This window comes from Peribacillus sp. V2I11 (assembly GCF_030817135.1).
Lineage (GTDB): Bacteria > Bacillota > Bacilli > Bacillales > DSM-1321 > Peribacillus > Peribacillus simplex.
Genome location: NZ_JAUSYW010000001.1, coordinates 1542549 through 1600219, shown reverse-complemented (window position 1 = coordinate 1600219; position 57671 = coordinate 1542549). Strand labels below are relative to the sequence as shown.

At 39.0% G+C, this 57671-nt stretch carries 46 protein-coding genes, 4 pseudogenes and 1 riboswitch (2 of these 51 cut by a window edge); of the genes and pseudogenes, 28 read left to right on the top strand and 22 right to left on the bottom strand.

Annotated elements, in window-relative coordinates; all coding sequences use genetic code 11:
* The 3 genes in view from QFZ73_RS07755 to QFZ73_RS07745 are tightly spaced (at most 19 nt apart) and all read left to right on the top strand, a layout consistent with a single transcriptional unit that may run on beyond the window.
* Positions 1-3992 carry the 3' portion of a non-ribosomal peptide synthetase gene (locus QFZ73_RS07755; RefSeq protein ID WP_307264920.1) on the top strand. It extends 3694 nt beyond the left edge of the window, so only the last 3992 of its 7686 coding nucleotides appear in the window; its start codon lies beyond the left edge, outside the window; it ends in the stop codon at positions 3990-3992.
* Positions 3989-6892, top strand: a complete 2904-nt coding sequence (locus QFZ73_RS07750) for a non-ribosomal peptide synthetase (protein WP_307264917.1) — start codon at positions 3989-3991, stop codon at positions 6890-6892. Before QFZ73_RS07755 ends, QFZ73_RS07750 begins: the two co-directional genes overlap by 4 nt.
* A gap of 19 nt (positions 6893-6911) precedes the next feature.
* Positions 6912-7643, top strand: coding sequence for a thioesterase II family protein (locus QFZ73_RS07745; protein WP_307264914.1), 732 nt, complete (start codon positions 6912-6914; stop codon positions 7641-7643).
* Between the two features lie 178 nt (positions 7644-7821).
* Here the strand turns inward: QFZ73_RS07745 and QFZ73_RS07740 are convergent.
* The 8 genes from QFZ73_RS07740 to QFZ73_RS07705 form a co-directional block, all read right to left on the bottom strand.
* Positions 7822-9173, bottom strand: a protein-coding gene (locus tag QFZ73_RS07740; protein WP_307264911.1) for an IS3 family transposase whose coding sequence is annotated in 2 segments (ribosomal slippage) — positions 7822-8729 and positions 8729-9173 — 1353 coding nt in all. Because the reading frame shifts where the segments join, the coding sequence is not laid out codon by codon here.
* 376 nt (positions 9174-9549) lie between these two features.
* Positions 9550-10941, bottom strand: a complete 1392-nt coding sequence (locus QFZ73_RS07735) for a hypothetical protein (RefSeq protein ID WP_251435603.1) — start codon at positions 10939-10941, stop codon at positions 9550-9552.
* Positions 10942-11796: 855 nt separating this feature from the next.
* Positions 11797-11970, bottom strand: coding sequence for a hypothetical protein (locus tag QFZ73_RS07730; protein WP_251435605.1), 174 nt, complete (start codon positions 11968-11970; stop codon positions 11797-11799).
* Between the two features lie 219 nt (positions 11971-12189).
* Positions 12190-12960, bottom strand: a complete 771-nt coding sequence (locus QFZ73_RS07725) for an ABC transporter ATP-binding protein (protein ID WP_251435665.1) — start codon at positions 12958-12960, stop codon at positions 12190-12192.
* The gene (locus QFZ73_RS07720) at positions 12960-13679 is read right to left on the bottom strand and encodes an ATP-binding cassette domain-containing protein (RefSeq protein WP_307264905.1); all 720 of its coding nucleotides are present in this window, start codon (positions 13677-13679) and stop codon (positions 12960-12962) included. Before QFZ73_RS07720 ends, QFZ73_RS07725 begins: the two co-directional genes overlap by 1 nt.
* 1 nt (position 13680) lies before the next feature.
* The gene (nikC, locus tag QFZ73_RS07715) at positions 13681-14502 is read right to left on the bottom strand and encodes a nickel transporter permease (protein WP_251435611.1); all 822 of its coding nucleotides are present in this window, start codon (positions 14500-14502) and stop codon (positions 13681-13683) included.
* 15 nt (positions 14503-14517) lie between these two features.
* On the bottom strand, positions 14518-15447 hold the full coding sequence (nikB, locus tag QFZ73_RS07710) for a nickel ABC transporter permease (protein ID WP_251435614.1): 930 nt from the start codon (positions 15445-15447) through the stop codon (positions 14518-14520).
* 7 nt (positions 15448-15454) lie between these two features.
* Positions 15455-17011: an ABC transporter substrate-binding protein gene (locus QFZ73_RS07705; RefSeq protein ID WP_251435616.1), complete on the bottom strand. Its 1557-nt coding sequence runs from the start codon at positions 17009-17011 to the stop codon at positions 15455-15457.
* Positions 17012-17193: 182 nt separating this feature from the next.
* A riboswitch (cobalamin riboswitch) is annotated at positions 17194-17405 on the bottom strand.
* Positions 17406-17640: 235 nt separating this feature from the next.
* Between QFZ73_RS07705 and QFZ73_RS07700 the strand changes: the two are divergent.
* From QFZ73_RS07700 to QFZ73_RS07645, 12 genes and pseudogenes are all read left to right on the top strand, one after another.
* A pseudogene (locus QFZ73_RS07700) lies at positions 17641-18914 on the top strand (IS110 family RNA-guided transposase).
* Positions 18915-19656: 742 nt separating this feature from the next.
* Positions 19657-19854 (top strand): DUF2283 domain-containing protein, encoded by a 198-nt coding sequence (locus QFZ73_RS07695; RefSeq protein ID WP_307264894.1) that lies wholly within the window; start codon positions 19657-19659, stop codon positions 19852-19854.
* Between the two features lie 487 nt (positions 19855-20341).
* Positions 20342-21406 (top strand): C45 family autoproteolytic acyltransferase/hydrolase, encoded by a 1065-nt coding sequence (locus QFZ73_RS07690; RefSeq protein ID WP_307264891.1) that lies wholly within the window; start codon positions 20342-20344, stop codon positions 21404-21406.
* A gap of 119 nt (positions 21407-21525) precedes the next feature.
* Positions 21526-22290 carry an IclR family transcriptional regulator gene (locus QFZ73_RS07685; RefSeq protein ID WP_307264888.1) on the top strand — a complete coding sequence of 255 codons (765 nt, stop codon included), beginning with the start codon at positions 21526-21528 and terminating at the stop codon, positions 22288-22290.
* 267 nt (positions 22291-22557) lie between these two features.
* Complete coding sequence (locus QFZ73_RS07680) at positions 22558-23766, top strand: CaiB/BaiF CoA transferase family protein (RefSeq protein ID WP_307264884.1); 1209 nt, start codon at positions 22558-22560, stop codon at positions 23764-23766.
* A gap of 1 nt (position 23767) precedes the next feature.
* The gene (locus tag QFZ73_RS07675) at positions 23768-24721 is read left to right on the top strand and encodes a hydroxymethylglutaryl-CoA lyase (RefSeq protein ID WP_307264881.1); all 954 of its coding nucleotides are present in this window, start codon (positions 23768-23770) and stop codon (positions 24719-24721) included.
* 74 nt (positions 24722-24795) lie between these two features.
* The gene (locus tag QFZ73_RS07670) at positions 24796-26094 is read left to right on the top strand and encodes a CitMHS family transporter (protein ID WP_307264878.1); all 1299 of its coding nucleotides are present in this window, start codon (positions 24796-24798) and stop codon (positions 26092-26094) included.
* 71 nt (positions 26095-26165) lie between these two features.
* Positions 26166-26864: an RraA family protein gene (locus tag QFZ73_RS07665; protein ID WP_307264875.1), complete on the top strand. Its 699-nt coding sequence runs from the start codon at positions 26166-26168 to the stop codon at positions 26862-26864.
* Between the two features lie 253 nt (positions 26865-27117).
* Positions 27118-27408: a DUF3817 domain-containing protein gene (locus tag QFZ73_RS07660; protein ID WP_307264872.1), complete on the top strand. Its 291-nt coding sequence runs from the start codon at positions 27118-27120 to the stop codon at positions 27406-27408.
* A gap of 177 nt (positions 27409-27585) precedes the next feature.
* Positions 27586-28353, top strand: coding sequence for an ABC transporter ATP-binding protein (locus QFZ73_RS07655; RefSeq protein WP_307264869.1), 768 nt, complete (start codon positions 27586-27588; stop codon positions 28351-28353).
* On the top strand, positions 28340-30259 hold the full coding sequence (locus QFZ73_RS07650; protein ID WP_307264866.1) for an ABC transporter permease: 1920 nt from the start codon (positions 28340-28342) through the stop codon (positions 30257-30259). Before QFZ73_RS07655 ends, QFZ73_RS07650 begins: the two co-directional genes overlap by 14 nt.
* A 5-nt stretch (positions 30260-30264) precedes the next feature.
* Entirely contained in the window at positions 30265-30618 is a 354-nt protein-coding gene (locus QFZ73_RS07645) for a YxeA family protein (RefSeq protein WP_307264863.1), read from the top strand.
* Between the two features lie 58 nt (positions 30619-30676).
* Here the strand turns inward: QFZ73_RS07645 and QFZ73_RS07640 are convergent, their stop codons facing one another.
* The gene (locus QFZ73_RS07640) at positions 30677-32077 is read right to left on the bottom strand and encodes a sensor histidine kinase (RefSeq protein ID WP_307264860.1); all 1401 of its coding nucleotides are present in this window, start codon (positions 32075-32077) and stop codon (positions 30677-30679) included.
* The gene (locus QFZ73_RS07635) at positions 32074-32784 is read right to left on the bottom strand and encodes a response regulator transcription factor (RefSeq protein WP_307264856.1); all 711 of its coding nucleotides are present in this window, start codon (positions 32782-32784) and stop codon (positions 32074-32076) included. The genes QFZ73_RS07640 and QFZ73_RS07635 overlap by 4 nt, the downstream gene beginning before the upstream one ends.
* A gap of 378 nt (positions 32785-33162) precedes the next feature.
* Here QFZ73_RS07635 and QFZ73_RS07630 point away from each other — a divergent pair, with 378 nt between their 5' ends.
* The gene (locus tag QFZ73_RS07630) at positions 33163-34338 is read left to right on the top strand and encodes an MFS transporter (RefSeq protein WP_307264851.1); all 1176 of its coding nucleotides are present in this window, start codon (positions 33163-33165) and stop codon (positions 34336-34338) included.
* 68 nt (positions 34339-34406) lie between these two features.
* On the opposite strand, the gene QFZ73_RS07625 is transcribed toward QFZ73_RS07630, so the two are convergent.
* The 4 genes and pseudogenes from QFZ73_RS07625 to QFZ73_RS07610 all read right to left on the bottom strand — a co-directional run bounded on the left by QFZ73_RS07625 (position 34407) and on the right by QFZ73_RS07610 (position 38589).
* The gene (locus tag QFZ73_RS07625) at positions 34407-35144 is read right to left on the bottom strand and encodes an amino acid ABC transporter ATP-binding protein (RefSeq protein WP_307264848.1); all 738 of its coding nucleotides are present in this window, start codon (positions 35142-35144) and stop codon (positions 34407-34409) included.
* 29 nt (positions 35145-35173) lie between these two features.
* A complete protein-coding gene (locus QFZ73_RS07620) occupies positions 35174-35878 on the bottom strand; it encodes an amino acid ABC transporter permease (protein ID WP_307272671.1) in 705 nt (234 codons plus the stop codon).
* Positions 35862-36687: pseudogene (locus tag QFZ73_RS07615) on the bottom strand (amino acid ABC transporter substrate-binding protein). Before QFZ73_RS07615 ends, QFZ73_RS07620 begins: the two are co-directional and overlap by 17 nt.
* Before the next feature lie 312 nt (positions 36688-36999).
* Entirely contained in the window at positions 37000-38589 is a 1590-nt protein-coding gene (locus tag QFZ73_RS07610) for an S-layer protein (protein WP_307264845.1), read from the bottom strand.
* A gap of 84 nt (positions 38590-38673) precedes the next feature.
* Between QFZ73_RS07610 and QFZ73_RS07605 the strand changes: the two genes are divergently transcribed.
* A complete protein-coding gene (locus QFZ73_RS07605; RefSeq protein ID WP_251435638.1) occupies positions 38674-38835 on the top strand; it encodes a hypothetical protein in 162 nt (53 codons plus the stop codon).
* 3 nt (positions 38836-38838) lie between these two features.
* Here the strand turns inward: QFZ73_RS07605 and QFZ73_RS07600 are convergent, their stop codons facing one another.
* Positions 38839-38934: a hypothetical protein gene (locus tag QFZ73_RS07600; protein WP_307272667.1), complete on the bottom strand. Its 96-nt coding sequence runs from the start codon at positions 38932-38934 to the stop codon at positions 38839-38841.
* Positions 38935-39011: 77 nt separating this feature from the next.
* A complete protein-coding gene (locus QFZ73_RS07595; RefSeq protein ID WP_307264839.1) occupies positions 39012-39293 on the bottom strand; it encodes a DUF4309 domain-containing protein in 282 nt (93 codons plus the stop codon).
* A gap of 18 nt (positions 39294-39311) precedes the next feature.
* Between QFZ73_RS07595 and QFZ73_RS07590 the strand changes: the two genes are divergently transcribed.
* A complete protein-coding gene (locus QFZ73_RS07590; RefSeq protein WP_307264836.1) occupies positions 39312-39620 on the top strand; it encodes a hypothetical protein in 309 nt (102 codons plus the stop codon).
* 157 nt (positions 39621-39777) lie between these two features.
* Here QFZ73_RS07590 and QFZ73_RS07585 read toward each other — a convergent pair whose 3' ends face one another.
* The 3 genes from QFZ73_RS07585 to QFZ73_RS07575 form a co-directional block, all read right to left on the bottom strand.
* Positions 39778-40248: a DinB family protein gene (locus QFZ73_RS07585; RefSeq protein ID WP_251435643.1), complete on the bottom strand. Its 471-nt coding sequence runs from the start codon at positions 40246-40248 to the stop codon at positions 39778-39780.
* 453 nt (positions 40249-40701) lie between these two features.
* Positions 40702-41115 carry a GNAT family N-acetyltransferase gene (locus QFZ73_RS07580; protein WP_251435648.1) on the bottom strand — a complete coding sequence of 138 codons (414 nt, stop codon included), beginning with the start codon at positions 41113-41115 and terminating at the stop codon, positions 40702-40704.
* 158 nt (positions 41116-41273) lie between these two features.
* Positions 41274-41459, bottom strand: a complete 186-nt coding sequence (locus QFZ73_RS07575) for a hypothetical protein (RefSeq protein WP_251435651.1) — start codon at positions 41457-41459, stop codon at positions 41274-41276.
* Between the two features lie 210 nt (positions 41460-41669).
* Here QFZ73_RS07575 and QFZ73_RS07570 point away from each other — a divergent pair, with 210 nt between their 5' ends.
* Positions 41670-42560, top strand: a complete 891-nt coding sequence (locus QFZ73_RS07570) for a TIGR01777 family oxidoreductase (RefSeq protein WP_307264828.1) — start codon at positions 41670-41672, stop codon at positions 42558-42560.
* Positions 42561-42622: 62 nt separating this feature from the next.
* The gene (locus tag QFZ73_RS07565; protein ID WP_251435655.1) at positions 42623-43801 is read left to right on the top strand and encodes an LL-diaminopimelate aminotransferase; all 1179 of its coding nucleotides are present in this window, start codon (positions 42623-42625) and stop codon (positions 43799-43801) included.
* A gap of 169 nt (positions 43802-43970) precedes the next feature.
* Here QFZ73_RS07565 and QFZ73_RS07560 read toward each other — a convergent pair whose 3' ends face one another.
* On the bottom strand, positions 43971-45329 hold the full coding sequence (locus tag QFZ73_RS07560; RefSeq protein WP_307264824.1) for an IS1182 family transposase: 1359 nt from the start codon (positions 45327-45329) through the stop codon (positions 43971-43973).
* Positions 45330-45989: 660 nt separating this feature from the next.
* Here QFZ73_RS07560 and QFZ73_RS07555 point away from each other — a divergent pair.
* The 3 genes and pseudogenes from QFZ73_RS07555 (at position 45990) to QFZ73_RS07545 (ending at position 48296) form a co-directional block, all read left to right on the top strand.
* Positions 45990-46262, top strand: coding sequence for a phage holin (locus tag QFZ73_RS07555; RefSeq protein WP_063234789.1), 273 nt, complete (start codon positions 45990-45992; stop codon positions 46260-46262).
* A gap of 196 nt (positions 46263-46458) precedes the next feature.
* On the top strand, positions 46459-46938 hold the full coding sequence (locus tag QFZ73_RS07550) for a C40 family peptidase (RefSeq protein WP_251435662.1): 480 nt from the start codon (positions 46459-46461) through the stop codon (positions 46936-46938).
* A gap of 168 nt (positions 46939-47106) precedes the next feature.
* Positions 47107-48296 (top strand): annotated as a pseudogene (locus QFZ73_RS07545) (transposase).
* Positions 48297-48456: 160 nt separating this feature from the next.
* Here QFZ73_RS07545 and QFZ73_RS07540 read toward each other — a convergent pair.
* Positions 48457-48993 carry a GDYXXLXY domain-containing protein gene (locus QFZ73_RS07540; RefSeq protein ID WP_251437473.1) on the bottom strand — a complete coding sequence of 179 codons (537 nt, stop codon included), beginning with the start codon at positions 48991-48993 and terminating at the stop codon, positions 48457-48459.
* Complete coding sequence (locus tag QFZ73_RS07535) at positions 48986-50044, bottom strand: DUF2157 domain-containing protein (protein WP_307264817.1); 1059 nt, start codon at positions 50042-50044, stop codon at positions 48986-48988. The genes QFZ73_RS07540 and QFZ73_RS07535 overlap by 8 nt, the downstream gene beginning before the upstream one ends.
* 231 nt (positions 50045-50275) lie before the next feature.
* On the opposite strand from QFZ73_RS07535, the gene QFZ73_RS07530 reads away from it, so the two are divergent.
* The 5 genes and pseudogenes from QFZ73_RS07530 to QFZ73_RS07510 form a co-directional block, all read left to right on the top strand.
* Positions 50276-50596 carry a PadR family transcriptional regulator gene (locus QFZ73_RS07530; protein ID WP_307264814.1) on the top strand — a complete coding sequence of 107 codons (321 nt, stop codon included), beginning with the start codon at positions 50276-50278 and terminating at the stop codon, positions 50594-50596.
* Positions 50593-51146: pseudogene (locus tag QFZ73_RS07525) on the top strand (HAAS signaling domain-containing protein). Before QFZ73_RS07530 ends, QFZ73_RS07525 begins: the two are co-directional and overlap by 4 nt.
* Positions 51139-51933, top strand: coding sequence for a DUF4097 family beta strand repeat-containing protein (locus QFZ73_RS07520; RefSeq protein ID WP_307264810.1), 795 nt, complete (start codon positions 51139-51141; stop codon positions 51931-51933). Before QFZ73_RS07525 ends, QFZ73_RS07520 begins: the two are co-directional and overlap by 8 nt.
* A gap of 768 nt (positions 51934-52701) precedes the next feature.
* A complete protein-coding gene (locus QFZ73_RS07515; protein ID WP_307264807.1) occupies positions 52702-53907 on the top strand; it encodes an MFS transporter in 1206 nt (401 codons plus the stop codon).
* Between the two features lie 173 nt (positions 53908-54080).
* Positions 54081-57671: the 5' portion of a hypothetical protein gene (locus QFZ73_RS07510; protein WP_307264802.1), read on the top strand. It continues 1080 nt past the right edge of the window; only the first 3591 of its 4671 coding nucleotides appear in the window; it begins with the start codon at positions 54081-54083; its stop codon lies off the right edge, out of view.

Here is a 57671-nt window from a genome sequence, read left to right as displayed (position 1 = left end):
ATGTCATTTATACTTCGGGAACGACAGGCAGGCCAAAAGGGGTCATGTTAGAACATAGAGGAATCATTAACCTAGTTTATAACCAAAATAAAATGATGTGTTTGGATACATCAGCTAAAGTGCTGCAATTCGCTACGTTTAATTTTGATTCATCCGTCATAGAGATTTTCAGCACACTATTATTCGGTGCCGAGCTGCATATAAGTGTAGATAAAGAAAATCAATTTGACATGGGCAAACTTGTTGAACAAATTAAGCGAGAAGGAATTTCTCATATCATTTTACCGCCTGCTGTGTTGAAGGAACTGCCAATCAATGAATTGAGCACGATTAAAGTGTTGGGATCTGCAGGTTCTGAATGCCCAGTTGAGCTCGTATCAAAGTTTAAGCATATATCGTTTTTCAATGGCTACGGGCCTACGGAATATTCGGTATGTACAAGTTTTAAAATGTTTCCCCCGAATGAGGATGTTACAGATGAATTCGTTGTTTCGATTGGGAAGCCTCTGACTAACACGGTTGTACTTGTGTTGGATGAAAACCGGCATCTAGTGCCCGCAGGGTCGGTTGGTGAACTTTACGTTGGAGGAATTGGGTTAGCGAGGGGATATTTGAATAATGAGAGCATGACAAATGAAAGATTCATATCCAATCCATTCAACCCTACCGAAAAAGTATATAGAACTGGGGATTTAGTTAAGCATAACAAAGCTGGGGAATTAGTTTATACAGGCCGAGCGGATGATCAAGTGAAAATAAGAGGATACCGTGTTGAACTATCGGAGGTTAATGTTTCATTACGGAAAATAGCAGAAATCAAGGATAGTTATGTAACGGTAATGGAAGAAGGACTTGGGAATAAAAGGCTAATTGCTTATTATACGGTGAATGAAGAGGTTTCGATAGATTCAATCAGAAGACGATTGAAAGAAACACTGCCCGCTTTCATGATTCCTGCTCATTTTATGCAACTGGATAAATTTCCTTTGACGCCGAATGGAAAAGTTGATCGGAAATCCCTTCCGAATTGGACGGACCAGATGGACGAGAGGAAGGAAAAAGTGCTGGATGTGCAAGAATTGTCCAAAACTGAAACAGAGCTTTTGACAATATGGAGAAATGTTTTAAATGATCCCACTATAGGACCGGAAGATAACTTTTTTGAATGTGGCGGTGATTCAATCATCAGTATTCAAATATGCTCTGCTGCAAAAGAAAAAGATTTATTTATAACCCCTAAAGATTTATTTGAATACCAAACAGTCCGTGAGCTAGGGAATATTGTAAATGAGCTGGAGCAAAAACAAGTGGATCAAGAGAAAATATCAGGTTATGTACCGTTGACGCCTATTCAATCTTGGTTTTTTAATGAAAATCATGAGAATATCCATCATTGGAATCAGTCAGTCGTTTTAAGGAAGGATAATACGTTGGCGACTGAACAATATAAAAAAATCATCATGAAATTAATTGATCAGCACGACGTATTAGGGACATTATTTGAAAAACATGGTGATTCATATATTGGCAATATTTCAAATGCTGATACGGCATGCGGTTTTTATGAGTATCATGTTTCAAGTTTTAAAGACGAAAAGAGTCTGAAAGTAATTAAGGAGCTAGAAGAAAATGCCCAACAAAGTTTAAACATACACAAAGGCCCCATGATGAAGTTCCTTCTATTCAGGCATCAAAGGGAGGTAAGGATTTTTTGGGTGATTCATCACCTTGTGGTTGATGGTGTTTCGTGGAGGATACTTCTTGAACATTTCGAAAGATGCTATCAACAGATAAAGAATGAACAAGAACCATCACTGCCTTTAAAATCGACTTCTTATAAACAATGGTCCGAGAAACTAAATGAATACCAGAACACTGACCTACCGGAAGAGGCCGTTCAATATTGGGAAAAGGAAATGAGTATTCCAGTTTCTCCGCCGACGGAAAGCTTAGGAGAAACGTGTGATTTTGAAAACATGTACAAAATACAGGTGGATGAGGCCCAAACACAAAACCTCATTAAAAACACATTAAGAAAACATAAAACGACGATTGATGAAGTTTTATTATCCGTTATTGCACATGCATTTTCCAATCGAATGGGAATCAATGAATTTTGGCTTGATTTAGAAGGACATGGCAGAGAGGATATTGAGGATGATATTGATTTATCGAGGACGGTAGGATGGTTCACCTCCATTTATCCAGTAAGGATTAAAGGAATGGCGTCTTTGGGCTCAACCTTAAGAAATACAAAGAACATATTAAGAAGTGTGCCAAACAAAGGGGTTGACTATGGAATCCTAAAGTATATTTCCACTCGGGATTACAACTATCCAGATAGCCTTGTGAGTTACAACTATCTTGGTCAGTTTAATAACACTGGTGATATGGAACAAACCAATAGCAGCAATATCGATTTGAACTATAAATTTCCATATAAACTCAATTTTGTCGCCAGCATCGTAAATGATAGACTCATGCTGAATATAATTGGCGATAGCAACAATGAAAACTTCCAAATGATATGTAAAGAAGTGGAAGTGCACTTAAACAAAATTTTAAGTGGAAGTGCAGATTTGAATGCCTCCATTGTCGAAACGGATTTTGAAGCTGAGAAAATAGTCGATGGAAGTACGATCAACCATTTCATTAATAAGTTTAATAACATTGAAGAGATTTACCCAGTGACATCACTTCAAGAGGGGATGTTATTCCATAGTGAAGTAACTCAAAGTCCTGAATATATTTCACAGCTATCCATTGATTTAATAGGTGATTTGGATTTGGTTAAATTAGAAGAGGCCTGGAATGAAACCTGTAGAAAATACGACGTTCTAAGATCGGTTTTCAGGCGCAATCAATTGGGGGACCGTTATCAAATCATACTCAATGACATTTATTATCTGTTTAATCATGTGGATCTAACGATGTTTAGTGTAGAAGAGGCAGAATCCAAGATAGAAAGTCTATTGGAGCATAACAGAAGCAGACAAACGGATTTAGAGAATGGTCCGCTCATGAACATCTCCTTGATCCAGCTATCTGATCATCGCTATAAATTCATATGGACACATCATCATGCTTTAATAGATGGCTGGAGCCTGCAAATTGTCATCAATCATTTTTTGGATAATTATCGAAACCCATCCAATACGGCAAAAGACAGTGATGAACATAAGTATGCTTATAAACAAGTCATGAATCATATCAGGAATATTAATAAACAGGATGAAGCAGCTTTTTGGAATAAAGAATTGAGGGATTTCGAACAAGTAAAAGCACTAGTGAGCAAGAAAACGGATAAGGAAGTTTTTACATCGGATAAAGTTATTGAATATAGCTTATCTGAAGGGCTTACCGAAAGATTAATAGAATTATCCAAGCGGCATAGAAAGACAATTAATACTGTAGTTCAAGGAGTTTGGAGCATTGTTCTATCCTACCTTAGTGAAAGCGACTCAGTATGCTATGGGGTGACAAGTTCAGGAAGGAACCTCAGCATTCCGCATATTGAATCAGCTGTAGGCTTATTGATCAATACTCTACCATTCTATTTGAAAATCGATTGGGCTGATGATTTACAATCCTATCTCACTGCCATTCAAAACAAGCAATTACAAATGAGAGAGTATGAGTTCAGTTCACTTACGGATATAAAGCGATACGCTGAAATTCCATGGGATAAGGAATTATTCCAACATATATTTGTATTCGAAAATTATCCGAGCACGGAACTGGCAGAGGATTCGCGAATCATGATCGAAAATTCAGTTGGAAGTGAATCGACCAATTTTGATCTTACGTTCTCTGCGGCTGTAGTGCAATCCAAGCTGCATTATAAAATCATTTATAAAGATAGTAAATTTGATGAAAATGAAATTTTAAGTTTTATGGATTCCATGCAAGAAATATTCTTAAAACTAACAGAAGATGAAACATTACTATCTATTAGTAAATTAATAAATCACTTGAAAGTTGGGGCCCGATGATAAGTAAATCGATGACGACGAATAAATTGATGTCAATAACTGAAGCTTTTAAAAAAATCGTGGAAGATAATCAGTCAAAATCGGCACTTTATGAAAATGAAAGGCAAATTACTTATAAAGAATTAGATGTTCTTTCAGATAAACTTGCCAAAAGGATCATTGATTTAGGGATTCAAGAAGAAACAATGATCGGGATCCCAAGCACAAGGTCCATTGAACTGATCATAGGAATGCTTGCCATAATAAAGTCAGGCTGTTGCTATGTTCCAATCGACGAAAAGTACCCCTTAAAAAGATTGGAATATATACTTGCAGATACGGATATGAAATTCTTCTTATCGTTTAATGGCCAAGAAGGGAAGCTCAGTGAATTGGATATTGAACCAATTCGATTTGAGATGAATGAACTAAGCAAGGAAGGGCACATTCCCGTTAACCGTTCTATTGGGGATGGTCTCGCGTATGTTATCTATACATCAGGAACGACCGGAGAGCCCAAAGGCGTAATGATAGAGCATAAGAGTGTAGTCAATTTAGTATTGAACTCTGAAATACTTGAAATAAACGAAAATAATAGAGTGGCTCAATTTTCCAACCCATGCTTTGACGCCGCAACTTTCGAGATATGGGGAGCTTTATTGAATGGTGCAACTTTATTCTTGATGTCGAATGAGTTCACTTCTTTTGATGATTGGAAAGAAGCGATATCCATTGGAAAGGTGGATGTAGCTTTTTTTACGACAGGTCTTTTCAATGCAATGGTTGATGAGGATCCATTCATTTTTGAGGGATTAAAGAAAATCGTGGTTGGCGGAGATAAAATCTCGGTTTCCCATGTGAGAAGATTGAAGCAAACAATCGGTCAATTTTCCTTAATTAACGGGTATGGGCCAACTGAATGCACGACTTTTGCCATTTGTCATGAGGTCGAAGACAAAGATGCAGATGTTATTCCCATTGGTAAGCCTTTGAGCAATGTAGAAATCAGGATTCTATCTGAAGGACAAGTCGAGGTAGCAGATGGGGAAATAGGCGAGATCTACATTGGCGGACAAGGGGTCATGAGAGGCTATTTGAATCAGCCGCAATTAACGGAACAAGCTTTGATCATGGATGATCTGAATCAGACGAAGTGGTATAAAACAGGTGATCATGGCATCCGGTTACACATTGGTGAGATCCTGTACAAAGGTCGAAAAGACAGTCAAGTGAAAATTCGCGGTTTTAGAATTGAACTGAATGAAATTCAAGACAAGCTTGATAAATACATGAAGGTTGAAAGTTCAGTAGTTGCTGTTAAAAACATCAATGATGAGAATTATGTTATCGCTTATTACAAACATAAAGATGAAAAAGCGGAAAACGCTGAAAAGGATATTAAAGATTATCTGAGCAATGAATTGCCGAATTATATGATTCCACATTTTTTTGTCAGAGTGGATGATTTCCCGCTTAATGCCAACGGTAAAGTGGATAAAGAGAAATTATTGGAAATCAATATCATGCAAAATAAAACTTCCTTAGCCAATCAAGAAAGTGGAAAGAAAAAAGAAGTATTGGAGATTTGGAGAAATGTATTAGGAAATCAAAGTCTAGGATTGGACGATAACTTCTTTGAAAATGGGGGCCATTCCATTTTAGCTACAAAACTGGTCTATGTAATGAAGGAAACAGTACTTCCTGAAGCCACTTTACAAATATTATTGGAAAATAACACAGTCAATAAATTTGTTGAGGCACTTGAAGCCGATTCATCTGGCAGCATGGAAGCAGTGATGGAGAAGGATTCCATGCTCGATCGAGCGTTGATGGAGAAAATAAGGGAAATATGCACTAAGCCAGTTCAAATTGAAAAAAATATGATGATTACAGGTGGAACAGGGTTTTTAGGAGCACATCTATTAAACAAATTGTTACTGGAAATGGAAGATATCAAAATCTATTGTTTGGTTAGATTTCCTTCAAGAAATAGATTGAAAGATACATTAATGAAATATGGTCTTTGGGAGGATGATTTCGTAAGTCGAATCGTTGTAATTGAAGGGGATCTTAGTAAACATCAATTCGGTTTGGATGATACGACATATGAGAAATTAAGCAATGATGTTTCACATGTATATCATGTCGGTGCCGAAACGAATTTCTTCGAGCCGTATAGCAAATCAAAGGTTTCGAATGTGGATGGTGTAGTGGAGGTCATTAAGTTTGCTTCATCACACACTCGGAAAAACATTTATTATGCATCGACACTTTCTGTCTTGACCGGCGAAAGGAAATGGGACGAGGAAGACGAATTGGTTTACTCCCCCGATTTAATGATCGGGTACAGCCAGTCCAAATGGGTTGCCGAGAAATTACTTCTTCAAGCAAGGGAATATGGACTGACAATCGATATTTTCCGATTAGGCAGGATTTCATCTAATTCAACCGGGGTTTGGAACGAGAAGGATATGTTGTACAAGGTTTTTGAATCATTTATTGAACAAAGGATATTGCCATTTAAAGAGGAAATTCATTTTGAATTGATGCCAGTCGATTTTGTAAGTGAGTTCATTTACAAAATATCAAGATTGAATGAGAATCAGAAGGTCGGGATCTATCATATGTTCAATGATCAGAGAGTTTCAAGTGAATTCGTGACCTCTTTCTTCGAAAAAAATGAAATACCTTACTCCAATATGGATTTGGAAGAATGGTTACATTCTTTAAAAGAAAAGACTCAATCTAACGAGATTCATTCATTAAGTGCTTTGTCCCAGTTAATTGATGAATCAACAAAATTAAAAGAGTCGGAAATCCTGCAATCCAAAACCAAGAAGGAATTAGAATTGCTATCAATGAAAATGCCGGAAATTGATTCAAGGTATGTTGAAAGCTTCATGAAGTACATGTTGAAATAATTGATCGTGGAGAAGGGGGATGAAAGGACTGAAGAAAACACTTTTTTGTTTCCCTTATGCCGGGGGAAGTGCATCTTTTTATAGAGAATGGAAATTTGATAATGATGTGATAGAGGTAGTCCCGCTGGAATACCCTGGACATGGCAGTAAATATAGTGAACCATTGTGTGACCATATGACGGATTTGACGGATTTATTATTGGAAGAAATGGAAACGAAACATCAAATGAATTCACTGGAAAACATCTCTTTGTTTGGACATAGCATGGGTGCGATCGTAGCCTATGAAATTGCGGCAAAATTAGAAGAGAGATATGGTAATAAAGTAGAACATATATTCATTTCAAGTAAATCGTCTCTAGATTATAAAGTGGATCAAATCGATTGTTCTAATGCGAAACATTTAAAACAATCGCTTGAAAAAATCGGGGGAACAAACAAGGAACTCCTAGAAACGGAAGATTTCATGAATATATTCCTGCCGATAATCCAGTCGGACTTGAAAGTATTAGCCAACTATCACCATGAAAAAAAACGCGAGAAAAAGGTGGGAAATAAAGCCGTTTTGCTATTGGGATCGGACGATACGGTGACGAAGGAAAGTATCGAAAGCTGGAATGAATACATTGAACATATTGAAGGATTGCATATATTAAAGGGTGATCATTTTTATATAAAGAAAAACGAGGATAGCGTTTTAAAAATCATTCAAGAGTATTTACTCAACAGTCGTTGTGAAGTTCTGATTTAAGTTTTCGGGATGTCTTGAACACAACCGAAATTTGCTCCGCCAATTAATTTCAGAAGTCAAAATAATTTAATATAATGTGAGTTTATCAATGCAAGCTTGGATAAGCTTGAAACCCGATCTTCATCTAAAAAAGGACTGATTTTTGAAGTGAACCCAAAAAGTTAGACACTTTATTTACTTAGGCAGCCTTGAGGGCATGAACCCGGTAATCTACCGGGCTCATGCCTTTTAATTTTACCTTGATTCTTTGATGATTATAGTAATGGATATATTCTTCTAGTTCTTGTTTGAAATGCTCCATGCTTTCAAATTCTTGAAGATAGAGTAATTCGGATTTTAATAAGCCAAAGAAGTTTTCAATGACCGCATTATCGAGACAATTTCCTTTGCGGGACATGCTTTGTGTAATGTTATGTTTTTTCAAATCATGCGAGTATTGTTTCATCTGATAATGCCAGCCCTGATCTGAATGGAGAATGGGTGAATCTTTCGATTCCAAGCGATCAAAGGCTTTATCCAGCATTTTGGAAACGAGCGGATAAACAGGACGAGATTCGATATTATGGGCGATGATTTCTCCATTAAACAGGTCTAGAATGGCCGATAAGTATAGTTTCTCCCCAGCTAGATGGAATTCTGTGACGTCTGTCACCCATTTTTCATTGGACTTTGCCGCCTTGAAATCACGTGCTAGAATGTTGGGCGCAATCTTGCCGATGTTCCCTTTGTACGAACGGTATTTCTTCATGCGAACTAATGACTTCAATCCTAGTTCATTCATCAATCGGAGAACTGTTTTATGATTGATGCGAGCACCTCGGTTACGTAATTCTAGGGTGATACGCCGATACCCATAACGCCCTTTATGCGTATGGAATATCTCTTTGATAAGGGATTTAATTTCTGTGTATTTTTTATCCTCACGCCCGAAGGCGTTAACCCAATAATAGTACGTACTCCGTGCCATTTTAGAAATGGATAGAAGCAGATTTAAATCAAATTGTTTCCTTAGTTCATGGACTACTTTCGCTTTTTCTTTCTTTGTAAGGCTTCCTTTTCTTGAACTAAGGCATTCAACTTTTTTAGATAGGCATTCTCTGCACGTAAGTATTCTAATTCGGCAAGAAGTGCTTCTTGAGAGCCATTAGCTGGCGATTTTTTCTTAGTTTCTTTTTTCATGGATAGACGCCCCTTTTTCTTTGGTTTAAGGGCGTCTATACCTCCTTCCTTAAACTGATTTGCCCAATTCAAAAGTGTAGAATCGGAAGGAAGGTTATAGTGTACAGCGGTCTCGTTGATCGATGCCCCATATTCGTTCAAATATTTAAGTACTTCTAGTTTAAAGGGCAAAGTGTAATTTGTATAGGATGAAACAAGTCCTTCCATCCCATGTTTTAGATAGCGAGCGACCCATCTTTTCAGAGGGGATAAACCTACATTTCTTTCTTGAGCAATGGATTTATAGGATTTTTTCCCTTCTAAGTACTCTAAAACTGCATTTGATTTTTCGTCTATCGTATATTTAGTCAAAAAAACTGCACCTCCAATTGTTAGATGTTGTCTAACAATTGGGGTGCAGTTCATTTTATTCAGTCCTTTTACACTGTAGACAAATTAAGAAAGTTCCAGTTGATTTCAGAAATCCACTTCCATTCCGCCGTCTGTCTGCCAAGCCTTATCGCCGCAAACGTCTCCGGGGTCTCGGCTAGACAGTTGTACGGCAGGAGTGTCGCAAATTTCTTCAATCAATGAGGGTTCATCATTATAAAAAAGTAAAAAACATGAAGGATAACCAAGTCTTTTTCACGGTTCGGGGTGACACTAACCGAACCTCCTTTTAAATATGGGAATGGAAATTGAGATACAGTTCCTTGCTTTAGAGTCGACAAACATCGATACAGATCGATTAAATGAGAAACATCGCGACTATCGTAGTCACTGCCAAACCAATGGTTACCGGAAGCAGATTCCGGCGGGCAAGTTCAAAGGGACTGACGTTACATATGGCAGCGGCTGGTATCAATGCCCATGGAATCAGGGTACCTCCCCCAACCCAAATCGCAGTTATTTGCCCGAGTGCGGTCAAGGTGGCGGTTCCGCTTCCGATTGCCGTGCCAAAAAGTTTGGCGACAGATCCCGCTAAAGAAATGCCTGAGAAGCCCGATCCATCCAAGCCAGTGATGGCACCGATACCGGTTAATGTGACGGCAGCTATTTCTTTCGTTAAAGGAACGGAGGCCGCTAAGGCGGCACCGAGGTCATTGACGATGCCGAGTGACGTTTTTGGTAAGTAGTCACCGATGATCTGATTGAATCCAGAATCACCTAAATAGAAGAATGCAGCGATCGGAATGACGGGTCCGAATACTTTGAAGCCAAATTGAAAACCTTGAATCAAATAGGCCGTTGATTTTTCAAGTCCTTGCTGTTTATGTGCGACAAGGGATAAAATCAGCAAAATGAAAACGGCTGTACCGCCAACCAATGCTGTTGCATCTCCGCCTTGCAACTTCAAAATCGACAATGCCACAACATCCAACAGAAAGGCGATCGGAATGAAAACGGCAAAAAACTTTTTTTGCCCCAGTGTGAGCAGAGCTTCACTGATTGTTTGATCTTGGACGATTCCCTCATTATCCGCCGCCTTGATTCTTCCAAGCTTCATATCCCGCTTTAAAAGGATAAAGGCGGAGAGTGTGGTGACGACCCCCATTGTAATGACAAGGGGGATGCTTGCAGTGATGACATCACCGACTGGTATGGAAGCCGCATCACCCGTTAGCTTAGGGGCAGCCTGAATGATGAAATCCCCTGATAATGCTATTCCGTGACCAAAAAGGTTCATCGCCATAGCCACGCCGAGGGCAGGTAAACCAGCCCGTAAGGCAACGGGGAGCAGGACTGCCCCAAGTAAGGCAACGGCAGGTGATGGCCAGAAGAACCAGGATATCATCATCATGAGGATTCCAATTACCCAAAAGGCAAGTGTAGGATTCTTAATGAATTTCGCAAACGGTGCAATCATGACATCATTAATGCCGGACTTCGTTAAAACCGTGCTCATGGCAACGATGATGGAAATGATTAATATTGTGGACATCAATTCCGTGATTGCAAAAATGAAGCTGTTGAATATCCCGCTTATGGAAGAAGCTAAACTGCCTGTAGCCACTAAAGCCAAAAGGAAAATACCAATTATGCAGATGAGGGTAGTATCACGACGTTTTACCATAAACCCGATTATCAATGCAATGAATACAACATAAATCCAATGGAGTGCCGTTAATTCCATCTCCATGATCCGTCCCCCTCATAAATATGCCTAGTTACAGATTATGAGGGAGGTACGGGGTGGTGAGTTGTTTCAAAAATTTAAAGGCTTATCTTATTTATTTTCACTATGATTAAATATCAAGTTCAATAAGCAGTAACCTTATTACTTGGCCAGTGTATTTTGTCATTTGGTTTATAGTGTAATAAAAAGTAAGTTGTGGTGGAAAATGAGGAGTTTAAACTAAGGACAGCCATGGTTACTGTAAGAAAAGGAGCAAACCCGGCATTATGACACGGATCATACAGGCTATACTTTACACCGAAGGATTTAATACAGGAACACTTGATACGGACTTTGGTAAAGCGACTGGCCGCCATTATTTTAATTCCAGAAAGTTAAAAAGATAACTGCTGATAAGAAGCCGGGAAAAGCTACTTTGAATTGTTTGCTGCATAATCAAGAGCCCTTACTCGTATTGAGTAGTGGCTCATTTTGTTGTTAAATGTTCAACGTGCAGGGAACGTAAATCTCCGGATAACCAAAATTGTATGTCTTTTGATTAATCACGAACGATGTTTAAGCACAATTTAAAGTTACTGAAAAAATTCAGTAGCTCAGTAGCTTGTTAGGTATGTAGCTTTTTTAATTTGGCATCCAGTAAAGATCATAGTTACACGAGTTTTTGAACCAGTGTTAGTTAATTTAAATCTGTATGTAGTACTTTTACTTACATAAATATCAAAATCAGTTGTACCAATTCTCTTAGCTGAAATACTTTTAACGTTTTTCCATCCGCTAGATGTATATATTTGAACAGTTAGTGTGTAGTATCCTGAAGCTTTACTATCTGAAGATACCCAACCTGACATGGTATTTCCTTTAGAGAATGTTTTGTCTGTTTGGGAGTATACATAAATCGCGAAATAACCTTTTTTTCAACGATAAGCCAGCTGCGTCTGCTTTATTATCATTTAGACCACCAACACCGACAAAATTTGTAGTTACTAGTAAAATGGCAGTTACTATAGATACAAGTGCTTTTTTCAATTTCATGAATGATTCATCCACCTATTTAGTTTAATGAAATACCCTAATTATAATAACTTTAGCAGTAGGGCATAACCATAGTAATAAGTTACGTTTTATTATTCAATTTTATTAAGAGAACACCAAAAACCTTCGTCTTAATGAGCAAAAATGTCACTTGATATTTTTTTACTAATATTTACTGTACTAGTATGTTGATAGTACTAAATATCAACAAATTTATAATTAATCAATATTTTGGAATAGTAAGCGCGAATAGGGATGATTTAGTTGTTGAAAGTCCCATCTAAACGTTTCTACAAGTTCTCCTTGATACATGATAGTAACACGATCACATAAATGACGAGTAGATTTGAGGTCATGGGTGATAAATAAAAAGGATAATTGCTCTTTTTTTTGAATACGTTTTAACATATTTATTATTGATGATTGAGATGGTTCATCTAAGCTGGCTATTGATTCATCAAATATAATAATTTCCGGCTTAACAGCTAAGGCTTTTGCTATGCAAACACGCTGTTTCTGCCCACCACTTAATTGATAGGAATATCTTGATAAAAAAGAAGAATCAAGACCCACCCACTTCAGTAATTTTAAGCACGTTGCTTCCCATGCATTTTTTTCATTGGGGAAATAATTACGAATTGGCTCTTCGAGGATTTCCTTCACGCGCATTTTGGGATGTAAAGAAGATGATGAATCCTGTAAGACTAATTGCATTCGTTTATAAATCTCTAAATCATCCATTTGGTCTCCATTAATTGATTGACCGTTTAATAAAATTTGTCCGGATGTTAATGGATCTATTCTCATAATCAATTTCGCTAGTGTACTTTTTCCGCTACCACTTTCACCAACTAAACCTAGACTTTCTCCTTTTTTTAAGGTTAGATTAACTTGTTTGACAGCTTGAAAATGTAGGTTTGGTTTAAATAATGATTTTCTTCTCGTTCTCAAAGGATATTCTTTTGTAACATTATGTAATTCAAGCAGTATCATATAAGGATTCCTCCTTGATCCATCTGAATAACACGATCTGCAAACTTATTTATACTTTCATTATCATGAGAAATAAGCAATACCGATATCTCAAATTTCTGTCGCAACTCCTTAAGTAAAGTTAATACCTTTTCTCTATTTATTATATCTAGAGCAGTCGTTGGTTCATCAGCAATAAATATCTTTGGACTTAAGCTTAACATCATAGCCAATAAAATCCGCTGACGCATTCCTCCACTTAATTCAAAAGGGTACGAGGATAAAATATAATCTGAGTCGGTAAAGCCAACTTGATTTAAAAGAGAATGCAAATAAATATTCATGTCTTTTTTTGGCCATTTTTTCTTTTGTTTCAATGTTTCAGCCATCTGCTTCTTTACAGTGAGTATTGGGTTCAACCCATTTAATGAATCCTGTATTAGTAAGGCAATTTCATCCCGACGAAGAGTTTGCCAGTTCTTTAGATCATAATCAATTATATTTTTATCCTTGTAGTAAATTTGACCGTTCGTTACCTTACATCCCGATTCTAATAATCCAACAATGGAATGTGCAGTCAAACTTTTACCACACCCGCTTGGACCAGTAAGTGCAACAATTTCACCCGGATATATTTGAAATGATACATCATGAACAATCGGTTGAAAATTCCCTGCATCCTGAAAAGAGATCTCTAAGTGTTCTACACTCAATAAGGGTTTTATGTTTGTAGTCATATTACACCTCTTTAGAAATAGTAGTCTTGTTAAATCGATCACTGATTAGTTGGCAAGCTGTAACAAAGAACAAGATTGCCAAACCAGGAAATATCATAACATGGGGGGCAATTTGAAAATAGGAGGTTGCATCATGAAGCATAACTCCCCATTCTGGTGATGGAGGTTGTACACCCAATCCTAAAAAAGAGAGTCCTGCAATTAAAAGGACGATTTTCCCCATATCCAGTGCCCCAAAAACAACTAAAGACGAAATGATTTCAGGGAGTACATAACGCTTTAAAATACGAAGATGTGAATTCCCGGACATTCGAGCTGACAGTAGGTAGTCTTCTTCGCAAACTTTAATAACTAGACTTCGAATTAGACGAACATAATTCGCCCAACGAACCATTGTAATTGCGATAATTAAATTTACGAACCCAGGACCTAACACACCAACAATAGTAATGGTAAGTACAAAGTCTGGTATCGCAAGTGTACCGTCAATCACACGCATAAAGGTATGGTCCGTCCTCCCTCGTAAATATCCAGTTAATAATCCAATAGGAAGACTAATTATCAAAGTAAAGATCATTATCCCAAATGCAGATACAACACTTATCCGTATCCCGAAAAAAATACGTGATAATACACAACGTCCTAAATGATCAGTTCCAAATGGATATTCCCAACTAGGAGATGATAGTCTATTTGAAAGATTAATATCTAAAGGATTGTGAGGAGAAACCCATGGTGCAAGAAGCCCAATTAAGAAAATAATAGCAAGTAAGCTAGCCCCTACGATTACTCCTCTATTTAATGAATGTAGGACATTTTTCATTACAGGTTTTTCCTCCTAACGAACTCTTAATCGTGGATCTAGCCATACATAAATAACATCGACAACAATGTGAATTGATACAAATAAAAAAGAGGCAAAAATAACATAACCTTGAATGACTGGATAATCTCGCTTATTAATAGCTTCAACAATATAACTGCCTAAACCTGGCCAAGAAAAGATAGACTCTACAATAATACTTCCACCTAACATATACGCAAAGCTTGTCCCTAACATAGTCACGATAGGTAAGAAAGCGTGTTTAAGAATTTGAAATACTAAAATTCGCCTTATCGACAAGCCCCTTGCTTTTGCTGCTTTCACGAAATTTTGATTCATCATTTCAAGCATATTTGTACGTAATACACGTGCGTAAACAGTACCCATTCCCAGGCCAAGAGTAAGAGCCGGTAAAACAAGATGTTTCAAAGTACTGCGTCCAGTAGAAGGAAGCCATCCATATTGGACAGAAAAGAAATAAATGAATAAGAATCCTAGCCAGAAGGAAGGAATGGAAGATCCTAAAAGTGCCATAAGCCTGCTCATGCGATCCAGCCAACCATGCGAATAAATGGCAGTCGAAATGCCGATAATGATTGTGATAGACATCATAACCAATAAACCAGCAAATGCTAGCTCTATAGTTGCTGGTATCCTTTTGAATAATTCTTCTAATACAGGTTCTTTAGAAACATAAGATGTCCCCCACTGCCAGGAAAAAGCATTTGATATCCACTGTACGTATTGACTCCATAACGATTCCGTCAATCCAAGTTCTTTCCGTAAAGAGCTCAATGCTACATCAGAAGCTGGAACATCATTTACGGTCAGTAAAATATAGGCTGGATCTCCCGGAGATAACCTCAACAGTAAAAAAGTAAGTGTTGATACTAAAAATATAACAAGGATCATTTGAAAGATACATTGTAAGAAAAAGCGAATCATCCACTTCTCACCCATTTATATCTATTTGTGAATGAATATAGTAATACTCAATCGGGCTAGGCGAAAATCCTTTGACTCCATTCCTAACACCAAATACTGTTTTCGGATTAACAATGAAGGACTGCGGGATATCCTTTATAATGATCTCTTGTATATGTATAGCCAATTGGTTACGTGTTTTTGAATCAGTTGTTTTATTTAATTGATCAATTAAACTATCAAGAGAAGATGAAGCGTAATGACTAACATTAGATTCACTAGTGGATTTGTAGAATATATTCAAAAAGTATTGAGGTTCACCAGTATGTGCCGTTAGCATACTGTACATAGATAAATCCCAACTATCATTAGCTAACGCATCATCGATATTTTCAACCTGCTGAATATTTACTTTTATTCCTATTTTTAATAATTCATTTTGGATAGTTTCTGCCATTACTGATAATTCCGGTCGTTGCGGAAAGGTTAACATCTTAACTTCGAATGGTTTTCCCTGTCTCTCTAATATTCCATCTTTATTTTTCTTCCAATCTTCTTGTTTTATCAATTGATCAATAGTTTGATTTTCCTTCATTTCCTCCACTTTGGCGAATGGCAAAATAGCTGGGAATGGACCATTTGCTTCCTCTCCTTGCTCATTCATTACTGAACTGACAATATCACCACGCGGAATAGACATATTAATAACTTTTCTGTTCGCCAATTCTTTAAGTAGGGGTGATTTCATATTAAACATAAGCATGTGAGTTCGAAGAGATGGAGCAGTTAACACATCAATTTCTTTATCTTGTTCCAATAATGGAATACTATCGATTGAAATATCTGTTGCGGCGTCAACATCCCCGGATTGTAATGCCATTAACCTCGTATTTCCATCTGGTATAAATTTGATTGTTATTTCCGATAATAATGCTTGTTTTCCCCAATAATCTTTATATCTCTGTACAACAAGGGACTCACCTTTATTAAACTTTTTAAATGTAAACGGTCCAGTAAGTGCAGGGTAGTTATCCTTACCTTCAATAGAAGTCACATCAACAATGATGGTAGATGGATCAGCCAAATGTGAAATTAATGCTGCATTCGGTTGCTTGGTTACAATTTTCAATTCATTTTGTGTAAGTACTTCAATTGATTCTACTTGTAATAAATCCTTGGTTCTTTGATTCTTCTGCAGAGACCTTAGTAACGATTCTTTAACACTAGCAGCATCCATTTTTTTGCCGTTATGGAAGCGTACATTACTCTCCAATTCAAATATCCATGTCAATTCATTTTCTTGCTTCCATCCTTTAGCCAGCCAAGGGGTTGGTTCCAATTCTTCATTTAATTTAACTAATGTTTCTGCTGTACCAGAACGCATTACCTCCCAGTTATCATTGCCATGTGGGTCTAGATTTGATGGACTCCATGGAAAGGCAAGAGTTGCTTTTTTATCCACATCTTCATTTATAGATCCAGCGTTATGGTTTTTCACTTCTGCACAGCCAGCTAAGAGAATAACAATCCAAAAGAGAACACCCCCAAAAATTGAAAAGGATTTGTACTGTCTTTTATTCATCATTTTTATATCCTCCAATACTTTTTATTAAAATGAAAAAAAGCACTTCTGACTAAATTAGAGGTCAGAAATGCTTTTTATGATAAATGTAGGAATCGCCTAAACAGTAATATCAACAATAAGATATTGGTTCAGACATTTGGTTATCTGCATACTAACCACCTCCCTAAAATCCCGTAGGTCTAACAGCGATGTTTAAATAGGCAGGTCTCCTGACTAAGGGTATGCCTTTCAGTCCTCCCCGGGTTTCTCCCAGTGGTTTTTTCTGAAAGGAATCAGTATACCATACTGATACCCAACACAGTGGCGGGTCCGTGTCGGCATAACCGAACTTCCCTTTTAAGCCGATAAAAGCTATGTAAAGCTTCTATCATGCACCTATTTCCAATAATATTAAATTTTAAAAACAAATAATTTTGTTAATTCCTTAAATAACATACTAGCATTTTGGATTTGAGTCAATGTTTGGACACAAATAGTTAAATCCTACTGGCGACCTTCTTATGGCTCTAACACACCAGTTAGCATTCCTGTAGGTCGTTAAATATCAGGTTTGAAAAAAATAGAGCCCCTCAGTAAGATACGAGTATAGAGACCAATCTAACTCAAAGTCTTAAGGAGGAAGCCCTACTATGAATTTTAAAATGCAAAACAAACAAAATCAACTAATTGAGAGAATTACGGATCAACATCTAGTTGTTGGTGTGGATATTGCCCAACACGTACACGTGGCCCGTGCTGTAAACTTTCGGGGCATTGTGGTCGGGAAACCCTTGTCTTTTGAAAATAACGAAGAGGGTTTTACTCGATTACTAAACTGGATCCAGGAACTAAAACACATGAAAAACCTAGACACAACGATAGTCGGAATGGAACCTACCGGACATTATTGGATAAACCTTTCGAAGTGGCTAGTCAAACAAAACATGGATGTCGTCACCGTCAATCCTCACCATGTCAAAAGAAACAAAGAAAATCGTGATAATACGCAATCCAAAAGTGATAAAAAAGATGCCCTTGTCATCGCTGACATGGTGAAGAATGGCTACTATGCCTTCGTTCGTTCCACTTCAGAATCATTTGAAAAACTTCGTGTCCTTATGGCTAACCGAGATGTGATCGTTAAGCGTCTTGTTAGCTCCATCAACCAAATTAATCGCTGGGTGGATGTTGTCTTTCCCGAGCTCCGACAAGTGTTTAAAGACGTATCATGTAAAGGGGCAATCGCAACCCTACGCCTCTTTCCTACCCCAGCTGAATTATGTTCCTTACAGCCTCAAGTATCGTAACCGGTTGGAAGTCATGTATGAAACGACATTCCGGGCATAAAAAAGCCCGTTCCCTGCTTGTATTGGCCAAGCGTTCAATTGGTACGAAACAAGCCCTTGATGCGTATAAACTTCACTTGGGACAGTTATTAGAGGAATATGATCTCGCTTCATCCCAACTCGAAAGAGTAACGCAAGAAGTTACAAATGTCTTGGAACAGATTCCATTCGTTAAGCAAATACTTGACATTAAAGGAATCAGCGAGATTTCACTGGCAGGCATCTTAGGAGAAGCTGGAGATCTGAGTGGGTTCGCTCACGGGAATTCACTCCTTCGTCATGCAGGATTGCATCTGGCTGAGGCAAGCTCTGGGAAGTGGAAAGGCCAAATTGTTCTTTCCAAACGTGGAAGATCACGCCTGCGGCGTTACCTCTTCCTTGCGACCATGAGTCTGGTGATGAATAACCCTGAGTTTAAAGCCCTACACTCGAATAATGTTAAAGTCAAGAAGATGAAGAAAATGAAATCCATCATGAAACTCTGTGGAAAACTCGCCCGTGTCCTAGTAGGGATTACTCGTAATGGCTCTGCCTATAAACCGGAAATGGTCTTCCCTCATGAACAACTAGCAGCGTAAATTTACATTCACATGGTTATTTAACGAAAGTTGGCTTATTCGTAGGATTTCAAAGAAAGCACGAAGTACTGGATGTAATGAACAAAAGGGCAATGACCCGTTCCGTTAGCAAAACCGGCCTCCACCCCTTGGATAGGCATGACGAAGGAATGAAAGGGCATAGGATTATGACCCGTTGAGACATGGGAGGGAAAGCCTCCAGGGGCAGCGTGGAGAATGCGTGCAGCATATGTAATAATATGGGATTTTCAACAGATCCCCTATTTCAATCTGCCCTCATCTTATCAAAACGGTCCTATCTCTTTCATTCATCTAAAGCAACCTATACCATGTGGTTTGAAATCCTGCGAATAAGCGAGTATTCGTGAGCATTATCTATTAAACTGAGGGAGTTCATTAACTTTTCATACGATAATATTAAAATTCCACATATTATAGATACTCCTAAAAATGGTAATACATAAGATGAGGAGGCGTAACACTCACAAACTCTACCTCGTTTTGAAGGTTTTCTACTTTATCCCATTCACTCTCAATATCTTGTTTAAAGTTTTTTTTTTTATTTAAAGGCTATAAAGCCTCTAAAATCAATATGGCATCTAACTGAACGTTTGTACGAATGAGGAACTTCGCAGCACAAGTATTTAGTTCAGTAACAAAGGGAGGTTATTTACCACTACTTATAAAACAGCAAAACTAAATCAAGATGAAAGTAGGGATAAAATGAAATCAAGGATTACATATGATTAAAGAAGCAAAGTTAGCATATTTATATACTTTACCCTCATCAGTAAAGTATATGATAGTGTCTACTATTGAATTAGAAGTAAATGAATATTTAGGGTTAGATATTGATGAAGATGGTAGGATAGTAGGGATAGAGTTCTTTGGCTCAATAACGTCAAAGTTGTCTAAAATTGCTGGACGCAGGAAAATATAAGAAAAATGGAGAGAAATTTTCATTCCGCTTATCGGAAAAAGATATTAAAAGTAAGTTTAGCTTTAAAGGAATGGACTTTTGTTTCGCGGACAATGATTATCAAGGAATTTGTGGGCTTTGATGTAGTTGATATAAAGAAGTACAATGAGAAATTTTTGAAATTCATTACAGAATAATTCTAAAAGACAATAAGTATTGAGCTTAATACATTAATTTCACACGAAATTCTGATAGAAAAAGTCCTTCTCTTAATTGAGAGGGGCTATTTTCATTTTTTAAGGTAAATCAAATTCTAGGCAAACCATCTTATCTAACACCTAATATCATTATTCTGAAATTGAATGCCATAATTCCAGCAGTCCTATATGGTTCTTCTTGAAATCTGAACTAATGACATGGAAAAATATAAGGCTTATCTTCTTTATTTTCAACAATACTTCAAGTATTCTTAATTTGAAGAGCAACTACTGTAAATGAGGGATAAGCGGTGAAGGAAATATATAGTGATGTCATACAATTTCGGGGTACACATTATGAGTTTGGATACATGCAAGGGGAGGAATTAAAAGATTCACTAACGGTAAAAAATCGTGAAGATCAGTGGCAGATCAGGCAGCCTCGGTTTAAGGTTGATGAAGAAGAGGTCAAGACAGCAATTACACAATTCGCCCCTGGAGTTTGGGAAGAATTACTGGGGTTGCAAGAAGCGCTGAAATGGCCAATCGACCGAGTGCTGCAAGAGTTCGGTGGATACCGATTGGATTATGTCCGGTCGGGATGCTCCATCATGACAGGCGATGATTATCTCATTCGCAATTATGATTACCACCCAAAGACCTATGAAGGACGCTATGTCTTATTCCAGCCAACCGATCAAGGATATTCAAGCATCGGCCCTAGCCAGCGAGGGACTGGCAGGATGGATGGAATGAACGAAAAAGGGTTGGTGATAGGCTATAACTTCATGAATCGCAAGAACCCTGGTGATGGTTTCATTTGTTGCATGATTGGCAGACTGATTGTTGAATCTTGTGCGAACGTTCAGGAAGCGGTAGCGATGCTGAAGGAAATCCCGCATCGTCATTCTTTCACTTACGTCGTCTATGATAAAAGCGGAAGTACCTTTATTGTGGAAACCTCCCCGAGAAATGTAGAGGTGCGCACCTCAAATGCCTGTACCAATCACTTTGAAATCATGAAAAATGAAAACCGTAACCATCTTATCGATTCGAAACGCCGATTGGAGATCATACAAGATCATGAAGGGAGACTTTCATCTGCCTACGATGCCTATAGATTATTTAATGATACCAACCAAGGAGTCTTCTCGGGTTTATATAGCAGTTGGGCGGGAACGATCCATACATCCGCTTATTTACCTAAGGAGATGAAAGCTTGGATTGCATTGGGAGGGAACCAGGAGCCGACTTCAATAGATTTTGCGAAATGGCTCGAAGGGGAAGATGTTGAGTTAGACCGAATCAAAGGTGTCATTGATACGGAAATTCCCTTCGTGCATATGGATGAGGGCGCGAATTGGTTTCGGAATTGAACGTATTATGAAAAACCCTCGTTGGGTAATCGATGTTGGAATACCATTCGTTTTCTAAATGAAGCCCATTTAAATGGCCAAGGATCAGTTGGTGAATAATTGTAAAGGGGGGGCATTTAATGGATGAAAATGAAAGCTTGAAAGGGTCAAGAACAGTTCAACGGTCAATTAATATAATGAACTGCTTTACTTTAGAAGAGTCAGAATTATCCTTGACGGAAATCTCAAATAAGATAAATTTGGCCAAGTCAACGACTTCCAGACTATTAGATACACTAGTGCAAAATGGTATTCTGCAAAAAAAATTCTCCAATTCAAAGTATCAGTTTGGCTATAAAATGTATCAGTTTGGTCGTATTGCTGAAAATACCATTTCATTTGAAATAATGGAACTTGCAAAACCATTCATGAAGAAACTAAGAAATGAAGTTGGAGAATCAGTGAGTTTATATATGCTGGAGAATAAGAAACGAAGGTGTATTGCACGATACGGCAGTAATCAATCAATTCGTCACGTAGTAAGTATCGGAGAGGAACTTCCATTGGAGAAAGGTTCAGGGGGGAAGGCGTTATTGGCTTTTCAGTCTCCGGCGTTTGTTAATTCTATTCTAAAAAACTTAGATTCCGAAGCGTTACGAATTAGTCTATCAGACGAATTGCCAATCATTCAAAAAGAATCTATTGCAATGAGTTTGGACGAAAGAGGAGCCGGAGTTAATTCAGTTGCATCTCCTATTTTCGGGATGGATCAAGAAGTGAATTTTTGTTTGTGCGTATCCGGTCCAAGTACAAGATTTACTCAAGTAGTAATGGATGCAATCAAAAATGAAGTGAAGATGAATGCATTGAGGATTTCGGAAAGTTTTAATGACCCAAAAGAATAGCCACAATGTGGACAAGATTTTATGGACAGCGCCTTTTTACTGGGCGCTGTTTTTTATTTCGGTTATTTAAAAAACAGAATTTTTTGAATTTTTATCGTGACAGATAAAAGTTGCTTTGTTATAATTCATTCATAAAGTTCCATCTAGTGAAATTTATTATTCCATCAGATGGAATTTGCTTAGTTTAGATATTTAAGTAAATGTTTTCATACCAATTTTTTTTAGCAAAAATACCAGAAACATAACTTCAAGGAGGAAGTATTAATTATGGATAATCCAACAAATGGACCTTTGACTGGAATTCGTGTTATCGATGCATCTACTGTGATTGCCGCACCATTTGCAGCTACCTTATTAGCGGACTTGGGGGCCGAAGTGATAAAAATGGAACTTCCGGATAAAGGGGATTCTTTAAGGGGCCTGGGACCGTGGAAGGGTTCTGAACCATTGAGGTGGCCAGGTATTGCACGTAATAAACAGTCTATAACTTTGGACATTCGCACTATTGAAGGGAGGGAGATATTTAAAAAATTAATTAGCACCGCAGATGTACTGATAGAAAACTTCAGGCCTGGAACCATGGAAAAATGGGGACTTGGGTATGAAGAGCTGAGAGAAGTGAATCCGCGTCTCATTATGACTAGGCAATCGGGTTATGGGCAAACGGGACCATATGCAGAAAAGGCAGGGTTTGGAACGCCTAGTACCGCCTTTTCGGGATTTACCTACTTACAAGGATTTCAGGACCGCCACCCAGTAAGTCCTTCATTTTCATTACTTGATTATATATCTGGAATTTATATTGCTTTTGGAACTGTAAGCGCTCTCCTTCATCGCGAAACTTCTACCGCTGAAAAAGGTCAAATAGTTGAGATGGGACTATATGAAGGAATGTTCAGGATGATGGACTTCTTAATTGCTGAATATGACCAGCTCGGTAAAATACGTGAGAGAGCACCCATGCTTCATGGTCATTCAAGTCCTTCAGGTACTTACCAAACAAAAGATGGGCATTGGGTTGTTATGGTATGCAGTACACAAAAAACATGGGAACGACTGGCTCAAGCTATGGGGCGGTCAGATTTGATAGAAAATCCTGATTATATAACAAATAAAGAACGAATGAATAACGATAGCTTCCTTCAAGAACTTGTTACGTCTTTTATGAAATCTCTAAATAAACAAGAACTTGTAAATAAAATGGATGAGTTTGGTGTTCCCATTTCTCCTATATTAAGCATAAAAGATATTTTTGAAGATCCTCATTATCAAGCAAGGGAAAATATTTTGGAAGTTGATCATCCTCGGTTAGGCAAAATTAAAGTTCCCGGCATTGTACCTAAGTTTTCAGAAACACCGGGGCGTATCCGTCATCGTGCGCCAGAGCTGGGAGAGCATAACAAACAAGTTTATAGCGAAGAACTTGGGTTATCTGAAGAGGAATTAACGAATCTAAAAGCCAAAGGGGTCATCTAACATGAAAAATGAACAAATGATCGTACCTAATAAAGTGAATATATGGGAAGTTCTCCCGCGAGATGGTTTTCAAATGGAAGACAAATGGATACCTACAGAAGAAAAGATTCGCATTATCCGGGGTCTGGCAAGTACAGGGATCAAACATATTGAAGTTACATCATTTGTACATCCACGAGCTATACCTCAATTAAAAGATGCTGAAGAGGTGGTAAAGCGGGTTCAGGATTTAGATGGAGTAAAGTTCCGAGCACTGGTTCCCAACTTGCGTGGGGCGGAACGTGCAATTAATGCAGGAATGAAAAAAATAAAGATATTACTATCGGCTACAGATTCACATAGCCTATCCAATTCCAACTGCATAGTTAAAGAAGCACAAATGGATCATCTGCCGATTGTAGAACTAGCTGGAAAATATGGTGTAGAAGTGGGAGGTTCAATTGCGGTAGCATTTGGCTGTCCATATGAAGGTAAGGTACCTCTGGAAAAGATAGTATCGATTCTTGAAGGATACAAAAAAATGGGGGTTAACGAAGTTTCTTTGGCAGATACGGCTGGAATGGGAAACCCAAAGCAAGTATCCGAAACGTTAAGTATCATTAGAGGATTATTCCCTAGTTTCAAGTTCACTTTACATTTACACAATACAAGAGGAATGGCATTTGCCAATGCAGTAGCAGCCTTGCAGCAAGGGGTCACTGATTTTGATAGTTCCACCACTGGATTGGGAGGATGCCCTTATGCCCCTAACGCTGCTGGAAATATTCCCACAGAAGATATCGTACATGGCTTTCATGAAATGGGAATCCAGACTGCCATTAATCTTGACTCATTACTCGAAGTCGCCAGTAATATCAAAAGTACAATTGGGCACGATGGTGGAAGCTTTATTCTTAAGGCAGGGCCGAACAACAGGCTGCATTCTAAACCCAAAGGTCAAAAAAAGCTAGGGTGATTACTAAAAGGGATTCAGGTGATCCCTTAAAAGAAATCCCGAATGAAAACGGATATAAAATAAGGGGGGTATATATGTTATCCATTTTAGGATTCATGATGATTATTGTTTTTATGTATTTAATTATGAGTAAGCGATTAAGTGCCCTTAATGCCCTGATTATCATTCCGGTAATTTTTGCTCTGATAGGCGGATTCACGGATTTAGGACCTATGATGATGAGTGGGATTGAAACAATTGCACCAACCGCAATAATGGTGATATTCGCCATTTTATATTTTGGGATACTAATAGACGCAGGCATGTTTGATCCTTTGGTGACGAGAATGGTGAAGATATCAAAAGGGGATCCATTAAAGATTTCCGTTACTACGGCAGTATTGTCTTTATTGGTAGGATTGGACGGGGATGGAACCATTACGTATCTTATTGTCGTGACAGCATTATTGCCATTATACGAGAAGTTAGGGATGAACAAGTTAATATTGGCTTGTCTCCCAGCAATGTCGATGGGAATCATGAATGTACTTCCTTGGGGAGGACCAACTGCAAGGGTAATGTCCATATTTGGATACGACGCCATGGAACTCCTAGGACCAATTATCCCATCTATCATTGCTGGGGCATTATATATCATTGGACTGGGCGTATTTTTTGGTATAAGGGAACGTAAAAGATTAGGTGTATATGGTCAATATACAGAAACCGAAGGTGAAATAGCCGTATCAATGGAGGACATTACGGACCTATCATTAAAAAGGCCCAAGTTGTATTGGTTCAACATCGTTCTTACACTATTATTGATTATTGCCCTAGTTAAAGCAATTTTGCCATTACCTGCTCTATTTATGGTCGCATTTGTCATAGTGATAGTTGTAAACTACCCTAATTTAAAAGAGCAACAGAGAAGAGTTGAAGCACATGCAGGAAACATTCTAACAGTAACTTCCTTGATCTTTGCTGCGGGTATTTTCGCAGGAATTTTAGAGGGAACTGAAATGGTGGATTCCATGGCTTCAACCTTAGTGCATATTATTCCGGACTTTCTTGGTCCACAATTGCCTGTAATTGTAGGATTGACCAGTATGCCATTTACGTTTGTAATGGCCAATGACCCTTATTATTTCGGTATTATTCCAATCATTGCTGAGACCGCTTCGGGATTTGGTATTGATAAACTGGAGATTACACAAGCCTCTTTATTAGGGCAGCCGCTACATTTATTAAGCCCGTTGGTCGGGTCGGTATACGTATTGATTGGACTTGTCGGCATAGAGTTTAGGGAGCATATTAAGTTTTCACTTAAGTACGCTGTAGGAACAGCGTTAGTCATGATTATTACAGCCATCCTTTTCGGTGCATTATCAATCTAGTCATTATCGTTTGCATAATCGAAAGAAACGATTAATTTTTATGAATAAATAACAGAAAGAGGTGTAAGAAAATGGATAAATTAAAAAGCTCAAAGCCTCCGTTATTACCCAAGTCCATCATTGAAAGAGCGAAAAAATTAAATACGACCCTCATAGCAGACGCTTTGTATGATTCTGATACTGGTGTAATGGATTATAAGGTAAAGCCTGTGTCATCCGGAATGAAAGTGATAGGAACAGCCATGACGGTTGATATGATTGCGGGAGATAATTTAATTCTTCATCATGCCATCTATGCTGGAAGTGAAGGATATGTGTTAATTGCGGATGGGAAAGGTCACAAAGGAAATGCTTATCTTGGAGAGTTAATGGCTGGGGCTGCGCACGCAGTAGGACTTGAGGGGATTATCATTGACGGTTTTGTTCGTGACAAAGAGGCTCTTTGTGAATTGGGGTTTCCGATTTTTGCAAAGGGATTCACGCCAAACGGGCCTTATAAAGATCGACCGGGAGAAGTTAATACGACGATCACATGTGGTGGTGTAACTGTTCATCCTGGTGATTTAGTCATAGGGGATGAGGATGGAGTAGTTGTTGTTTCACAGGTTAAAATAGAAGATGTATTTTCCAGAGCGGAGAAAAAGTTAGCTTATGAACAAAAGCGTCTCGAAGAAATAGCGGAATATGGAAGTAATCGTAAACAAGATGATACAGAAGGAAATATTGAACCTTCCTGGTTGAAAAGTGAAATAGGGAATTTCATCATGTGACGTAAGATGCTAAGGTGCCTACACCAGCTACTGGGCAGTCAGTCATTGGAAACGATTTTAAGCTTAGTGAAATAACCAGGCCCAATCCTTGGATTGGGCTTTTGCTGTTCTAATTTTAGGCAAAAGAATCCTGGCACTTTTTATTAGTGGATCTTCCAGTAATATAATATGATAGAGTAACATATTTTGGATTGGGGACAAGAAGCTGGATTTGTGTGTCGTTCTTGTACAATGAATAAGGGGATGAGCGAATGTGTTTTCGACAGCTATTGGTTGGTTTCGGTTTATTACAATAATTGAGGGAATCTCGTATGTTCTATTGCTTGCCATTGGTATGCCCATTAAGTACATATTGGATATTGGGGAAGCAACACTCATTTTAGGCAGCATCCATGGTTTCTTATTTGTCGTGTTTGGGCTTTTATTACTTTATGTGAGCATCATATCAAAATGGTCCTTATTAAAAATGGCGATGATTTTCATCGTTTCATTCATCCCATTTGGGAATTTTGTAATCGATCGCAGGCTATTGAAGCAAAGTTAAATGATAAAGAAAATGCCCTAATGCTTTTACTTTTGAAAAATCCATAATAAAACGTCTTTCTATTTAAATGGAAGGCGTTTTTTTTATGGATTTAAGCTTGCTGTAAGGTTGGCACAAAGATGCTGTAAGAATGAGCATGTAAAGTATAAGTATCAACAATATTGAAGAGGTGAAACGATGGAACCATTATTAAAAGTGGAAAATATAAAAAAAACATATGGTAAATCAAGCGCTGCCTACACAGCGTTGGAAAATATATCTTTTGACATTCATGAAGGAGAGTTTGTAGGGATCATGGGACCTTCTGGAGCGGGGAAATCGACGTTGCTCAATATGTTAGCAACCATTGATTCGCCGACTGAAGGGAAAATTCATATGAATGATACGAGCATTCACGATATGAAAGGGGCTGACTTAACGGATTTCAGACGTGATAATCTTGGGTTCATCTTCCAGGATTACAATTTGCTAGACTCATTGACTGTGAAGGAAAATATATTATTACCACTGGCGATTGCGAAAATTCCAGCGAAAGAAATTACTAACTTGGTGAATCGTATTGCTAAAGCATTTGGGATTGAAGATTTATTAGCTAAATATCCGTACCAAATCTCCGGTGGGCAAAAGCAAAGAACAGCTGCAGCCAGAGCGCTTGTGACAGAGCCTGCATTGATCCTGGCTGATGAGCCAACGGGTGCACTTGATTCAAAATCAGCAACAGGTCTGCTGGAAAGCTTAAGTGAACTAAATGAAAAAAATAATTCCACCATCATGTTGGTGACACATGATGCATATGCCGCAAGCTTCTGCCGGCGGATCATATTCATCAAGGATGGTACGCTTTCAACAGAAATTTATCGTCGTGGCCAATCACGTAAAGCTTTCTTCCAAGAAATTATGGATGTCCTTGCAACAATTGGAGGTGAGGTAGATGACGTTATTTAGTCTAGCGAGAAAAAATATTGCTAGAAACCTCTCCCAATATTTTTTATATATCGCATCCATGGTATTTAGCATTATCATCTACTTCACATTTGTAACATTAAAATATAGCGATACAGTTGCAGAACAAACGGCTTCATCACAGAAATTGGATTCATTAATGAGTGGTGCGGCAGTTATCCTGATTTTCTTCGTTGCCATTTTCATTGCCTATTCCAATTCATTTTTTATGAAAAAACGTAAAAAAGAAGTGGCCTTATATGCATTGCTTGGCGTACGTAATCGTCAGATTGGTATGATGCTCTTCTTTGAAAACCTATTGCTAGGTTTGGTTTCATTAGTTGTGGGGATTTTACTTGGATTTCTTTGTTCAAAAGGGTTCATGACAATTTTGATCTATTTAATGGGCTATGATGTCATAGCACCATTTACATTTTCGGGATCTGCAGCTTTGAACACCTCAATCGTATTTCTTATTATTTTCTTGGTGACATCATTCCAGGGCTATCGTTTGATTTATCAATTTAAATTAATAGATCTCTTCCATGCATCGAAAAAGGGGGAAGCTGCTCCGAAGCCATCGATGATTATAGCCTTTCTGGGAATTTTCCTGATTGTCATCGGTTATTGGTTGGCGATGCAAGATCTTTTTACTTCTAAAGTGTGGGAAAAAGTCGGCTTTTTAATGACGGCACTCATTATTTTGACAACTGTTATTGCCGGTACGTTTTTATTGTTTCATAGTGTGACAGGCTATGTGCTAGCGGTGATTAAGAAAAATGAAAAATGGCTATGGAAAGGCCTGCATCTGATGACGATCTCGCAACTGCTATATCGCATTCGGGGCAATGCACGTACATTGACCGTAATTGCGGTGTTAAGTGCTACAACGGTAACGGCTGGCGGTTCGGTTTATGGTCTTTATTACAACGCGAATGACCAAGTTATGACCGTTGATCCGAATACCTTCATGTATCAGCAAACGGATACAAAAAGCGATCAACGAGTCAGCGCTGAATTGCCAGATACAAAGTATGATGCAAATGTCGAAGCATTATCTGTCACATTTAATACGAAAGAATTAAACAAGGGATCGGCATTCGATAGTTCGGATAAAAGGATTTACACGGTTATCGATGAAAGATCATATAACAAATTAGCAGAAGTACAAGGCAAGGAAGCACTGCATGTGAGTAATGACAAAGCAGTCATTTTAGATTTTGGATATGACAAAAGATTCTCACCTGAATACAAGGACAAGACCATCAGGACAGAAAACAACACGGCAATCACATTCCAAAGCTTTAAAACACAAACAGTATTAAATGCAGGAACAGCAGGCATTTCAGTGGTCGTATCGAATGATCAATTTAAATCATTGCAAAAAGAAGGGGAAGCGCTAAAATATCGTGTCATCGGTGTTGATCATGCTTCCACGGATTTATCTGGAAAAATTGCAAAACAAGTACCTGAAGAAGCGCTATTTTCCAGTGCCCCTCAAGATTTCCAAACAAGCATCGAAAGTGTAGGCTCATTGCTCTTTATCGGAAGTTTTCTTGGTCTGGTTTTTTTAGCGGCAACAGGCAGTATCATTTACTTTAAAGTTCTAACGGAAGCAGAGGAAGACAAATCACAATACAATATGCTTCATAAATTGGGCGTTAACGCAAAAGAAATGCGGAAATCCATTACATCACAAGTGTTTGTAATCTTTTTCGTTCCACTGGCAGTGGGGTTATTACACAGTGCGGTTGCTTTAAAAGCCTTCTCGGGCTTATTGATGATGAATCTTGCAAAACCTGTGTTGATCTGGATGATCGCTTATACGGTTATTTACGGTCTGTATTATATCTTAACGGTAGCTTCGTATAATCGTATTATCACACAAAATAATAAAACAGAAGGATGATCGAGATGAAGAAATTTCTTATGGTAGTTGGGATTTTGTTTATACTGGGAGCGGCAGGAGTCTTCGCGCTTACTAAAATAGACTTTAACCGCATGAATGCCGATAATTATTATTTGCAAATTAAAGAGGATGGGGTACAGCATGAAACCAAACTGGATGATGGTTCAGTGATGACTTATTATTCTTATGAACGGGACGCCAAAAATGCAGATGGTGAAACGATACCGCTTGAATTCACGGCACAAAAAAATCTTCGAAAAGATGCTTACTTAAAGATGTACGTGAAAAATGGTGATGAAGTTTCGTCATATGATGAAGTGAAATTTGAGGATATTCCAAAAAAGGCACGAACAAAATAAATAGGAAAGAAGGGCTGTCTGTAAGTTATGGACAGCCCTTTCTCTGTAAGAAAAATAATCATAAAAGTATCGTAATTGTGGTTCCCTTATTTTCAATGCTAGTCAAATCCAGTTTACCTTTATGAGCCAGAATAATGTCTCTTGCAATGGCCATTCCTAAACCGGTCCCATGTGTACTGGCAGTATTCGTACCTCGATAGTAGCGTTCAAAAACCTGTTCTAAATCTTTGGCGGGAATACCGCGGCCATTATCGGCAATCGTAATTTGGGTATGCAGTTCCGATTGTAGATGAATATCATCAATTTGTATTTTCACAACGACATTTTCCTCGTTATGCACGAGTGCATTGTAGATAAGGTTAAAAATCGCCCGTTTCAGTAATTTTTTATCCACTTTATGTGTTGCTTTGTCCACATTTGCCACAAACTCAACCTGTTGATCACCAAATTGTGAATCATTTAAAAGCTCGATCGTCATTTCTCTTATAAACCCAACGATATCAACATCTTCAAATTGCAAAGGAAGTCGCTGGTTGCGCAAACGCATCGTTAAATTCAGGTCATCCAACAAATCTTTCATATAAACGGACTGTTTATTAATAATGGATGTAAACTCATACAATTCCTGTGGTGTTAATTCAGTGGCGTTATCTTTCATCAATTCTGTATAACCATGGATGGAAGCAAGTGGTGTCTTCATGTCATGAGAAACATTGCTAATCCATTCCTCACGCATTTGATCGAGTTGATTACGTTCTTTTTCATACTGATCCAACTTCACCGATAGTTCATTCATATTGCGAAATACATCTTCATAAACGCCTTTTGGTATGTCCATCTTTTTAAAGCGCCGCTCCCGAAGCTGCTGTATTCCTTCTATTAATATGTTAAGGGGACTCGTTAATCTTTTTCCAAATAAGAATCCAATGACTAATGCAATAATGATATCCACGATTAAAAATATTACTAGTAAGATGTTAAAGTTTTTAAAAACTTTTTCATAATCATAAGTAATTACATAGCGGCCAATTTTCTGTTCCTTAACTCCTACAAAATAGCTGAAATTATGAGCTTCGCCGACAAATACAGTTGTCTCTGCATCAATTTCCTTATACTTATACATTTGGATGATTTCAACAGGAGAATATACGGTTTGCAATTTTTGAGGTGTATAAAAGGCTGCAACTTGCTCACCCTTATCATTCAAAAATTGTATCCAGGCGTTATTGTTCCGCAGTTTTTCCAGCCCTTCTTCATTTACGATTGGTTTGTTATCTATTAGTTCCACATATTGTGAAAATGTTCTGCTAAAGTTTTCTGCAGATACTTCTTCTGCCTCGAAATTATGCATGGCTCGATAAAAGAGGAGAGATAAAAGTAAAATTGTATTTACGATCCCTACGATTACAACAATTGTCACAACGGATCCTAAAAAGCGCCGTGTCAATTTCCACTTCAACTTGATTCACCCTTGGTTTGTAATTTATAACCAAGTCCTTTAACGGTTATTAAAAAAGAAGGCTTTGAAGGATCTGCCTCGATTTTTTCGCGTAAACGGCGAATATGTACCATCACTGTATTATCAGAGCCAAAGAAATCATCGCCCCACACATGTTCAAATAAAGTTTCCTTGCTCAAAATCTGATTCGGGTGATGCATAAAACAGCTCATCAGTCCGATTTCTTTAGCTGTGAGCTCAAGCGTTTTGCCATCCTTTTTCACTTCATTTTCATTTGCACTAAGCTCAAAAGGACCAACTTGAAATTTTTTCGGAGTCGCTTTTTCCTCTGAAAAGCCCGCACGTCTCAGCTGCGCCTTTACCCGATATGCGACTTCTTTCGGACTGAATGGTTTGGTAATATAATCATCCCCGCCAATCGCTAACCCTAAAAGCTTATCAATTTCCTCATCCTTTGCCGACAAAAATAAAATGGGCACATTCGACACTTCACGAATTTGCTTGCATAAATCATAGCCTTCACCATCTGGCAGCATAATATCTAGCAAGACTAGTGATGGGTCGAACTTCTGGAACTTCTCCCACCCATCCGCAATCGTCCCCGCCGTAACAATATTCGGAATACCTTCTTTATGTAAAACTGTCTCCATTAGACGTGCCAAATCTTCTTCATCGTCAATTATTAAAATCCACTGATCATTAGACATTCTTCTACCTCCCAAACATCAATCATACCCTACAGTATAGAGTACCCCTTAAGAAAAAATAAGGGGAGGAAAAGATTTTTAATGAACTCATTCCATTATTTTCAGGAAACAGAGTGGAAAAAACGAAAGTACCATCACATGAAAAATTACTGTAGAGATCCGGATTCTGATGCCTGGTTCTTATTTTGTTAAGGGAGTTTCCGAAAGAAGATCGTGCTTCATGCTGATTTGGTAAAGGTTGTATGATAAACTGTTTAAAGTATTGTTAGGAATATTATGCTAAGTTATATGATTAAGAAATTCGTTGCTGTTCTTTTGACCCCAATCTTTCTATAAAAGTATGTAGCGAATGTGGAAGAATAAAAGGAGAAAAATATAATGGAAACAAAAAAGGTGTTACCCGTTCTTTTTTTAGTGATGTTTTTAGTCATGGTCGGATTTGGGATCATCATTCCCGTCATTCCGTTCCTTGCTGAAAAGGTTGGTGGCAGTCCTACAGAGCTTGGTCTTTTAATGGCTGTTTATTCACTGATGCAATTATTTTTTGCCCCGATGTGGGGACGTATATCTGACCGGATAGGACGTAAGCCTGTCATGATTATCGGGATTGCTGGACTGGCCCTTTCGTTTTTCATCCAGGCTTCGGCAGATTCCTTATGGGTATTATTTGTAGCCAGGATCATTGGCGGGATTTTGTCATCGGCAAACATGCCAACCGCAATGGCGTATGTGGCTGATATCACGACACCGGAAGATCGGGGAAAAGGGATGGGAATCATCGGGGCCGCTACAGGGCTTGGATTCATCTTTGGACCTGCGATTGGCGGGGTATTCTCCAAATCAAGTTTGAATTTACCGTTTTACATTGCTGGAATTTCCTCTTTGATTACTTTATTCTTAGTGATTGCGGTACTGAAGGAATCACATACAGTTGAAAAAAGGGCCCAACAGTCAAAAAATAAAGAGTCCATATGGAAAGCCTTTAAAGGGCCTCTTAAAACCATGTTCTTTCTGCAATTGATCGTCACTCTTTCAATGGCAGGACTCGAAACGACTTTTGCCTATTTTGCAGCCAAAAAGGCAGATATAAGTCTTGTACAATTAGGCTATATCTTTATGATCATGGGGTTTGGCAGTGCGATCGTTCAAGGTGGATTAGTGGGTAGGATGACGAAGAAATATGGGGAAGGCACTGTCATCCGAATGGGAATCATCGTATCGGCAGTCGGTTTCATTCTGATCCTGTTTTCTTCCGGGTTTTGGACATCGGCGGTCTTCCTGACGATTTTCGGAGTGGGTAATGGGTTCATCCGGCCGGCAATTTCGGCACTGCTGACCAAAAGTTCAATGACAGGCCATGGCAGTGTCACTGGACTGCTATCTTCATTCGACTCGTTCGGCAGGATTGCAGGTCCTCCGATCGGCGGTTGGTTATTTTCGATTTCGATTGATTTACCATTTATATCGGGCGCGATCCTTTCCGTTTTTGCTTTGATTCTTTTTCAGTTATACCATGCACGGACACAGACTAAACAGGTCCAAGCAACTCATTAAATTAATGATGGGCAAAAACCCCCCATTTCTATGGGGGGCCGCGAGCGGTGCTTGAATAGCACCGTTTTTTATTGAATCATATTGAGGAATTTACGTGTGCGCGCTTCTTTAGGGTTTGTAAAAATCTGCTCGGGTTTTCCCCGCTCCATTATTTTTCCTTCATCCATGAAAATGACTTCGTCGGCGACTTCACGGGCGAAACGCATTTCATGGGTTACCACGATCATTGTCATCCCTTCTTCTTTCGCCAGGTCTTTCATGACCTGTAACACATCTCCAACCAGTTCTGGATCTAAAGCGGAAGTGGGTTCATCGAATAGCATGACCTTAGGCTCCATGGCCAGGGCCCTTGCAATTCCGACTCGTTGCTGCTGTCCCCCGGACAATTGAAACGGATAAAAATCGATTTTTTCACCTAAGCCCACTTTTGTAAGAAGGGCAGCAGCCGTTTCCTTCGCTTGATGTTTGGCTATGTTCTTTACAATGATGGGGCCTTCCATTACATTTTCCAATGCTGTTTTGTGGGGGAAGAGGTTATAGCTTTGGAAAACCATCCCTGTCAAACTGCGAAAAGATGTAATCGATTTTTTTCTAACGGGTTTTTTGAAGTCCATTACCGTTTCAGCGATTTCAATCGTCCCGTCCGTTGGCACCTCAAGGAGATTCAAACACCGAAGAAAGGTTGTTTTACCTGAACCCGAAGGACCGATCAATACAATGACTTTACCTTGCTCCACTTCCAAATCGATGCCCTTTAAAACTTCAAGGTCACCAAATGATTTATGAAGATTCTTAATGTTGATCATTTTTAAATCTCCTTTAACTACTGCGGTTCTTATTTTGCTACATAACGATTAAGTCTGTCTTCTAAACTTCCTTGTATGAAAGATAAAATGGTACACAAAATCCAATATAAAGCAGCCGCTTCCATGTAAAGTAGTAGAAATTCATAGTTTTTTGCAGCGATCTCTTGAGCTTTACGGAATAATTCCGTTACAAGAATGAGTGATGCAAGCGATGTATCTTTTAAAAGGCTAATGAATGTATTGGATAATGGGGGAACGGATACACGAGCTGCTTGCGGCAAAATGATGCGCTTTAAAGCTTGGGTATATGTCATCCCGATCGAATAGCCCGCTTCCCATTGCCCTTTTGGTATCGATAAAATGGCCGCTCGTATAATTTCCGAAGCGTATGCTCCCACATTTAAAGAGAATCCTATAATAGCCGATATGAAAGGATTGATGGTTACACCTAAATTTGGAAGTCCATAGAAAATGATAAATAATTGCACAAGTAATGGTGTCCCGCGGATGATTGACACATATACACGCGCAATTATTTGAAAGATCCTAATGGAAGATAATCTAGCCAATGCTGTGAGTATAGCAAGAATAAGGCCAAGAACGAATGTGATCAATGTTAGTGGAATCGTATATTGAATAGCTCCCTCTATCATAGGATAGAGGGAGGTTTGAGCGATGGAAACAAGCTGGTTCATACGCTCAGGGTCAGTGAAAATATTACTTAGGAGAAACATCTTCACCAAACCATTTATCCGAGATTTTCGCGTATGTGCCGTCGTCTTTCATTTCTTTTAATGCTTTGTTTACTTCTTCCACTAATTTGCCGCTGTCTTTTCTGAACATTAAACCACTGGCGACTCCGGTTTCTTCCTCATCAGCCACTTTGATAGGTGCATCCGGGTGTTGCTTTTTATAATCAAGGTACGACAATTTGTCATTGATCGTCGCATCTACACGTTTAGAACCAATAAGCTGTACTGATTGAGAAAATCCTTCAATACCGGTAACTTCAGCACCATATGATTTGGCAAGATCATTGTAGTTACTCGTTAAAGATTGTGCAGAGGTCTTGCCTTTCAAATCCATCGAAGGATTTAATATCCGAATTATCTTTGTGTACAAGCAATACGGCTCCTGATTGAATATATGGGTCAGAGAAATCATATTTCTTTTGACGGTCTTCATCGATGCCCACTTGGTTTGCGATCATATCAAAACGCTTTGCATCCAATCCTGCAAACATGCCGTCCCATTGTGTTTCCTTGAATTCAGCTTTCACTCCAAGGCGTTTTGCCACTTCTTTAGCAATTTCAACATCAAACCCCGTTAGTTTATCTGAATCATCGTGGAATGTGAAAGGAGGGTATGTACCTTCTGTTCCAACAGTTAATACGCCTTCTTTTTTGATTTTGTCATATAGACTTTCTTGTGAAGAAGATTTATTGTCGGTATCGTTTGCCTCATTTTTGGTATTGGTGCCACAAGCGGTAAGTACAACAGTGAATGCTAACAATAGCGATAAAAGTGCAACCATTTTTTTCATTTGGGTAAACCTCCTAGTAATCTGATAGGGATTGATACTCTGTGATACTATACAAGAAAAGGAAAAAAGTCAATGAAAATAACTTATATGATTAGTGTTAATGAAACTTGGTGAATTATACGGATTTTCACGCTTTGAAGTGAAATAAAAAACTAAAACTAAGGCGTATCGTTATCCGAGGAATGATTTTAAAGAAAGGGAAGGATCATTAAGAATCCAAGGGGAAAAAGCCCCTCATTCACGTCGATTATTAGCTAAGTGGAAGAGTGGCATTTTCAGACCGTCCAGAACTATTGCAGAATTCTTTTTAACTTAGTTTTTATCATGATTTTTATCCTCTACGCCGACGAAAATAGGGTTCGAATAGAACCAAAGGTCTTTATAGTTACGTTTGTTTATTTCTGAAAAACGCGTTTCGTTATCCTCGATTTCAGTCTTTGTATCAATCAGCGGTTCACCGTTCATCGTTTCTCCAGAGACATTTTCCCCTAGATTCGTGCCACGCAAACGGAAATATTGATCCTTATTTGCTTTGACTTTGTAAGTGATGGTATGAAAACCATCGCGATCGGTTTTCCAGTCTTTATTTGTAAAGCGTTTAACTACTTTTGTCGTATCATTGGTGGCTTTATTATAAGAAGGTGTTCCAGGCACTGCTTTCCCGGTTACTTCCCCGGAAATCAGGTCCACGTGATCCACCTTGACGGGATCTCCGTTGTTGTTCTTTTGGGGGCTCTTGAATCGGATGGTGATCTTGACCATCTGTCCTTCCTTCACTTTAAGGTCCCCGCCCATATCAACCTTGTTGTTTCCGTTTTTAGCTTGGAAATCAAGGGCATCGATCAAGTCACCAAAAACGGAGAAGGATTTCCCTGAACGCATGCCATCAAGGACGGATTTTATTGATGAGCCATTTACCCATGTATAATTCTTGGAATATTCTCCTGGCCAGTAACCGCTGGAATATAGGCGGTTTTCACTGATTTCAAAATGGGAGTCCGAATTGGAAAAATTCCAGAACTTACGACCTTCCCCAAGAAGTGCATCCCATGCTCCTCCTACCTTAGCAAGCATGTAATCGGAACCGCCATAGGTCCGGTTTTCCGGTGTTGTCAGGTTTAAACCGCCTCTATCTGGCTCCATCTGGTTACCTGGCATACCTTCAAATCCGAACATGACATCAGGAGCGATATTGTTGAAGTCGCGAAAATCAGATATGTTGTACACCCTTTTTCTTGATGGGTGGTTCAATATGGCATAACTTGTATTCTTATAATTTTTCTCAAGCCATGCCAATGCTGTTCGAGCATCCTCGGATGTCTTATTTGCTCTTTGATCCTGTGCTTTCCAGACGGCTACATCCGCAGGATCAAACATCTTTTCATCCTGGTTGGTGAACAGATATTCGAACTGATTGCCAGCTTTCAGACTTTTAGGTGAGCCCGGCTGATCTCCCAAAATGCCTATGCCGACATGCTCGTATGTGGGCATGTCCCATTCGAAGCCTGAAAAGATGATTTTATTTTTAAATTTGCCCTCTTTTTGCAGTTGTTCCATTTTCGGGGCTTGATATTGAATGATTCCCTGAGACAGCGGTATCGGCCCGCCTGGAATCAAATGTCCCTCATCATCCCTTGAAGACATCCTCAAGTGGTCAGAAATTCCCATCCAATCCATGCCAAACTTATCAAATGCGTTATTTAGCAAGCTTTCAAGGCTCTGTGATCCCTCGGTATCATCGGACTGAGTGGTATGGGCATGATATTCCCCCTTCATCCATCTGCCTCCCGGATTTTTCTGATTGTCTTCTGCATCTTTTGCAGCAACCTCGACCGGATGACCCTGAAAAAGGATGGCCATGCTTAGAAACGATACTGTGAAAGCCCTGAACTTATTAATCATCTCACCGACACCCTCCATATATTGAAATAATGTTGAACAAGCTTATTTTATTGTAAAAATATTAAGAATCCGTTTGGGGTGAGTATGGTTTATGTAAATGAAATGACCGGTTTGCTTCCAAATATGTATTATGGGGCGGTGACAGCGGTTTGGAAGTTGAAAGGTAAAGAAGGGGAGGGGCTTGAAACAAAAAAGGTTGTAGAGAAAATTTTCTTTCTACAACCTGCGGCGACTATTTTGCCGTAAATATTATTTAGCTTCGAGTAGATTGATATGATCTACAGTTTGATCTTCACCAACAATGAATTGCAGTTCATAATTTCCTGTCTCGTAAATGTAGTTGATTTCATTCGTACTGGAAATATGGCGTACTTCGTCAGCACTGCCGAGTTGTTTTCCTAAAACTTAAGGTGTGATGCTTCCTAGATTATGGTCCGTTCTACATTTGTCCCAAAATATCGGATTTGTGAGATGGTCTTGTCATCGTTATAAGCAAATGCAAAACCTGGATGCCCCATTTCTACATGGTAATAGTCAAAAGTTTCATCTGTGTTACCTGGTTCAGGGGGAGAACCAAATGACTCATATACTTCTTTTTGGGTGTTTTCATTAATTTTCAAACCCATAGCAGTATAAGGCATTTCTCCTGAAAAAGCTTTGTTGTAAATTTCATAAAAAGTGGTAAGAGCGTGTTCCTTAGCCATGGCAGAAGTGGATCCATTGTGGATGCAGCCTCAACCGGTTCTGTTGAAAACGAGGCACCTGCCCCTAAAAGAGAACCGGTTAGAATAACGGCGCTAACCATTCTGGCCGCTGGTTTTTTAGATAACATTTCTTATCCCTCCTATATCATTACTTTTCCACTATTTTCTTGCATGAAACATTTTCTTGATGATCAATTGGATTGTTTGATTATGGTCGGGTTGACTGTTAAAGAGAAACTATTTGAAAACCGCTCCCCGGAGTTCCAGGTTTATGGATCAGGGACATTTCACAGCCTTTCATCATGTGAAAATGATTGGACTGCTTGACTTACACATTTAGAATATATAAAAAAGATTATAGATTTGATTAGGGCGGAGCTGCCACGGTTATAGATCAATAAGAGAAGTTTCAAGCCGTATATGACAACCGCGAAACATAAAAAGGGTGCTTCACCATGATGAAACACCCTTGAAAATGAAGCAGTTAATCCCAAACGCTGATTCTAGGAACTCCAGCAGTTCTTAAGTAATCCAATAATTGACCAGTATGTACAGACTCATGATAAGCGATTCTTAGCAACATGTCTCCTAAATCCCTGATATATCCCATATTGGAGCGATCAATTTTAATAGTGGATAAGTCGTCTTCGCTGAAGGATATGATCGTTTCCAAAAAATCACGCCTGTAAGGTTCGGCAAAGTTTAATTCCGCTTCAACAGAGATAAGCGGCTGTTTTTCAAATGGTGATTCATAAACGGGTAAGCTGCCTTGATTTTTAATAGATAAATGATAGTAATGCTCACTATCAAGGACATGTCTAACCATTTCTAAACAGCTCATTGCCTTGTCGTCTGGTTTCCAATGGAGTGTGCCTTTAGGTATTGAAGTCCATAATTTAATGTTTCTTCTTCTAACCTCTTCCAGATTTAAGATGATTAGTTCTATCGATTTCATAATCTTCTCCCCTTTTAGCAGGTATACACACACTATAGCACGAATGAATGCCGAAAATATGGAATACTTTTGAAAATATAGAAAATTAAATGATCGATGTGAGGTAGTGAATTTTTGACGTATTCCTTCTATTATTTATAGTACCGCTCCTGTTTAACTCAATTTAGATAACCGTATGCTATGCCAGTTATTACTGGTTGCCATTTTTAACCTGATCTCTAATAGCAAGTGATTGGGGTTTTAAAGAAAGGTTGATGAGGCTACCTGGAAAATGCCTATAATTCGTTAGGATTTACAGGCGATTTCATTCCCTAGTTTTGTATGGAGGAACACATGATGCATATATTAATCTTAATATTACTTTTTTGTAATAGACAGAGCTATTGATGGGTAAAACAGATTGTATTTTCTTAAACTATCTCAATTACGCTAATATATGGCAGGAGGACCTTTTTAAACTAGTGATTGAATTAGAATGTCATCATGATAAATTAAAACCGGTTTAAACCCAAGAGCTCTAAACTTTTGCAATGCTTCAGGGTTATTTTTGTTCACGAAACCGGACACTACAAGGATTCCTTTTCTTCTCACATATGCTACTAATTCTGGTAAAAGGGATTGCAGAACTCCCTTTCCTCTATATTTCTTGTCAAGGACTACATAATTAATATGAGCCACTTTATATAAATAAAGATTATAACAAAGAAACCCCACTACTTTACCTTTATCATTACAAATCACAAGTACCTTGTGTGACTTTTGCAAAATTTCATTCACTTTATCGGACGAAACCCGAAAATTTTTTACCGTAATATCCGTTAATTTCTTGATATCCTTTTTAGGTTTCCAGTCTCGAAAAAAATACATCATAACTTCTCCTTTATCTCTATTAGATCAGAAATATATAACTAGTACATTTGAAGAAAATAACGAAAATTCTGAAATCAGTAATAATGTTTTATTAAGATGGAATCCCTTTGGAATATTCCAAAGGGATTCCATCTTAATCTCAAAAAAGCAATCTCTTAATCCCTTCTAGATTCCTTGCTTGAAGTAGGTTCCTTGATTGATGAACCTCTATTATTGTTTAATAAATTATTTAAGATTCTTCTCAAAGCTGACCTAAGGCTTTTATTTCCACTTCCGGAATTGCCATTACTTGAACCGCCATTACTGGAACTTCTAGTTCTTCTTAGCTTTTTGTTTGACACTGAAATCATCCCCTTTGTTATATAAATTTCCACATTACTAATTTATGTGTAATATTCCTTTTTGCTTGGACAAGTTCACCAATTGCTGCACGCGTATGTTATGTCTCGGGATACCAGTTAATGTAATAATATGGTATAATTGTGAAGTGATTCACAAAAAGGGCTAACTAGTTATCATGCAATCTATTTAAAAGAAAGCGGGTTGGTTATATGCTGAAGAAAGTGGTTTTAGCTGGCGGGACTGGTTTTGTCGGTCAATACTTTGAAAAGCATTTCAGGAATTTGGGATATGAGGTAAGGATCATCTCCAGGCAAACCCCGCATACTGGCTGGGAAGATAAAGAAGGAATAAGGGAAACGATCGATAATTCGGATATGTTAATCAACCTAGCAGGAAAAACGGTCAATTGCCGCTACGATGCCAAGAATAAGAAAGAAATATTGGATTCACGAACTGATACGACTGAAGTGCTAGGTAAGGCGATTGAACAATGTGAAAATCCTCCTTCATTATGGATAAACTCGAGTACGGCAACGATATACAGGCATGCTGAAGATAAACCAATGACGGAGGAGGATGGTATAATCGGTTCAGGCTTTTCCGTTGATGTTGCGAAAGCCTGGGAGCGCTCATTTTTCGATTTCCGATTACCCAAGACGAGACAAATTGCTTTACGGATCGCCATTGTATTGGGAGATGGGGGCGTTATGACCCCATATAGGAATTTGGTTAAATTCGGACTGGGAGGCCATCAAGGATCAGGAAATCAGAAATTCAGTTGGATACATATAGAAGATTTATTTAACATTGTCCTTTTTCTGAGAAAGAATCAGGAGTTTAGCGGGGTGTTCAATTGTTCATCGCCGCATCCAGTTACAAATCGTGAATTGATGGCTCATTTGAGAAAGCTCATGAATATTAGGATAGGACTTCCCTGCCCAACACCCATGCTTGAAATAGGGGCTTTTATTATGGGGACCGAAACGGAATTGATATTAAAGAGCCGGTGGGTCATACCAGAGAGATTGGAAAAGGCGGGGTATGCATTTAAATTCCATCATCTTGATGAGGCTCTGGAACAGATACTGATGAATTCTTAAAATACTCGAGATTGATTGCTATAATGATAGATAGAAAATCATTAATGGAGGGGAATCGTAGAATGAATATGACTCCATCTGAAAAAGTCGGAAGATTCACAACAGGGATATTTTCAGAGTTGGCGACCCGCAAGCAGGATGCAATGAAACGAGGAATGGATGTTATCGATTTGAGTGTTGGAAGTCCGGATTTACCACCGCCTGATTTTGTTATGGATACGCTTGTGAAGTATGCGCAGGATCCCAATTCCTACGGGTATACGTTAAAAGGTACGCCTGAATTCCATGAGGCAGTCCGTTATTTTTACCGGAAGCGTTATGGAGTGGAGCTGGATGCAGAAAGGGAGGTCCTCCAACTGATGGGATCGCAGGATGGCCTTGCACACTTGGCAACGGCGATGATAAACCCTGGAGATTATGTGCTGGTGCCAGATCCGGGATATCCAATTTATGAAGCAAGTGTAGAGCTTGCCGGCGGAATCATATATCCGATGCCGCTTACTGCCGATAATGAATTCCTGCCGCAGCTCAACGGAATTCCGGATGAAATAGTGAAAAAGACCAAAATGATGATCATCAGTTATCCAGGAAATCCTGTCACTGCCCTTGCTGATGAAGCTTTCTTTTCGGAAGTCATATCGTTTGCGAAAAAGAACGAGATCATGGTGGTTCACGATTTTGCTTATTCCGAGTTGATTTTTGATGATAATCCGCAAATTAGTTTTATGTCCATTCCTGGTGCCAAGGAAGTGGGGATTGAATTTAACTCACTTTCCAAAACTTTTAATATGGCTGGCTGCCGCATTGGGTATGCGGTGGGCAATCGAGAGGCGCTGAACATCCTGGGAACGTTGAAATCACACATCGATTATGGGGTTTTTTATCCCATTCAAAAAGCTGCCGAGATGGCACTTACTTCCAATCTTTCGCTGCTATCCGAACAGGTTAAGGAATACCAGTCCCGACGTGATGCCTTGATATCAGGTCTTGCGGAAGGGGGATGGCATGTGCCGAAAACCTCTGCTACCATGTTTATTTGGGCCAAAATTCCTGCTGGCTGGAAATCAAGGGATTTTTCCTATGCATTGATTGAAAAAGCAGGGGTTACGGTCGTCCCAGGCGATGCATTTGGGAAGCAGGGTGAGGGGTATGTCCGGTTGGCCTTGGTCCAGCCGGCTGAGAGATTGTCGGAAGCTGCTGAACGGATCCGATTATTTTTAGAGGAAAAAATTGGAGTGTAAAAAATCCAGTATTAAAATATATTCAGGATAAAAGAACGCTCGATCACGGATCGAGCGTTCAGTTTGTAGACAAAAGGGGTTCGGAATTAAAAAATTCCGAACCCCTTTTGAAATTCCCTTTTAAATTTTGACCAAAGGTTAAGAGATTTGGGCTCTTCGAGCCACTATGTTAAGCCATTTTATGACCTTGCCATGTCCACGTGGCCATCTTCTTTAAATTAATGGCAGCGAAAGTAAGCATCGCTTGCATCGACAATTTTTTAAGTCCCCTTAAAGTAGTCCAACGCATACCATGCTTTTCTTTTGCATCTGCGAATACACGCTCAATCGTTTCTTTGCGTTTCGCATATATAGGTTTTACATCTTGATGGTGACGCAGATGATCTGCTTCTTCCACATATGCTTGCCAGATATGCCGTGTCACTACTTTTTGATGGTCTTTGCTTTCTGTACACCGTGATAAAAAAGAGCATGTTGCACAAATTTGTTTTGGCGATTTGTACTCGCGATAGCCCTCTTTATTTGTTGTTGAGTACTTTAAAGTTTCGCCCGAAGGGCAAAGGTAACAATCAAAGTGTTCATCATAAACATAGTCATGTTTGCGAAAGAATCCTTCTTTTGTACGAGGACGTGTATAGGGTAAAGCAGGTGTAATTTCTTTGTTAAATAGGTAGCTTGTAATTGCTGGTGTTTTATAAGCTGCATCTGCGGCAACTGCTTCTGGTTTTCCAACTTTCTCAATCACTTGCTCAACAAGTGGCTCCAAAATATGACTGTCATGTGTATTACCAGGTGTTACAATCGTTTCCAATACAAAACCGTTGCGGTCTGCGGCCGCGTGGAACGAATAGGCAAACTGTTTTGTTCGTTCATCTTTCACATAGTAGCCACTCTCAGGATCCGTAGTACTTTCTTTAATTGCTCTGGTTTCTTTCTTATCAAATTTATCTGGTGGAAAAGGTTTCTTTCCATGGTTTTCACGATCTTGATTTATTTCATCTTGAAGACGTCCTTGATATGCTCGTGTTTCTTTGCGTACGATTTTCTTTTCAAATTTGCGCTTATTCGCATTGGCTTTCACATGTGTGGAATCGACGAATACGTGTTCAGCACTTATTAACTTTCTATCAGCAGCTGTTATTAAGATGCGATAGAAAATCTGTTCAAACAGGTCTGTATCTTTAAAGCGTCGCTCATAATTTTTCCCGAACGTTGAGAAATGAGGTACTTTATCATGGAAACCATAGCCTAAGAACCAACGGTAAGCCATATTTGTTTCAGCTTCTTCAATCGTTTTACGAATGGAACGAATACCGAAGGTATATTGAATGAATGTCAGTTTAACTAAAATAACTGGATCAATACTTGGGCGTCCTACCTCTGAATACATATCTTTCACCAAGTCGTAAATGAAAGTGAAGTCAATGGAAGCCTCCATTTTACGAACCAAATGGTTCGCCGGCACCAGTTGATCTAAAGTAATCATTTCAAGTTGATCTCGCTGAATAGAATTATGTTTAGAAAGCATCCTCATCACCTCAAGTTTTAATAGTTCTATTTTAAAACAAAAAAGACTGTAGGCAAAAGGAGTTCTATCTAAATTTTTAAACATAGTTGATTGGAACGGAAGGTGCGAGACTTCTGCGGGAATAGCGAGTCCAAGGGAGACCCCACAGGCGCAAGTGCGCCGAGGAGGCTCCCGGACCGCCCGCGAAAAGCGAGTGCCTGAAGTGGAAATCAACGTCCAAATTTGTACAAGCCCCAAAAAAAACTGTAGACAAACTCGATTTTCATCGAGTTTGTCTACAGTCTGAACGCTCGATCATGGATCGAGCGTTCTTTTTTTGCATTTTCCCGCTTTATGGGACGGTGACTACCAATTCACCTATAGAGGCAGTAGCTTATTTTCTAAAGGAAGGAATCAACTGGCACGCTGAGGAGTATATAGAGCTTGAGGAAGCTGTTACTTACTTGTTAAAGTGAGGCGCTCTCTAGTGTTTTTAAAAAACTACTTTGAAGTTTAAGAGAAGGTCCATCCTTGGATGGGCTTTATTATTGTTATGAATACTAGAGCGATAGATTATTAATGGAATCTCCGAACGAAATAAGGACAAGCCGCATAATATATAGCAAGTCCGCAACTCTCTTCAACGAAGCGGACTTAATTTGATAGAGAGGGGGAAAAGCAATGATCAACTGGAAAGTGCGTCTTAAGAATCCTACGTTTATATTCACGGTACTCCTTCCTGGGCTTTTATTATTGGCGCAGATGGTTGCCGCGTTCATAAACAATTTCATTACCCCTATAGGCTTTACCATTACTGATGATGCATTGAACGGGGCTTTAGGCATCATTAACTTCATAGCGCTTACATTCTTTGGGGTCGGCGGTGTGGTCGATCATACCACTAAAGGTCTAAGCGACAGTGAGAATGCTCGACAATACAAGGATCCTAAGTAATGGGCACTATTCTTTCATCTATTGAAGAGTAGAATATGCCAGATAACACCGTACTAGTTACAAAACGGAGTTATCTGTTTATTTGTTTTTTGGCAGAGATGATGATGGCCGAATTAAAAATGATTTTTGGTCTGAAAACCGAAATGCAACATACATTTAAAATTGTGGTTCATTTTCAGTTTGGGGAGGAAAAAAGATGAGTTATAGTTTACCAGTTTCAAAATGGCTTGCAGCCATAGTTTTAATCGGAGCATTAATGACAGCATTCATATTCAGTCCGGCTAATGCTTCAGCCTCTATCAATTATGGTGATGAAGTTGCCGCTTTGGCAAAGAAGCAGGTGGGAAGCAAATATAAATATGGGGGGACGACACCAAAAGGATTTGATGCTAGCGGTCTTACCCAGTATGTATATAAAAATGCCGCCACAGAAATGAAGATTCCAAGAACGAGTGCGGAACAGTATAAAACCGGAAAGGCCGTGAAGCAAAAAGATTTAAAAGCGGGCGATTTGGTCTTCTATGCGACAGGTAAGAAAGGGCAGGTCTCTTTTGTGGGAATCTATTATGGAAATGGTACATTTGTCGGAACCACCACCAAAGGGGTCAAGGTGGTCAAAATGAGTGATAAGTATTGGAAAGAAAAATATATAGGTGCAAAACGAGTCATTAAGTAACAATCTGATGTTCATATGAAAAAAGTCCAGCAAAAAAAGAGCATGGAAAAACGAGGGCACTGAAAAAGTCCCTTCCGGGCCAATAGAGGTAGATTTCTCAGTTTATCCTGAGGAACTCTACCTTTTTTGTTTTATAATCAAGGTAATAAATTTATGTGGGTGAGTACGATGATTCAAAAACAAACGTCTATGGTTTTTAGTCCGTATATGGCCATTTATGATGTAGTGGTTCCAAAGGATAACATGTTACGCAAGATCAATGAACTTATTGACTTTTCTTTTGTGTTGGAAGAATTGAGGGACAACTACTGTCTTCATAACGGCAGGAATGCTGTCGATCCAATACGTATGTTTAAATACTTGCTGCTCAAGACCATTCATGACCTATCAGATGGACCAAATCTAAAAGATTAAGAAAAGTAATCTATTCGATAGATGAAGAGATGAAAAATAAATTCCCATCCAAAACCACTACTGATGTATTGCAGGATGAAATTACTTATTGCCAGAAGCTCATCGAGGTAGTGGAAACAGAAGAGCGTATCACCCAATATCCAAAGGTAAAAGAACAGTTAAATTATTAAAGGAAACGGTAGCCGATGATATCGAACAGTTAAGGATCTCCAAAGACCAAGATGCCAAGATTGGCCACAAGAGTGCTGACTCTTCTTTCTTTGGATACAAAACACATATTGCGATGAGTGAGGAACGAATCATTACAGCTGCGACTATCACTACAGGTGAAAAAACGGACGGTAAAGAATTAAAGGCATTAATTGAAAAGAGCACGGCTGCCGGTATGGTGATTGAGACTGTGATTGCCCGATACAGCTTACTCAGAGAAGGGAAATATTGAATACAGTGAAGAAAATAACATTAAACTAGTCGCAAAATTGAATCCTTCTGTTACACAGGGATTCCGGAAGAAGGAAGAGGAATTTCAATTTAACAAGGATGCAGGAATGTACGTTTGTAAGGATGGGCATTTGGCTATCAGGAAAGCTCGCCAGGGCAAAAAAGATGTAGCGACGAATCAAACGGATACCTATTACTTCGATATAGAAAAGTGTAAGATTTGTCCCTTTAAAGAGGGCTGTTATAAAGAAGGAGCGAAAAGCAAGACCTATTCTGTCAGTATCAAATCCAATGAACATACAGAACAGGCTACATTCCAGGAAAGTGAGTATTTTAAAGAAAAATCAAAAGAACGTTATAAAATAGAAGCGAAAAACAGTGAATTGAAACACAGACACGGGTATGATGTTGCAAAATCCTCGGGTCTACTTGGCATGGAATTACAAGGAGCAATGGCTATTTTCACCGTTAACTTGAAAAGAATAATGAAATTAATAGCCTAAAAAAGTGACACACAGAAGCAAAAAAAGACGATTTCCATTCAAGTATCGAATGAGAATCGTCTTTTTTAAGTTTGGTTTACCGTACTAGTTAGAAAAAAGTGAGTTTTTCAGCAGCCTCCGAAAAACCGATGCTCTTTTTGCTAGTCATATCCGGGGTCCATCATTCAATGATGATATCCGTTAAAACAACATTGCCATTACGAACCTTTACTACGGCCACTGAAGGATTGGCCAATGCGTCCTTCTCCATTTCCTTTGCCTTTTCTTCGGATGCGAAATAATTGTCCAGTCCGTATCTGATCTGAATGGTTTCAGCATTTTTCAGGTCATATGGGATTTCCAATTCCCCTTTTAGGTAAACGCCTTTGCCGGGTTTTTCTTTCGTTACGTAATCGACATCGTATAGTCCATCGGTGTTTTGTTTTAAACGTACATATACCTTTTTATAATCACCCATATTTCCTGTATTGAACCCGGTTTTAATCGAGTCATCGACTTGTGATGGCTTAACGGATTCAATTTCGTATTTCAAAGCCACATAGCTGCCCCTAAACAAGTCTGTCGGGTCGACCGGGGCTGTTTTGATCTTGATTACATCTCCTGTCATTGTTGTCCAGACCGGAGGAATCGCCAAGACTAACAAAATCAAGACTGGAATGGAAAATACGATGAGTGGCCGGAATGATGGGTTACTCATTGAGTTCCCCCCCTTTTTTTCGTTGATTTTCAAAGAAGAAGCCAAAACCGATAAGCATGATTCCGCCGATGATGAATGTAAGCGATTTTGGCAGGAAGTCAAAGGAGTAGATGTAATATCTGAAAATCAGTGCACATATTATCACGATGCTGGTCAAACTGCCTTTTAGAATGAGATAAAGCAGAAAAACGAAATAAGCTAAAGGGAACCAGATTGAAAAATCAAAGGTAAGGAAGAGTGCGGTAATACCATGTAAGATATGCCCTTGTATGTGGGTAATGTTTTGTAATTTGGCTCTTACCGGAATATAGGCAAGCACGATTCCCAGCATAAACAGAATGGAAAGCACAATCGTATTCGAATTTTCAAAACCGGCCTTCGGCACGAATTCCATTAGAAATAAGGCAATTGTATTGATGGCTAAAGCGTTAATGAAAAAGGTCAGATATTTTGGGTAATCGAATTTCTTTAACAGAATGTATAAAGCCGGTAAAAATACAAGAATGGCAAGCGGATAAGATGTTTCATCAACGAATATACTTCCGTTAATATAAATGAAAAGCAGGAAAGATGTAAAAAGGAGGATGAAGACATCCTTCAAATAGTATCCAATGAATACCGTTCCGATTGCCCATAATAAAAAGGAACTGTTGAAATTGATGGTGATATTAAACATCTGTTCGATTAGAAAAATCCCTGCACCAAAAATCAGAATACCTGCATAATGCAGACTCCGTGACGTTTTGGGAAAGCGTACCTGCACCTTCACGCCAGCAAAGTTCACTCCGATGAGGCAAGCAATGATAAGCAGGAATTTAACCGCTTTACTTAAATAGATCCAGTTACTGGCTACGAAGGTCAATACGCCCAACCCTAAAAGAAGTGCCCCAATGGATAATAGAATAGTGATGAAGCTCAAATTACCTTTTACATCATAGGAACCTAACATCCTCACTTTCTCTTGCTGGGAGATGACTCCTTCTTTTTCAAGGTAATTAAATTCATGTTCAAGAAACTCAAATTGCTTTTTCGTTATTTCTTTGTTGACCAAAGTAACTCCTCCTTCCACATTTTACTATTATACATCGTATTCTCTTGCAGCTTTGAATATAATGTTAATTTTCTTCTCCCCTAATTGGAATGCGTGTAAGACCAAAAAAAATTCCAGTACCTTGCAATGAACAGTACCGTGTGGTAAATTATTTACATAAGATGTATTGTTCGGTGTTCAGTACTGTTTATTGAACTATACTAATAGACTCTTGGAAGGAGTGATGGTGCTATGAATGTACAATTTAAGAAAGGTGTCCTGGAACTGTGTGTACTGGTCTTATTGGATAAGCAGGATCGTTATGGCTATGAACTTGTACAGAAGATTTCGGATCAAATTGAAATATCGGAAGGGTCTGTATATCCACTTTTACGACGATTGACGAAGGAAGAGTATTTTACGACTTATTTGCAGGAATCAACAGAAGGACCTCCGCGCAAGTATTATAAGTTATCCGACAAAGGCCGGAGATACCTTCAAGAGCTGCTGACGGAATGGAATGAATTTTCCAATGGAGTCAACCAATTAATCAAGGAAGGTGTGAACCAATGAATAAAGAACAGTTTTTAAAACAATTGAATGCCTCTTTAACCAGACTTTCCTTAGAGGAACGGGAAGATATCCTCCAAGATTACGAAGAGTATTTCGCAATTGGAATGGAAAAAGGGAAGTCAGAGCAGGAAATCTCCACATCCCTTGGGAATCCTAACAAATTTCCAAGGAGCTGATGGCATCCTATCATCTTGGCCAGGTCGAACAAACGACTTCTGCCGGTAATGTAATGCGGGCAGTTTGGGCAGTCATTGGTTTGGGATACTTTAATTTAGTGATCGTTTTGGGACCTTTTATAGCATTGATCGGAGTTGTCATTGCAGGATGGGCTTCGGCGATAGCGTTCATTCTAGCTCCGTTTGGCGCTCTGTTTAACCTTACGATAGGTAACTTTCATTTATTCGATCTGTTCTTCGCATTGGGACTATGCGGGATTGGCATTTTCATTGCCATGGGAATGTTTGTCGCTACGAGTGCTTTAACTAAAGGATTCATTCGCTATTTAAAATTTAACGCTTCCCTTGTGAAAGGCGGTTTGAAAAATGATTAATGTTAAGAAATTATCGATCATTGCACTTGTATTGTTATTGATCGGAGTAATAGGAAGTCTGTTTACGTTTTCCAAAGTGACGGATCAGAAAGCGACTACAGAGGAAAAAACGATTTCGGAGATCGTGACGGACATTCAAATCGACACTGACAATGCAGCTGTAGAAATCATTCCAACGAAGGATAAGGAGACCAGGATGGAGTTGGTTTCAAAAGGGGTGGAAGTTTCCAAGCTGGATTTCACTGCAGATGTGGAAGGAAAGAAGCTTTCGGTAAAATTAAAAGACCGACGTACCTTTAGCTTTGGTTTTCATATTCAATCCTTACATTTAAAGGTGTATGTACCTGATGAATCTTATACATCCTTTGTCGTCGAATCCGATAATGGTAAATTGCAGATATCAGGATTGACAAGTAAAAATCTAATTGTGAAATCACAAAATGGCCGAGTTGAACTGAATGATATAGTAACTGAAAAAGTTGAATTGAAATCTGCTAACGGAAAAGTAGATCTTAATAATGTGGAGGGAAAACTGGTTGGGTCATCGAATAACGGTAAAATCACATTGGTCACGAAAGATTTGGAAAGGGAGATCGACCTCGAAAGTAATAATGGTAAAATCATGATCAAAACGGAGAGTGAACCGACAAATACAACCTTCGATGTTCATGTTGACAATGGGAGAGTAGATATCCTTGGTAAGTATGAGGGCAATACTGTCATTGGCAAAGGTGAAAACTTAATTAAATTGGAAACGAATAATGGGAAAATCGAGATAACGAAATAGTTGTGAAGCATGAAAAGCCGATCCAATTGGGATCGGCTTTTTCAGTTATGCGGCCATTTTATCTTCATGAACAGAAGCCAATATATGTTGGAACAAAGTACTGATCGGTTGGAGAGGAATAGACGAGTTTCCAATAATAGAGAAGATGCTGGTGATTCTTCCGTTTTTCATTTTATCACAGCGTGCGTAATTTGCTAGATGCGGTCCCCCTTCTAAGGAAATATAGAAGCAAGCGAGAAGTAGAATCTCTTTGTGAATTATTAAAGGAAGAAATCCTTCTGCAAAACTTCATAAAAAAAGGCCCTCACATCAGTATGTCATTAGGGCATGCTTACCGTTCGCATTCCAAAGGGAATATGGATAGCTTATTCATGGAAGCGGATCAAAAAATGTTTCAAGATAAACGGCGAAGAAAAGAACAGAAACTCGTTCGGGCGGGTAGATGAAAGATATGGGATACAATAAGATAGGGCGATACTACCATTCCTTACTAGCAGAATGGTTGATTCCTGGGTTGTTTAATGGAATTTTGAATTTAAGTAATTTCATTAGATTGGCGGGATTCGTTTCAACTAAAAGGATTTGGAGTCGTTCCGCTGTATGAAAGATGAATAGAAGTATTGGTATTATGAATGTTAAAGGGGGAGCCCCATGTCATACTGGGCTTTTATTTATATATATATTTAGGTACACGAAATAAATCATTCGCTTATTTTAACAAATTTTAGTAAACTGGCAATGACTATTTTAATTAGAAGGTGAAGGGATATGAGGGAAACCTTAGTGGATGAACGGGTAAGAGGGAATGATAAAATCTGGACACGTGATTTCATCATGATCTGTTTGGCAAATATGTGTATCTTCATGGGGTTTCAAATGACGATGCCGACCCTGCCGCTGTTTGTAGAACAGCTTGGCGGTGACGACCGCCTGGTGGGGGCTGTCCTTGGAATCTTCACTTTTTCGGCCTTGCTTGTTCGGCCAATTGCCGGCAGGTTATTGGAGACGAAGGGAAGGCGCATCGTTTTTCTTGCCGGGTTGGCCATTTTTGCATTGTCGGTGGGTTCCTTCGGTTTTATGGGAAGCATTGGCTTGTTATTCATGATGAGGATTGTGCAGGGCGTCGGCTGGGGATTTTCTTCAACGGCTTCAGGAACGATTGCTTCCGATATAATCCCTGCGAAACGGCGTGGAGAGGGGATGGGGTATTACGGATTATCGGGTAACTTAGCACTGGCATTCGGGCCATCATTGGGTCTTTTTCTAGTTACGGTCCTTCCTTTTCAAGAGTTGTTTTTGATCTGCACATTATTAGGATTGTTTGCCATCATTGCAGCATCACTTATTCGGTATCAAAAAGTGGAAAGTGATCCTTCGGCGGCTGTCAGAGCCAAAAGGTTTGATATATATGAAAAAAGTGCCCTTCAGCCATCTTTGCTCATTTTCTTCATCTCCGTTACTTTCGGTGGAATTGCAACATTCCTTCCCCTGTATACATCGGAAAAAGGTGTAGATGGAATTCAGTGGTACTTTTTAGTATATGCAATGGCCCTCATGGTCACGAGATTATTCGCGGGTCGATTATATGACCGAAGGGGACATCGAGCCATATTCGTGCCTTCAACAGTACTTATCATGGCTGGGATGCTGCTGCTTGCGTGGATGCCGAGTGAAGCGGTCCTTTACATTGCGGCAGTGCTTTATGGATTTGGATTCGGTTCTGTCCAGCCGGCGCTGCAGGCATGGTCGATTGAAAAGACGGCACCCAATCGGAAGGCGATGGCGAATGCAACATACTTTTCATTTTTCGATCTTGGAGTGGGCATAGGTGCCATCGTGTTCGGGCAGATAGGTTTCCTCTTCGGCTATAGGAGCATCTATATCACCGCAGCCGCCTCGATTTTCATTTCAATGATTGTTTATTTATGGATTATCAGGAGCGAGGATAAAGTAAAATCAATGGAAAGACGTTGAATGGCTTCATTGGAAGTCATTCTTTTTTTTGAGTCAGGTGGAACACCTCTGGCTTCGTTGTTTCATATACGTATCATCCTAAATATTTAAAAAATGGAAAAACTTTGTTATTATCGAAAAGGGAATATACATAAGATGATAGAAGGTCTATTTGAAGGAAGGGGAATCTTGGGATGAATGATTCTTCAAATGAAGAAATGACATTAGAACGAAGGAAGCGTATTTTCCAAGAAGAGCTGGATGTTTTATGGGAAAGGCGGCTCATCCCTAAATCAGAATATATCCGGATTAGCAGGGCATACGATCAGCATTTCAAATTAGCCCTCCATAAACAAAAGCGCTTAGAGCATGAAAAAAAGAAGTCCATCCATGCACATGAAACGATTATCGGTGAAAGTGCCGGGATGGGGGTTGATGATAGCCTGATTGAAGAATCTTCATTGAAATTACGGGAATCTGGTAAATTGAGAGAATCGATAATGAAGAATGAGAAGGCCGGGTATTATCCTATTGAATCCGTTTTGGAGGATAGTCTTGAACCTGTCAAGGAGATCACTGATAGGAAACCGGTTATTGAACAGAAGGCCATCAAGCGGGAGAAACCGGTAAAACCGGCAAAGCCGAAGAAAACACCTGAGCAAATCAGGGAACGGAATATCTCTGTCATCCTGCTCACAGGGGTCATATTGCTTCTGTTTGGCGGGTTGATTTTAGCAACCTCTTCATGGGGGGATCTGAATGCGGTCCTGAAAGTTTTCTTCATTGGAATGGTATCCGTCATTTTTACTGGGATGGCTTTCATCGCTTCGAAGCTGAAAATTAAACAGACCGCTTTTGCATTCCTGACGCTAGCGGGTTTATTCATTCCGATTACGATTTTATCAGCTTCATATTATCGGATTTTTGGAGAGTACCTTTCACTTAATGGAGGGGGGCGAGGGCTTCTGGGTTTTCTAGGGGGGGGACTTTGTTTATCCATTTATTGTAAGGTTGCTGACTACTTTAAGTCGAAAATATTCATTTTCATTTCGATATTCACGTTTGGCGCTACCTGCTATTTCGGATTGGCTTTTGTGACGCCGACTATCGAGTGGATGTTTTTGGCGATTGGCATTCTTAATTTAATACCATTATGGAATATTGAGCAATTGAAAAATCAAAAAGCATTAGCGTTATTCAAACCATACATTTTTCAATTCATCCAGTTTAAGATCATCGTGGAAGCCTTTGTGATACTGACGTTATTTTCAAGTAACTTGGTGTATTCGCTAACGTTGATGGTCTTTTCTGTTTTGTTTTTAATTTTTTCGGTCAAATTCCAAAAAAAATATTATGAAATGGCTTTTAGCGCCGTATTCACGTATGGATATATCCATTTTATTTTTAACTCATTTTTAAGTGAGTACATGATCATTGCTTTTGCATTTGTACCAATCATTTTTACAGTGCTATCGAAATATCTGGCTAAATCCAAAATGACTAAGCTTTCCAAAAACTTCATGTTCACCAGTTTGATTGAGAGCGGGATCGTTTTCTTATATAGTAACGCGATGGTGTACCAGGAGAACTATGCGCAAATTTTCATCGCGCTCATGATAGTATCCACTCAGCTTGTCTATGTTTCCCTTCATTCGAGAAATTCAAGCTTCACGTATCCGGCTGTTGTTGTTTTCGACTTAGCGTTCCTATATCTTTTCTTTGCATTGCCAGTCTCTTTTTCTACCATTTTAAATCTGTTTTTTGTTGTACAGGTCATTCAATATCTTGGAGTATATTTATATAACCGTCACCCAAGGTACAGCCTGTTTAAGAAGAGTATCTTACTTATCTCCCCAATGATCATGTTAGTGATACTGACCAGTAATTTCAGCGAAATGGATTGGCTTGCAGTAAGTGCAGAGCTCGCCATGATCTCTGGGCTTTTCTTCATCACATATATAAAAGACGAATCAAAGCATATGAAGGAAAACGCCATATACGGATTTCCAATCACTTTCGTACTGGCTTTGGTTGCTTTCTATCCATATTTGTTGGAGAGTTTAGAGTGGGTCCGACCAAATATAATGTTCAGCGTCTATTTAATGGGGGTTTCACTGATTTCCATGGGTGCAGCTTACACATTTAAAAAAGGATATCATAAATTCTTTCCTGTATTTGCATATAGCGCACAGATTCTTTCCTGCCTTTCCTTGATATCGATTCCATTCAATTCACTGGATCCTTTGGAGGCAAGCGGAGTAATTGCCATAGCTACTGCAATACACGGCTGGTCCGTACATATACATCGAAAGCACATATTCTGGGTGCCTGTCGTGATTACAAGTGCCGGCCTATATGCTTCACTCTACGATGTTTTTGATTTTGGTTCAATGGTGTTGAAGATTGCGTTTGTTCTGCTAGGTCCTATTATCTTTTTCCTTATAGGAGAATGGCTTGGGAAATATTCGGAAAGTGGGAAATTGTACTTCCAATATATTAGTCACCTTGCCAATTTACTGGCGATTCCCGTTGGATATTTGCTCATTGTTTATACGGAAAGTTCACCGTTCCTATATGTTGCACAACTGTTGATTTATATTTTGAGTGCTTTAAGGGCACATGTGAAATGGGAAAAATACATCTTTACGTACGTAGGGTTTTCAGCCCTTTTCCTGCAGGTCCATTTATTTTTTGTAAACGTGGGGCAAATGTCATTCATTTCATCAATATGCATGATGATAACAGCAGGACTCATAACCATTCTGTGGTCGGTTTCCAATAAGAATTGGAAAGGCATCATGGAGTATTATCTTATTCCATTCATTCATTTAGGAATAAGCATATCCATATTGGAAACTGTAATCCGGGATTTTCCGCTTAACAGGGAATTGGTATGGGTAGGAGTGATGACTGTACAGTTCTTGTTTGCCTGGTATCTGCTCATGAAAAGGAATTGGCGGAACTATGTTGTGGTTCCTCTAAGCCTGGCGTTCATCTTCTATAATATGTATGTAAATATATTACCTTTGGTTATGGCGATTATCGTATTGCTTGTATGTATGGCTGTGATGGTGATGGCTAGCAGACGGCATTTCAAAGGATTGCTCAAACAGGAGGGAACGAAGAGAGTCATTGATTATTATCGGATTTTTGGCTTGTTATATCTGTGTACTCTGAATCTGGAAGTGTTTATGAGCGATACAGGTTCTGCGATTTTGGGGATATTCGTTACACTGCTGTTGCCTAGCTACTTCATCCTTATGGGAAGATTCACGATCCATGTGAAAGAAAAAAGCATTTACTCGGGAATAGCGGCCATCATCGGCCTTTTCCCGTTCATCAATATCATAGACTATGCCCATACTCTCCCAATCGTCACGAGTTTGGCGGTTCTTTTTGGCTGTATGGGAGGAATGTTGTTGTTAAGCAGACTGTATTACAACGGGTTACTCAAGAAAAATGGACCAGGCATCATCAACTTTGATCCTTTCAGGATTTATGGCTTATTCTTTTTGATCGATATGAATGTGGTGGTTTTTAATGATGCTAAACATCAGTTACTCCAAGTCTTTGTATCGCTACTGTTAACCGCTTATTTCATTTTCCTGAGGAGCTTGACAGCGGAAAAGTTAGAAAGGAAAATCTATTCCAATATTGCTGCACTAGTCAGTCTGTATCCCTTCCTAATCATCGTCGGCTATGCCAACAGCTTATCGGTTGTAATGGGATTGATTTTCCTTTTCGGCTGTATGTCAGGGATGCTGCTTTTAAGCCGGCGTTATTTC

Excerpts from the sequence above, each read along its gene's own strand:
- QFZ73_RS07750 (WP_307264917.1), top strand. The coding sequence starts at position 3,989 with ATGATAAGTAAATCGATGACGACGAATAAATTGATGTCAATAACTGAA.
- QFZ73_RS07745 (WP_307264914.1), top strand. The coding sequence starts at position 6,912 with ATGAAAGGACTGAAGAAAACACTTTTTTGTTTCCCTTATGCCGGGGGA.
- QFZ73_RS07735 (WP_251435603.1), bottom strand. The coding sequence starts at position 10,941 with ATGGAGATGGAATTAACGGCACTCCATTGGATTTATGTTGTATTCATT.
- QFZ73_RS07730 (WP_251435605.1), bottom strand. The coding sequence starts at position 11,970 with ATGAAATTGAAAAAAGCACTTGTATCTATAGTAACTGCCATTTTACTA.
- QFZ73_RS07720 (WP_307264905.1), bottom strand. The coding sequence starts at position 13,679 with ATGACTACAAACATAAAACCCTTATTGAGTGTAGAACACTTAGAGATC.
- nikC (WP_251435611.1), bottom strand. The coding sequence starts at position 14,502 with ATGAAAAATGTCCTACATTCATTAAATAGAGGAGTAATCGTAGGGGCT.
- nikB (WP_251435614.1), bottom strand. The coding sequence starts at position 15,447 with ATGATTCGCTTTTTCTTACAATGTATCTTTCAAATGATCCTTGTTATA.
- QFZ73_RS07705 (WP_251435616.1), bottom strand. The coding sequence starts at position 17,011 with ATGATGAATAAAAGACAGTACAAATCCTTTTCAATTTTTGGGGGTGTT.
- QFZ73_RS07695 (WP_307264894.1), top strand. The coding sequence starts at position 19,657 with ATGATTAAAGAAGCAAAGTTAGCATATTTATATACTTTACCCTCATCA.
- QFZ73_RS07685 (WP_307264888.1), top strand. The coding sequence starts at position 21,526 with ATGGATGAAAATGAAAGCTTGAAAGGGTCAAGAACAGTTCAACGGTCA.
- QFZ73_RS07680 (WP_307264884.1), top strand. The coding sequence starts at position 22,558 with ATGGATAATCCAACAAATGGACCTTTGACTGGAATTCGTGTTATCGAT.
- QFZ73_RS07675 (WP_307264881.1), top strand. The coding sequence starts at position 23,768 with ATGAAAAATGAACAAATGATCGTACCTAATAAAGTGAATATATGGGAA.
- QFZ73_RS07670 (WP_307264878.1), top strand. The coding sequence starts at position 24,796 with ATGTTATCCATTTTAGGATTCATGATGATTATTGTTTTTATGTATTTA.
- QFZ73_RS07665 (WP_307264875.1), top strand. The coding sequence starts at position 26,166 with ATGGATAAATTAAAAAGCTCAAAGCCTCCGTTATTACCCAAGTCCATC.
- QFZ73_RS07655 (WP_307264869.1), top strand. The coding sequence starts at position 27,586 with ATGGAACCATTATTAAAAGTGGAAAATATAAAAAAAACATATGGTAAA.
- QFZ73_RS07650 (WP_307264866.1), top strand. The coding sequence starts at position 28,340 with ATGACGTTATTTAGTCTAGCGAGAAAAAATATTGCTAGAAACCTCTCC.
- QFZ73_RS07645 (WP_307264863.1), top strand. The coding sequence starts at position 30,265 with ATGAAGAAATTTCTTATGGTAGTTGGGATTTTGTTTATACTGGGAGCG.
- QFZ73_RS07635 (WP_307264856.1), bottom strand. The coding sequence starts at position 32,784 with ATGTCTAATGATCAGTGGATTTTAATAATTGACGATGAAGAAGATTTG.
- QFZ73_RS07630 (WP_307264851.1), top strand. The coding sequence starts at position 33,163 with ATGGAAACAAAAAAGGTGTTACCCGTTCTTTTTTTAGTGATGTTTTTA.
- QFZ73_RS07625 (WP_307264848.1), bottom strand. The coding sequence starts at position 35,144 with ATGATCAACATTAAGAATCTTCATAAATCATTTGGTGACCTTGAAGTT.
- QFZ73_RS07620 (WP_307272671.1), bottom strand. The coding sequence starts at position 35,878 with ATGTTTCTCCTAAGTAATATTTTCACTGACCCTGAGCGTATGAACCAG.
- QFZ73_RS07610 (WP_307264845.1), bottom strand. The coding sequence starts at position 38,589 with ATGATTAATAAGTTCAGGGCTTTCACAGTATCGTTTCTAAGCATGGCC.
- QFZ73_RS07605 (WP_251435638.1), top strand. The coding sequence starts at position 38,674 with ATGGTTTATGTAAATGAAATGACCGGTTTGCTTCCAAATATGTATTAT.
- QFZ73_RS07595 (WP_307264839.1), bottom strand. The coding sequence starts at position 39,293 with ATGGCTAAGGAACACGCTCTTACCACTTTTTATGAAATTTACAACAAA.
- QFZ73_RS07585 (WP_251435643.1), bottom strand. The coding sequence starts at position 40,248 with ATGAAATCGATAGAACTAATCATCTTAAATCTGGAAGAGGTTAGAAGA.
- QFZ73_RS07580 (WP_251435648.1), bottom strand. The coding sequence starts at position 41,115 with ATGTATTTTTTTCGAGACTGGAAACCTAAAAAGGATATCAAGAAATTA.
- QFZ73_RS07570 (WP_307264828.1), top strand. The coding sequence starts at position 41,670 with ATGCTGAAGAAAGTGGTTTTAGCTGGCGGGACTGGTTTTGTCGGTCAA.
- QFZ73_RS07565 (WP_251435655.1), top strand. The coding sequence starts at position 42,623 with ATGAATATGACTCCATCTGAAAAAGTCGGAAGATTCACAACAGGGATA.
- QFZ73_RS07560 (WP_307264824.1), bottom strand. The coding sequence starts at position 45,329 with ATGCTTTCTAAACATAATTCTATTCAGCGAGATCAACTTGAAATGATT.
- QFZ73_RS07555 (WP_063234789.1), top strand. The coding sequence starts at position 45,990 with ATGATCAACTGGAAAGTGCGTCTTAAGAATCCTACGTTTATATTCACG.
- QFZ73_RS07550 (WP_251435662.1), top strand. The coding sequence starts at position 46,459 with ATGAGTTATAGTTTACCAGTTTCAAAATGGCTTGCAGCCATAGTTTTA.
- QFZ73_RS07540 (WP_251437473.1), bottom strand. The coding sequence starts at position 48,993 with ATGAGTAACCCATCATTCCGGCCACTCATCGTATTTTCCATTCCAGTC.
- QFZ73_RS07530 (WP_307264814.1), top strand. The coding sequence starts at position 50,276 with ATGAATGTACAATTTAAGAAAGGTGTCCTGGAACTGTGTGTACTGGTC.
- QFZ73_RS07520 (WP_307264810.1), top strand. The coding sequence starts at position 51,139 with ATGATTAATGTTAAGAAATTATCGATCATTGCACTTGTATTGTTATTG.
- QFZ73_RS07515 (WP_307264807.1), top strand. The coding sequence starts at position 52,702 with ATGAGGGAAACCTTAGTGGATGAACGGGTAAGAGGGAATGATAAAATC.